The sequence below is a fragment of the Clostridium sp. UBA871 genome (assembly GCF_002295255.1).
Lineage (GTDB): Bacteria > Bacillota > Clostridia > Clostridiales > Clostridiaceae > Clostridium_J > Clostridium_J sulfidigenes.
Genome location: NZ_DBFV01000011.1, coordinates 804,234 through 861,904, shown reverse-complemented (window position 1 = coordinate 861,904; position 57,671 = coordinate 804,234). Strand labels below are relative to the sequence as shown.

53 protein-coding genes (2 of these 53 cut by a window edge) are annotated in these 57,671 nt (G+C 30.3%); 7 read left to right on the top strand and 46 right to left on the bottom strand.

Annotated elements, in window-relative coordinates; all coding sequences use genetic code 11:
• The 5 genes from queA to B3086_RS17110 all read right to left on the bottom strand — a co-directional run.
• A protein-coding gene (gene queA / locus B3086_RS17130; RefSeq protein ID WP_346848652.1) for a tRNA preQ1(34) S-adenosylmethionine ribosyltransferase-isomerase QueA crosses the window boundary here: on the bottom strand, positions 1-733 show its 5' portion. 296 nt of this gene lie to the left of the window's left edge; only the first 733 of its 1,029 coding nucleotides appear in the window; the start codon lies at positions 731-733; its stop codon lies off the left edge, out of view.
• Positions 734-771: 38 nt separating this feature from the next.
• Positions 772-1,779: a Holliday junction branch migration DNA helicase RuvB gene (ruvB, locus tag B3086_RS17125; protein WP_346848651.1), complete on the bottom strand. Its 1,008-nt coding sequence runs from the start codon at positions 1,777-1,779 to the stop codon at positions 772-774.
• A gap of 37 nt (positions 1,780-1,816) precedes the next feature.
• Complete coding sequence (gene ruvA / locus B3086_RS17120) at positions 1,817-2,410, bottom strand: Holliday junction branch migration protein RuvA (RefSeq protein ID WP_346848650.1); 594 nt, start codon at positions 2,408-2,410, stop codon at positions 1,817-1,819.
• Positions 2,411-2,704: 294 nt separating this feature from the next.
• On the bottom strand, positions 2,705-3,364 hold the full coding sequence (locus B3086_RS17115) for a hypothetical protein (RefSeq protein WP_346848649.1): 660 nt from the start codon (positions 3,362-3,364) through the stop codon (positions 2,705-2,707).
• A 205-nt stretch (positions 3,365-3,569) separates the two neighbouring features.
• The gene (locus B3086_RS17110; protein WP_346848648.1) at positions 3,570-3,983 is read right to left on the bottom strand and encodes a DUF3785 family protein; all 414 of its coding nucleotides are present in this window, start codon (positions 3,981-3,983) and stop codon (positions 3,570-3,572) included.
• A gap of 233 nt (positions 3,984-4,216) precedes the next feature.
• Between B3086_RS17110 and B3086_RS17105 the strand changes: the two genes are divergently transcribed.
• The 4 genes from B3086_RS17105 to B3086_RS17090 all read left to right on the top strand — a co-directional run bounded on the left by B3086_RS17105 (position 4,217) and on the right by B3086_RS17090 (position 9,361).
• On the top strand, positions 4,217-5,608 hold the full coding sequence (locus B3086_RS17105) for a hypothetical protein (RefSeq protein WP_346893976.1): 1,392 nt from the start codon (positions 4,217-4,219) through the stop codon (positions 5,606-5,608).
• Between the two features lie 194 nt (positions 5,609-5,802).
• Positions 5,803-6,096 carry a metalloregulator ArsR/SmtB family transcription factor gene (locus B3086_RS17100; RefSeq protein ID WP_346848646.1) on the top strand — a complete coding sequence of 98 codons (294 nt, stop codon included), beginning with the start codon at positions 5,803-5,805 and terminating at the stop codon, positions 6,094-6,096.
• Positions 6,097-6,254: 158 nt separating this feature from the next.
• Positions 6,255-8,747 carry a CoA-disulfide reductase gene (locus B3086_RS17095; RefSeq protein ID WP_346893974.1) on the top strand — a complete coding sequence of 831 codons (2,493 nt, stop codon included), beginning with the start codon at positions 6,255-6,257 and terminating at the stop codon, positions 8,745-8,747.
• 446 nt (positions 8,748-9,193) lie between these two features.
• Positions 9,194-9,361, top strand: a complete 168-nt coding sequence (locus B3086_RS17090) for a hypothetical protein (protein WP_198028596.1) — start codon at positions 9,194-9,196, stop codon at positions 9,359-9,361.
• 232 nt (positions 9,362-9,593) lie between these two features.
• Here the strand turns inward: B3086_RS17090 and B3086_RS17085 are convergent, their stop codons facing one another.
• The 7 genes from B3086_RS17085 to hflX form a co-directional block, all read right to left on the bottom strand.
• Positions 9,594-9,842, bottom strand: a complete 249-nt coding sequence (locus tag B3086_RS17085; RefSeq protein WP_150843415.1) for a BhlA/UviB family holin-like peptide — start codon at positions 9,840-9,842, stop codon at positions 9,594-9,596.
• A 283-nt stretch (positions 9,843-10,125) separates the two neighbouring features.
• Positions 10,126-10,272, bottom strand: a complete 147-nt coding sequence (locus B3086_RS17080; RefSeq protein ID WP_346848644.1) for a hypothetical protein — start codon at positions 10,270-10,272, stop codon at positions 10,126-10,128.
• Between the two features lie 372 nt (positions 10,273-10,644).
• Positions 10,645-11,385 (bottom strand): YebC/PmpR family DNA-binding transcriptional regulator, encoded by a 741-nt coding sequence (locus tag B3086_RS17075; protein ID WP_035134436.1) that lies wholly within the window; start codon positions 11,383-11,385, stop codon positions 10,645-10,647.
• A gap of 95 nt (positions 11,386-11,480) precedes the next feature.
• Positions 11,481-12,134 (bottom strand): YigZ family protein, encoded by a 654-nt coding sequence (locus B3086_RS17070; protein ID WP_346848638.1) that lies wholly within the window; start codon positions 12,132-12,134, stop codon positions 11,481-11,483.
• 73 nt (positions 12,135-12,207) lie between these two features.
• Positions 12,208-13,116 carry an EamA family transporter gene (locus B3086_RS17065; RefSeq protein WP_346848637.1) on the bottom strand — a complete coding sequence of 303 codons (909 nt, stop codon included), beginning with the start codon at positions 13,114-13,116 and terminating at the stop codon, positions 12,208-12,210.
• On the bottom strand, positions 13,109-13,813 hold the full coding sequence (locus B3086_RS17060) for a HEAT repeat domain-containing protein (RefSeq protein ID WP_035134430.1): 705 nt from the start codon (positions 13,811-13,813) through the stop codon (positions 13,109-13,111). The genes B3086_RS17065 and B3086_RS17060 overlap by 8 nt, the downstream gene beginning before the upstream one ends.
• Before the next feature lie 71 nt (positions 13,814-13,884).
• Positions 13,885-15,672, bottom strand: a complete 1,788-nt coding sequence (gene hflX, locus B3086_RS17055) for a GTPase HflX (protein WP_346848636.1) — start codon at positions 15,670-15,672, stop codon at positions 13,885-13,887.
• Positions 15,673-15,823: 151 nt separating this feature from the next.
• Between hflX and hpt the strand changes: the two genes are divergently transcribed.
• Positions 15,824-16,351, top strand: a complete 528-nt coding sequence (hpt, locus tag B3086_RS17050) for a hypoxanthine phosphoribosyltransferase (protein WP_346890593.1) — start codon at positions 15,824-15,826, stop codon at positions 16,349-16,351.
• 139 nt (positions 16,352-16,490) lie between these two features.
• On the opposite strand, the gene B3086_RS17045 is transcribed toward hpt, so the two are convergent.
• Together B3086_RS17045 and yunB are read right to left on the bottom strand one after the other, a co-directional pair.
• Complete coding sequence (locus B3086_RS17045) at positions 16,491-17,222, bottom strand: class I SAM-dependent methyltransferase (RefSeq protein WP_346893972.1); 732 nt, start codon at positions 17,220-17,222, stop codon at positions 16,491-16,493.
• A gap of 144 nt (positions 17,223-17,366) precedes the next feature.
• Positions 17,367-17,999, bottom strand: coding sequence for a sporulation protein YunB (gene yunB, locus B3086_RS17040; protein WP_346848634.1), 633 nt, complete (start codon positions 17,997-17,999; stop codon positions 17,367-17,369).
• Positions 18,000-18,183: 184 nt separating this feature from the next.
• Between yunB and B3086_RS17035 the strand changes: the two genes are divergently transcribed.
• Complete coding sequence (locus B3086_RS17035) at positions 18,184-20,772, top strand: transglycosylase domain-containing protein (protein WP_346848633.1); 2,589 nt, start codon at positions 18,184-18,186, stop codon at positions 20,770-20,772.
• A gap of 72 nt (positions 20,773-20,844) precedes the next feature.
• Here B3086_RS17035 and spoVAE read toward each other — a convergent pair whose 3' ends face one another.
• The 25 genes from spoVAE to B3086_RS16910 form a co-directional block, all read right to left on the bottom strand.
• Positions 20,845-21,204 (bottom strand): stage V sporulation protein AE, encoded by a 360-nt coding sequence (gene spoVAE / locus B3086_RS17030; protein WP_346848632.1) that lies wholly within the window; start codon positions 21,202-21,204, stop codon positions 20,845-20,847.
• A 2-nt stretch (positions 21,205-21,206) separates the two neighbouring features.
• On the bottom strand, positions 21,207-22,226 hold the full coding sequence (spoVAD, locus tag B3086_RS17025; protein ID WP_150844476.1) for a stage V sporulation protein AD: 1,020 nt from the start codon (positions 22,224-22,226) through the stop codon (positions 21,207-21,209).
• Between the two features lie 4 nt (positions 22,227-22,230).
• Positions 22,231-22,683, bottom strand: coding sequence for a stage V sporulation protein AC (spoVAC, locus tag B3086_RS17020; RefSeq protein ID WP_346848631.1), 453 nt, complete (start codon positions 22,681-22,683; stop codon positions 22,231-22,233).
• Between the two features lie 155 nt (positions 22,684-22,838).
• The gene (sigF, locus tag B3086_RS17015; protein WP_035134413.1) at positions 22,839-23,594 is read right to left on the bottom strand and encodes an RNA polymerase sporulation sigma factor SigF; all 756 of its coding nucleotides are present in this window, start codon (positions 23,592-23,594) and stop codon (positions 22,839-22,841) included.
• Positions 23,595-23,603: 9 nt separating this feature from the next.
• Positions 23,604-24,035: an anti-sigma F factor gene (spoIIAB, locus tag B3086_RS17010; protein WP_035134411.1), complete on the bottom strand. Its 432-nt coding sequence runs from the start codon at positions 24,033-24,035 to the stop codon at positions 23,604-23,606.
• A gap of 17 nt (positions 24,036-24,052) precedes the next feature.
• On the bottom strand, positions 24,053-24,388 hold the full coding sequence (spoIIAA, locus tag B3086_RS17005; RefSeq protein ID WP_035134409.1) for an anti-sigma F factor antagonist: 336 nt from the start codon (positions 24,386-24,388) through the stop codon (positions 24,053-24,055).
• A gap of 410 nt (positions 24,389-24,798) precedes the next feature.
• Positions 24,799-25,434: a cyclodeaminase/cyclohydrolase family protein gene (locus tag B3086_RS17000; RefSeq protein ID WP_346848630.1), complete on the bottom strand. Its 636-nt coding sequence runs from the start codon at positions 25,432-25,434 to the stop codon at positions 24,799-24,801.
• Between the two features lie 17 nt (positions 25,435-25,451).
• Complete coding sequence (gene hutI, locus B3086_RS16995) at positions 25,452-26,708, bottom strand: imidazolonepropionase (RefSeq protein ID WP_346848629.1); 1,257 nt, start codon at positions 26,706-26,708, stop codon at positions 25,452-25,454.
• 22 nt (positions 26,709-26,730) lie between these two features.
• Positions 26,731-27,627, bottom strand: a complete 897-nt coding sequence (gene ftcD, locus B3086_RS16990) for a glutamate formimidoyltransferase (protein WP_035134405.1) — start codon at positions 27,625-27,627, stop codon at positions 26,731-26,733.
• Positions 27,628-27,743: 116 nt separating this feature from the next.
• On the bottom strand, positions 27,744-29,267 hold the full coding sequence (gene hutH / locus B3086_RS16985; protein WP_346878553.1) for a histidine ammonia-lyase: 1,524 nt from the start codon (positions 29,265-29,267) through the stop codon (positions 27,744-27,746).
• Between the two features lie 332 nt (positions 29,268-29,599).
• Positions 29,600-30,733, bottom strand: a complete 1,134-nt coding sequence (locus tag B3086_RS16980) for a glycosyltransferase (protein WP_346877781.1) — start codon at positions 30,731-30,733, stop codon at positions 29,600-29,602.
• 366 nt (positions 30,734-31,099) lie between these two features.
• Complete coding sequence (locus tag B3086_RS16975) at positions 31,100-31,984, bottom strand: DMT family transporter (RefSeq protein WP_346877780.1); 885 nt, start codon at positions 31,982-31,984, stop codon at positions 31,100-31,102.
• Between the two features lie 183 nt (positions 31,985-32,167).
• Positions 32,168-32,821, bottom strand: a complete 654-nt coding sequence (locus tag B3086_RS16970; RefSeq protein WP_346877811.1) for an exopolysaccharide biosynthesis polyprenyl glycosylphosphotransferase — start codon at positions 32,819-32,821, stop codon at positions 32,168-32,170.
• A 240-nt stretch (positions 32,822-33,061) separates the two neighbouring features.
• Positions 33,062-34,231: a DegT/DnrJ/EryC1/StrS aminotransferase family protein gene (locus B3086_RS16965; protein ID WP_346877779.1), complete on the bottom strand. Its 1,170-nt coding sequence runs from the start codon at positions 34,229-34,231 to the stop codon at positions 33,062-33,064.
• Between the two features lie 12 nt (positions 34,232-34,243).
• Positions 34,244-35,464: a glycosyltransferase family 4 protein gene (locus B3086_RS16960; protein ID WP_346893970.1), complete on the bottom strand. Its 1,221-nt coding sequence runs from the start codon at positions 35,462-35,464 to the stop codon at positions 34,244-34,246.
• A 22-nt stretch (positions 35,465-35,486) separates the two neighbouring features.
• Positions 35,487-36,539, bottom strand: a complete 1,053-nt coding sequence (gene wecB / locus B3086_RS16955) for a non-hydrolyzing UDP-N-acetylglucosamine 2-epimerase (RefSeq protein WP_346879542.1) — start codon at positions 36,537-36,539, stop codon at positions 35,487-35,489.
• A gap of 19 nt (positions 36,540-36,558) precedes the next feature.
• Positions 36,559-37,653, bottom strand: coding sequence for a glycosyltransferase (locus tag B3086_RS16950; protein WP_346879541.1), 1,095 nt, complete (start codon positions 37,651-37,653; stop codon positions 36,559-36,561).
• Between the two features lie 20 nt (positions 37,654-37,673).
• Entirely contained in the window at positions 37,674-38,774 is a 1,101-nt protein-coding gene (locus B3086_RS16945) for a glycosyltransferase (protein WP_346877775.1), read from the bottom strand.
• 26 nt (positions 38,775-38,800) lie between these two features.
• Complete coding sequence (locus B3086_RS16940) at positions 38,801-40,153, bottom strand: O-antigen polymerase (RefSeq protein WP_346877774.1); 1,353 nt, start codon at positions 40,151-40,153, stop codon at positions 38,801-38,803.
• Between the two features lie 14 nt (positions 40,154-40,167).
• Positions 40,168-41,259: a leucine-rich repeat domain-containing protein gene (locus B3086_RS16935; protein WP_346877773.1), complete on the bottom strand. Its 1,092-nt coding sequence runs from the start codon at positions 41,257-41,259 to the stop codon at positions 40,168-40,170.
• A 10-nt stretch (positions 41,260-41,269) separates the two neighbouring features.
• Complete coding sequence (locus tag B3086_RS16930; RefSeq protein WP_346877772.1) at positions 41,270-42,562, bottom strand: flippase; 1,293 nt, start codon at positions 42,560-42,562, stop codon at positions 41,270-41,272.
• Positions 42,563-42,575: 13 nt separating this feature from the next.
• Positions 42,576-43,676 carry a Gfo/Idh/MocA family oxidoreductase gene (locus B3086_RS16925; protein ID WP_346848616.1) on the bottom strand — a complete coding sequence of 367 codons (1,101 nt, stop codon included), beginning with the start codon at positions 43,674-43,676 and terminating at the stop codon, positions 42,576-42,578.
• Positions 43,677-43,831: 155 nt separating this feature from the next.
• Positions 43,832-45,148 (bottom strand): nucleotide sugar dehydrogenase, encoded by a 1,317-nt coding sequence (locus B3086_RS16920; protein WP_346879537.1) that lies wholly within the window; start codon positions 45,146-45,148, stop codon positions 43,832-43,834.
• Positions 45,149-45,199: 51 nt separating this feature from the next.
• Positions 45,200-47,041, bottom strand: coding sequence for a nucleoside-diphosphate sugar epimerase/dehydratase (locus B3086_RS16915; RefSeq protein ID WP_346848614.1), 1,842 nt, complete (start codon positions 47,039-47,041; stop codon positions 45,200-45,202).
• Between the two features lie 181 nt (positions 47,042-47,222).
• Complete coding sequence (locus B3086_RS16910; RefSeq protein WP_346848613.1) at positions 47,223-48,284, bottom strand: tetratricopeptide repeat protein; 1,062 nt, start codon at positions 48,282-48,284, stop codon at positions 47,223-47,225.
• 382 nt (positions 48,285-48,666) lie between these two features.
• On the opposite strand from B3086_RS16910, the gene B3086_RS16905 reads away from it, so the two are divergent.
• A complete protein-coding gene (locus B3086_RS16905) occupies positions 48,667-50,157 on the top strand; it encodes an aminotransferase class I/II-fold pyridoxal phosphate-dependent enzyme (RefSeq protein WP_346848612.1) in 1,491 nt (496 codons plus the stop codon).
• A 104-nt stretch (positions 50,158-50,261) separates the two neighbouring features.
• Here the strand turns inward: B3086_RS16905 and B3086_RS16900 are convergent, their stop codons facing one another.
• The 7 genes from B3086_RS16900 to B3086_RS16870 all read right to left on the bottom strand — a co-directional run.
• Complete coding sequence (locus B3086_RS16900; protein ID WP_346877771.1) at positions 50,262-51,122, bottom strand: hypothetical protein; 861 nt, start codon at positions 51,120-51,122, stop codon at positions 50,262-50,264.
• Between the two features lie 271 nt (positions 51,123-51,393).
• A complete protein-coding gene (locus B3086_RS16895; protein ID WP_346848610.1) occupies positions 51,394-51,969 on the bottom strand; it encodes an indolepyruvate oxidoreductase subunit beta in 576 nt (191 codons plus the stop codon).
• A 1-nt stretch (position 51,970) separates the two neighbouring features.
• Complete coding sequence (gene iorA, locus B3086_RS16890; RefSeq protein WP_346848609.1) at positions 51,971-53,737, bottom strand: indolepyruvate ferredoxin oxidoreductase subunit alpha; 1,767 nt, start codon at positions 53,735-53,737, stop codon at positions 51,971-51,973.
• 76 nt (positions 53,738-53,813) lie between these two features.
• Entirely contained in the window at positions 53,814-54,710 is an 897-nt protein-coding gene (locus B3086_RS16885; protein WP_346848608.1) for a phosphate butyryltransferase, read from the bottom strand.
• 249 nt (positions 54,711-54,959) lie between these two features.
• On the bottom strand, positions 54,960-55,982 hold the full coding sequence (locus B3086_RS16880) for an alpha-hydroxy-acid oxidizing protein (RefSeq protein ID WP_346848607.1): 1,023 nt from the start codon (positions 55,980-55,982) through the stop codon (positions 54,960-54,962).
• Between the two features lie 23 nt (positions 55,983-56,005).
• A complete protein-coding gene (locus tag B3086_RS16875) occupies positions 56,006-56,479 on the bottom strand; it encodes a DUF523 domain-containing protein (RefSeq protein WP_346848606.1) in 474 nt (157 codons plus the stop codon).
• A 24-nt stretch (positions 56,480-56,503) separates the two neighbouring features.
• Positions 56,504-57,671, bottom strand: partial view of an endonuclease MutS2 gene (locus B3086_RS16870; protein WP_346848605.1) — the 3' portion only. It continues 1,199 nt past the right edge of the window; only the last 1,168 of its 2,367 coding nucleotides appear in the window; its start codon lies off the right edge, out of view; its stop codon occupies positions 56,504-56,506.

The window sequence follows — 57,671 nt, the reverse complement described above, 5'->3', positions numbered from 1 at the left end:
TTCTTTTAGCATTATTTATTATTTCAGCGTTTTCCTTATCTAAAATATAATACTCAGAATGCATTTCATGATCTTGAATATCTTCAGCTTTTACTGGTCTAAAGGTTCCAAGTCCCACATGCAAAGTTACAAAAGCTATATTAATTCCCTTTTTTTTGATAGCTTGTAGTAACTCATCTGTAAAGTGTAGTCCTGCTGTAGGGGCTGCTGCAGAACCTACTTCCTTTGAGTAAACCGTTTGGTATCTTTCTCTATCTTCCAGTTTTTCTTCTATATATGGTGGCAATGGCATTTCGCCAAGTCTATCTAATACTTCTTCAAATATACCATTATAGTAAAACTTTACTTTTCTATTTCCATTGTCTAAAACTTCTACTACCTCGGCTTTTAGTTCTCCATTTCCAAATACAAATTTAGCTCCAACTTTTCCTCTTTTACCAGGCTTAACTAAGGTTTCCCATATATCGTCTTCATGCCTATTTAAAAGCAAAAACTCCATTTTACCACCGGAGCCTTCCTTAGCTCCATAAAGTCTAGCCGGCATAACTCTTGTATCATTTAATACAAGACAATCTCCTGGATTTAAATACTCTATAATATCTTTAAACACTTTATGTTCTACTTCACCACTTTTTTTATTTAGAACCATAAGCCTTGATTCATCTCTTTTTTTTAAAGGATGCTGGGCTATTAATTCCTTTGGTAAATCAAAATAAAAATCCTTTACTTTCAAAGTCTATACACTTCCCTATTCTATCTATATGTTTATTTCTATAATATATGATCTGGAATAATCCTTCCTAAATGTTCATAGGCTTTCTTTGCCGCCATTCTACCTCTTGGAGTTCTTACAATAAACCCCTTTTGTATCAGGTATGGTTCATATACATCCTCAATGGTACTGACTTCTTCACCTATAAAATAAGCTAGTGTCTCAACTCCAACGGGTCCCCCATTAAAGTTATCCACTATAGCTTCTAATATCTTATTATCTAATCTATCAAAGCCTTCTCTATCCACTTCTAAAAGTTCAGCTGCTTGCTCCACCATGTTAATATCAATTACACTTATACCTTTAACCATAGAGTAATCTCTAACTCTTTTTAGTAACCTATTAGCTATCCTTGGTGTTCCTCTAGATCTCATTCCCAGACTAAAGGCACCTTCCTTATCAATTTCAACTCCTAATATTTCAGAAGACCTTAAAACAATTTCTTTAAGCTCGTCATCATTATAATATTCCATTGAACATAGTACTCCAAATCTATCTCTTAAAGGTGCAGTCAAAAGTCCTACCCTTGTAGTTGCTCCTATGAGAGTAAATTTAGGTAAATCTAGTCTTATAGATTTTGCTGATGCCCCCTTACCAATAACAATATCTAAAGCGAAATCTTCCATGGCTGGATATAAAATTTCTTCTACAGACCTATTCAATCTATGAATTTCATCTATGAATAATACATCATTGGTATTTAGATTAGTTAACAATGCTGCTAAATCTCCAGCTCTCTCTATAGCAGGACCAGATGTAATTTTTAAATTTCCACCCATTTCTTTTGCTACTATGTTAGCTAATGTAGTTTTACCAAGGCCTGGTGGTCCATATAATAATAAATGGTCTAAGGGTTCTTTTCTCATCTTTGCAGCTTTTAAAAATATATCTAACTTATTTTTAACTTTTTCTTGTCCTATATATTCCTTAAGTCGCTGAGGTCTTAAGGAATATTCTACTTCTATATCTTCCTCAATAATATTAGATGTAATAACTCTATCTTCCATAATCCCCCTCCTTAACTAAAAACCCTTAATAAGGTTATTATCCCATTAAAATTTTCAAACATTCCTTTATAATATCTTCAACACTATTACTTCTATTAGCTTTTTCTATTGCTTTTTCTGCCTCTTTATCTGAGTATCCAAGAGCTATAAGTGCCCCCACTGCTTCTGATAGTTTTTCATTATCTATGTCAATATCACTAATAGTAGTTCCCTTTGGCATGGCGCCTCCTACGGTTATCTTATCCTTAAGTTCTAATATGATCCTTTGAGCAGTTTTCTTACCAATGCCCGGTGCCTTAGTTATTAATTTATCATCATCGGTAATTATAGCATACTTTAATGTAGAAACATTGGCAATAGACATGAGTGATAGTGCCGCCTTAGGTCCTACACCATTAATGGAAATAAGAAGATTAAACATGGATATTTCATCTTTAGTTAAAAAACCATAAAGTCCAATGAAATCTTCTCTTACAATTTGATGAGTATAAATCTTTATTTGTTGATCTATAGCTGGCATATTAGAAATTGTACTACCTGATGTGAAAATTTTATATCCAATATTACCACATTCTATAACTATATATTCCTTTTCTATAGACTTAAAAATTCCTTTTATATATTCATACATGCTTTGTCACCTATCTTTTTTATTTAACCATTTGTTAATTCTTCATTACTATATAGTCATCATCTGCAAATTTAGACCTATAATCTATTATATACCTATATGTATTGATATTAAACTTCACTAATTAATTATATTACCTTACAATCGTAACTATATTATACTTTACCATCTACAATATAACAATTCAATAAAAACTATTTTAAACTTATTTCAAATTAAATTTATACCATTTCTACAATTTCTCATGAAAAAAGAGTGTTTCAAAATTCCTTTTGAAACACTCCCTTTCTGACACTATGTGCTACAAAGAGCCTGAGCATATTCCATAGCCTCTTGTATATTGGAAAACTGATAATCTTTATGTCCTTCGTAGAATGTCCTCAAAAGATTACCTCTGTTCTCTATGTCGTTAATTTTTAAATACGACTGTCCATTATCATCTTTAGGATTCAATATCTTCTCTTCTACTACTTTTATTGTTCCATTAGAATCCTTATTATAAATAACAATATTTTCATCCTTTATTCCTATAAAATAAGAATCTTCTTTGTAGGAATATCCTTCTATGTCCTTTACAAATATAATATCTTCTTTTGTGAATTTTTCTACCTTGTATCCAAAACTAGAAAATATCTTTTCAGCCTGCTCCTGATTAAGACCAATCAAATTATCTTTTTCTACATTTATAGTTTTATCTAATTTATCATTAATCTTTACCTTACCTAAAGAGTTTTTATAGTTTAACATGAACTCTATATTACTTTTATCTGAAATTAATACATCATTCATATTTAAAAAGCTTGCTTGAGATGCTTCGCCTAAAATTCCAGCTCCTCCATCTTTTGAACTTCTTAAGAATGCTATACTTACAGTATAGCTAAGTAAAAAAACTATTATTCCTACAGAGGCTATAAAAATATATAATCCTTTATTTTTTTTATATCTTTCAATCATACAATCCCTCCTACTAGGAATTGTATCCAGCTTTGATATGTTTATACACTATTGCTTACAAAAATTTATAAATTATACATCTCCATTCTTCTTCCATTAAAGAGTATATGGAATTAACCTAAAAATATACACAGATATTTAAATTCAAGTCACAGTTATTTAAATTCATGTCACAATTATTTAATTATATATCACAGTTATTTATTTACATATCACACTGTTCAACTTCTATTGCAAAATTCTTACAACTTTCACAGATGATAATAGATACTATATAACTTTCATCAATTTTTTTCATTCTCTCTAATTTGGAATAAGTAGTGGTTTCAAACTCATTACTTATATTACTAATTATATATTTTCCTTCTTTAGTAAAAATATAAAAATGATACTCTAAATATCTATAATGTTTTTTATCTATAACTTCACTATTTCCACATGCTTCACAGTTATCAGCATAATATTCATAGTCAAATTCTACTTTTTCTTTACCTTCTTCTAAAATTTCTAATGCTTTTTCTATGGTAAAATCTTGTACTTCCTCAGCTTCAATATAAGAAAGGTTATCTTCTGATAAAATAAACTCTTCATCCTTATGTTTAAATTTAAAATTATTCATATTATTTCTCCTCAATTCTTCAATTTGTTCCAAAATATCATACTATTATTATATATTATTTAAAACTATTTAAACAGTTTTATTCATAATATAAAACCTCTTATATTTTTAGTCCATAGAACTAACCAATGAAAACCTGAATTTTTAAAATTTCCATCTTGCTTTTTTAACACTAATTTCTCCTGTCAGCATATTCTATTATTAAATTAGGATAAGTTAGTAGGAGGCTACAAATGATTGAATTAACCGCAATACACTATATATATTTAATTTTTATTATATTAATTTTAATAGCAATGATAAAAAAATTAGACTGTTCCCTTATTTGCATTGTTGGAGTAGTATTAATTGCATTAATTAGCACTAAATCTATTCCTGCATCTCTAATTAGTATTTTTAATAGTTTTATCTACTCAATTACGGAATTACTGCCAACAATACTTATAATATCTATAATTGCTGGATTAAGTAAAGCATTATCCTATACTGGCATAAGTAAAGTTATGATAGAACCCTTTAGTAAGTTTATGAAAAATGATTTTATAGCCTTTTGGGGTATAGGTATAATAATGATGATTATTTCTTATTTCTTTTGGCCATCTCCAGCCGTTGCACTAGTTGGAGCTGTATTAGTTCCTGTTGCTATCAAATCTGGTCTCCCTGCCATAGGTGCTGCCATAGCTATGAATCTTTTCGGTCATGGTATTGCATTGTCTACAGACTTTGTAATTCAAGCTGCTCCAAAATTAACTGCGGATGCTGCTGGTATTCCTGTATCTGAAGTAGTTAAAGCTAGTATTCCTCTAATAATTATTATGGGAATTGTCACTACTGTTACAGCCTTTATCATGCTAAAGAAAGATATGAAAAATGGAACCCTTGAAAATCTCACCTACACTGAATATTCAGAAGAGGTTCAGTCTACAGATGAATCTCTTTTAAGCAAAGGATGGAAATCTTTTTTTGCAATATTAATTCCTCTTCTCTTTTCTATTGATGTATTTTTGATGGTTTCTTTAAACTTAAAAGGTGGAGATGCTACAGCACTAATCGGTGGTACAACCTTAATTATACTCATATTGATATCTATAAAATCTTATAAAAAGGCTTCTCTTGATAAAATCACTAGATATCTTGTAGAAGGTTTCCAATTTGGCTTTAAAGTTTTTGGAATAGTAGTTCCAATTGCTGCCTTTTTCTATGTAGGGGGTGATGGATTTACAGCTATTATAGGTAACTATTTACCTACTGGCTCCTTAGGTATAGTAAACGACTTAGGTTTTGCCCTTTCTAAGGCAGTTCCACTAAACAATTTTTTAAGTGCTTTTGGTGTAACTACTGTAGGTGCAATCACTGGACTAGATGGTTCTGGATTTTCCGGTATAGCTCTAGCCGGTTCCACTGCAAATTTATTTGGAACAGCCACTGGTGGAAATGTGGCTACTTTAACCGCTCTTGGACAATTAGGTGCTATTTGGGTAGGTGGAGGCACATTAATACCTTGGGCAATTATCCCCGTTTCTGCTATATGCAAGGTATCCCCTTTTGAGCTTGCAAAGCGCAACTTTAAACCAGTAGTTTTAGGTTTAATTGTTACTACCATAGTGGCCCTATTCTTCTTGTAATGTATAATTTAACTAAACTTCATAGAGAGGTTTACTCTCACTGAAGTTTAGTTGAGTTTAATTTTCTATATTACAACACAATATCTAAAATTAAAATAAGTTAATGTTTTAAATATATATTTTTTTATTTTTCATTGACACATTTGTAACTATATCGTATTATATGAATATAGTGATATGGAGGTGTATAAAACATGACTGAGAATGACACATTTTTAACTAACCCAAAACTTTTTGAAGAAAAAGCAAATATTTTAAAGGCATTAGCCCACCCCGTAAGACTATGCATTGTTAAAGGTCTCATTGAAACTGGTGGAAGCAATGTTACCAATATGCAAAATTGCTTAAATATGCCTCAATCAACTATATCGCAGCACATTGGAAAGCTAAAAACTTTTGGCATTATAGACTGGCAGCGTAACGGTCTTGAAATTATATATAGTGTTAGTGATGAGAATATAAAAAAGTTAATAGAAGTATTATTTTAACTATTAAGAAGTCAAAATTCTTTAGACTTCTTTTTTATAAATATTTTACATCGTATTATTATTATATATAAATATTAAGATTTAATTGTTCCTGAGTATTGTAAAGGTTATATTGTTTATACTATTTGTATTGTTTAATATTGAAAGGAGATTTTATTATGAGTAAAAAAGTTATTATCGTTGGTGGAGTTGCTGGTGGGGCTTCTACTGCTGCACGTTTAAAAAGACTAGATGAATCTTTAGAAATAATTATGTTTGAAAAAGGGGAATATATTTCTTTTGCCAATTGCGGACTTCCTTATTATATAGGTGAAACTATAAAGGAAAGGGATAATCTCCTAGTGCAAACAGTAGAAGGCATGAGTTCTAGATTTAACATTGACATAAGAAACTTTAGTGAAGTTATTAAAATTGATAAGGATGCAAAAAAAGTTACTGTAAAAAATCATAGTTCTTCTCAAGTTTATGAAGAAAGTTATGATGTATTAGTTTTATCACCGGGTGCTAGTCCAATAACCCCACCTATTCCCGGCCTTAAAGAAGCAACCAATTTATTTACTCTTAGAAATATACCAGATACAGATAAGATTAAAGCCTTTGTTGATAATAACTCTCCAAAGGAAGCTGTAATTGTTGGTGGTGGCTTTATAGGTCTTGAAATGGCTGAAAACCTTAATGAAAGAGGAGTTTCTGTAACTCTTGTAGAGATGGCAGATCAAGTAATGGCTCCTCTAGATTACGAAATGGCAGCAATAGTTCATGAACATCTACTTCAAAATGGAGTTAATTTAATTCTTAAAGATGGAGTTAAATCCTTTGAAAACCGTGGTAAAAAAGTAGTTTTAAATAGTGGTAAAGAAATTGTAACAGACATGATTGTTTTATCAATAGGAGTTTCTCCTGAAAGTAAGATTGCCATAGATGCTGGTCTAGAAGTTAACAATAGAAAAGCAATTGTTGTAAATAAAGAAATGAAAACTTCTGATGAAAACATCTACGCTCTTGGTGATGCTGTAGAAGTAATTGATTATATAAATGGTAATCCAACTATGATTCCACTTGCATGGCCAGCTAATAGACAAGGGCATGTTGTAGCTGATAATATCTGTGGTAAAAAAGCTGAATATAATGGTACTTTAGGTTCTTCTGTAGCAAAGGTATTTTCACTAACTGTTGCAACTACAGGCAATAATGAAAAAACTTTAAAAAGACTTAACTTAGAGTATAAGGCAATCCATTTACATCCAAATTCCCATGCTGGTTACTATCCTGGTGCCTTTCCTATCTCTCTTAAAGTTTTATTCAATCCAAAGGATGGAAAACTATTAGGAGCACAGGGTGTAGGTTTAGATGGCGTAGAAAAGCGTATCGATGTTATAGCTACTGCTATAAAAGGTGATCTAAAGGTTACAGATTTACCTGAGTTAGAATTATGCTACGCTCCACCATATTCTTCTGCAAAAGACCCTGTTAATATGGCTGGATATATAGGAACTAATATAATGGATAATTTAGTTTCTATAGTTCAATGGGATGAAGTTGATAATTTAATAGCTAACAATGAATTTATCCTAGATGTACGAGAAGAGATGGAGTTTGAAGTTGGTCATATAGAAAATGCTATAAATATTCCTCTAGGTACCCTTAGAAATAATTTAAATAAAATACCAAAGGACAAAACAATCTATGTTTATTGTCAAGTAGGTCTTCGTGGATATATCGGCTGTAGAATACTTTCTCAATATGGATTTAATTGTGTGAACTTAGATGGTGGTTATAAAACTTATGCTACCGTTAAATCTTCTTTAAATAATAAAGATACTCAATCTAACTTAAATAATAATACTGAAGACTGTACTTGTGAAACTAGTACTTCTTCTAATATAGAAGATTCTAGTAAAGTTACTGTAAGTCTTGATGCTTGTGGACTTCAATGTCCAGGTCCTATTAGAAGAGTTTTTGAGGAAATTGGCAAAATGAAGGATGGAGATATCTTAGAAGTTAAAGCTTCTGATCCAGGTTTCCAAAAGGACATCAATAGTTGGTGTAGTAAAACAGGAAATACCCTTGTAAAAGGTGAATTTGATAAAAAAGAAAAAGCCTTTGTAGCATTAATCAAAAAAGGTACCTCTCAAGATCTAACAAGTAGCTCATCGCCTATTAGTTGTGATATTTCTAAAAAGGATGGTGCAACCCTTGTAGTTTTCAGTGGTGACCTTGATAAAGCTATAGCTTCCTTCATCATAGCTACTGGTGCAGCATCCATGGGAAAACCAGTTACCATGTTCTTTACTTTCTGGGGACTTAATATCTTAAAAAGAAAAGATAAGCCTTCTGTTAAAAAGGATACCATGGAAAAAATGTTTGATATGATGCTTCCAAGCAGCACTGGAAAGCTTCCATTATCTAAAATGAATATGGCTGGTATGGGCCCTGCTATGATTAAAAACATTATGGCTAAAAATAATGTAGATGACCTTGATACTTTAATTGCTAATGCTCTTAAAATGGGAGTTAAAATCATTGCTTGTGCTATGTCTATGGATTTAATGGGTATTAAACATGAAGAATTAATTCCTGAAGTTGAGGTTGGTGGAGTTGCAACGTATTTAGCTTCCACAGAAGATGCTGGACTTAACTTATTTATCTAATGTATAACTCATATATTTGTCTACCTCTAGATGAATAGTTCCTTAATTAAAACTTTATGTTTCTATTTAAGTAAATGACTATCTCTTTATTGAGATAGTCATTTACTTATTCAAAATAACCTATACCTTACGTAAATATATTAAGCTATTCTTTTTCCTTAGGAGATTTAATTCCTGCCTTTGAAGATATATGATCTTTTACATTTCCAGTCTTAGGGTTACTTGGAGTATGTTCATGCTTTTTATGATTTTTAGCCATTTTTAATACCTCCCATATAATTTTATTGTCAACATTATTATGTGTCCAAACATTCAATCTATACCTTTAATAAAATGGTAATGTCTCTTTCTAAGGAAGCTAATCCTTTACTTTCCTTAATAATTTCTTACTTTAAGGACAAAATAATTGTGTAGTTATCCTTTATATCATTTAAGGAGGTGTTTTTATGGTTGATAATAATAAAAGTCGTCTTAAGGATCAAAAAAGAAGTCAAGCTGAACTAAGAAAAATGTATCCTAAGGATGGTGCAGATGTAGGAATAATAGATGGAGTTAAAATAGGCTCCTACGCTAATAGCAAAGATCATTCTGAGAAGGATGAAATAACTTATTAATAAAGATTAGCAGAGAAGTCTTTATATAAATTGCTAATTTACTAGATGTATTATTAAAAAATTTCCCTATATAACTATTTATATAGGGAAATCTTTAAATATATAAATATATGCCTATTTCGCTAGTTAACTAGTTAACTATTTGTTCTGTCCATGCGGGTTTCAGAGATTTTAATATGGGAGTGTTATGATTTTATATAAGAATTAATGCTTTGATTATATTTTTGACTTATTAACTTTTTCTCATATAATTTTTTAGATCACCTACATCCTTTTTTAGATCTTCTACATCTTTTTTCACTTCATCTACTATCCTTAATTTATCGGTAAGGTGTGATATCACATCTTGATAATTTTTTTCTCTTTCTTCTTGCTTCACATCTCTTTTTTCTTGAGCTTTTAGTATATAGAATAATAAAAATATACTTAGTACAGCCCAAATACCTTGGGATAAAGCTACCTTTAGAATTTCATTCTCCATCATTTATTTCACACTCCTTACTTGATATATTTATTTATTAGTAAGACTGTAATGACTTTTTGCTAAGAGAACACATTTTGGGTTTATTATTTATATGCCTAAAGCCTATAAATTAATATAAAAGTATTCTATTTTTATAGCTACAAATTATCTGATAATTCTGAAAATTAATTATCCATTTCAACTTCATTAAATATGAGTTTTATTTAGACTATAATAATCTAATATAAGGATTTCTTGATGTAATTTACTAATGTTCCCTCAGATAAGTTAAAGATATTCCCTAATTAAATAAATTATTTTTAGCACAGTCATATCTTAGCTTCCTTGGTAAACTATTAGTAATAGAATCAAATTTAATTAACAATGATTCCATACTATTCTTATCATAAGGTTTTGCTTCTTTCACTAGAGTCACTATTAATCCCATTCTATACATCCTCCTTAAGATTACTTAATAAAATAAGAAGTTATTTTATGTAAAAGACAACTAGTTCAATTATCATTTATGATATTTTGTTATAGTTTATGCTACAATCAATAATAATACAACTAATAAAGCCTAAGATGGATGAAACGCAACATGAAATTCAACAAGAGTATCATTAAGGGTATATTGTTATTAATAATGCAACATTAAAGTTAAATTATATGGTTGCAAGTTACTTACTATCCTATTTATAGAAAGCAACTTGCAATTTTAAACACATATCATTCATAATCATTGTATGTCATAATCATATTATTTATTAGTAATTAATGAATAAATTTCAAAGTTAGTAATACCAACGGTTACTCACTACTACCCTTCCCATCCTTCTGGGAATTCAGCATTATGATATACATTTTGTACATCATCATCATCTTCCAAAACATCTAACATCTTTTGGAATTTAGTCGCAACTTCTTCATTAATTTCAGTGTATGTGTCTGGAATCATTTTAACATCTGCTTCTAAGAATTCTATTCCGTTAGATTCTAAAGCTTCTCTCACAGTACCAAAGTCTTCTGGAGTTGTAGTTACTACAAATACTTCATCTTCAGCTACAAAGTCCTCAGCACCTGCATCTAAAGCCATCATCATTAACTCATCTTCATCTACTGAATCAGTTTTTTCTATGATGATTTCACCTTTACTTTGGAACATGAAGCCTACACATCCAACGGTTCCCATATTTCCACCTTGTTTAGAGAAGGCGTATCTTACATTTCCTGCTGTTCTATTTTTATTCTCAGTAAGACACTCAACTATAACTGCTATTCCTTCTGGTCCGTATCCTTCATAGATTATAGTTTCATAGTTTACTGCACTTAACTCTCCTGCGGCTTTTTTAATTGCTCTAGTAATTGTATCATTAGGCATATTAGCTGCTTTTGCTTTTGCTATAACGTCTCTAAGCTTAGCATTTGTCTCTGGATTAGAGCCACCGTTTTTAGCTGCAACAACTATTTCCTTACCTATTTTAGTAAATATTTTACCTCTCTTAGCATCTGCTTTACCCTTTTTAGCTTGGATATTATGCCACTTTGAATGTCCTGACATATTAACTTCCTCCTGTACTATATATATAATTATTAACTTTAGAATCAATGTACCTATTATAACATAATATGTCTAATAATTTCAAATTTCAAGAGCTATCCTTCAATAGCTCTATAATATCTGTATCCTTCTTTAAATAAATACTCTTCATCCTCTTCACATATAGTTACTTTTCCACTAGTAGCCTCTACAAAATCTGCAATTATTGTTTCCTTATTTTCTACCTCTGTGAACAGTGATAACTCCACTTTATCTGTATATATGGTATCTTCAATATGCCAATTATTTGTACCACATAGGTATTGTATTTTACCTATTAAATCATATTCTAAAGTAAATCTTAATTTTAAGCCCTTTACTTTTTCTACAACACCTGCTTCTTCAATGGCTGAAGAGGCTCCTTTAGAGTAAGCTCTTATTAGCCCACCTCCCCCTAAAAGAATACCACCAAAGTAACGAGTAACTACCACCGCTACATCGGTTAAATCATTTTTCTTTATGACTTCTAAAACTGGAATGCCTGCTGTTCCTTGGGGTTCACCGTCATCACTGTATCTTTGTATGCCTTTATTTTCTCCCACTATATAAGCATAAACATTGTGGGTTGCTTCTTTATGCATACTCTTTATTTCATTTACAAAGTTCTTTGCTTCTTCTTCAGTATTTACTCTCTTTATGTATCCTATAAATGTAGATTTCTTTTCTTGAAATTCTGAAGTAGCACTCCCTTTCACTGTAAAATAACTCATATTTAAGCCCCCTCTATAATATTTAAAATAGATTTCTGTACTCTAAACCATAATGAAGATTTCTCGAAGACTGTTAGCTCATAAGTATTATGGCTATTATGGTAAGTACTATAGCAGTAATCTCCTTCTTCCCTAACTTTTCTTTAAAGAATATAACTCCACAAAAGTTTGTGATTAAAATAGTTCCTGCACTTACCATAGGAAAGGCTATAACTGCTCTTACTTCTTCTAAGCCCTTTATTAAAAAGCTTGGCATTAATACATTAGGAATACCTACCATGACACCAAAACACATATCTATTAACTTTACTTTTCTATTTTTAATAATTAACATAATTAAGCTTATAGTAAATCCCGTTAGGAAAGTATAAAATAAATATAAATTTTTATATTGTACCATACCAAAGTTTTGAAATAGCTTTGTTACAAAATCTCCTCCACCAGCTAGTATAAAAAGAAGTATTAAATCTACTTTCATAGTATCTTTAACCTTTTGTTCTTCTTTGTTATTTAGATTTATAACTATTATAGCTATGATAGACAAGATTATTCCTAATATAGGTAATAATTCTATGGTCTCTCCTAATAGTATAACAGATAAAATTGTAGGTATTAATACTCCTAGCTTCATAAAAGTTGCAGATACAGATACTCCATTCTTTCCTACAGATTTTTGATATAGAATAAAACTTAAAAAATATAAAATACCTGTTATTATACCTAGAATTATTGCTAAAGCTCCTGTTCCTTCTTTAGAGAAAAGTTGTCCACTTATAAGTACCTGATTAAATTCCTGCATAAACATAGAAAACCAATTTATGTGGAAAATATTTAAACTTCCCATCATTATTATACTTGCCATCATTCCTGATAGATAATTTATGCTAGTTACCATATATCTATTACTTTCTCTACCTTCACTAAACTTAAATACAATAGCTATTAAAGAACTGCATAATATAGATAATAAAATATTAATCATTATTTTTATCTCCGTCACTTATATCTTGAAAATTTAATTCTTCATTATCTCTTTGCTTAATATAACCCTCACAAGCCTTTTTAATATACTCTTTATCAGTACTATTAAATAAAGCTCTTATTTTATCATCGGCTTCTCCACTGCTTATCTTCTGTAAGGACTTAACTGCATAACTTATTACTTGAGGATTTTTATCCTCCAAAGCTCTAATAAGAGCTCTCTCAGCTCTGGAATCACCTATTTTTCCAAGAGCTGAAATTGCCATTCTTCTAATATTTACATGATTATTAACCGTTGCCTTTATAAGTATGTCTACGGTGACATTACTTTTTAGTTCACCCATGATCCATATGGCGGCTTCTTTGTCCTTAAGACCTAGCTCCATATAGTTTTTAACTAAAAAATGAATTAGCTTTTCTTTATTAACTCTATCTAAACTATTCAAAACCAAAATTCTTTCTTCCTTAGCTGCTAAAATTAGGGATTTAAATAGATCTGATGACGATTCACTTTTAACTAAAAACCTGTATTTTATTTTGCAATTTATGAGATGTTTTTGAACTGTGGCTCTATCTAAATTTCTAATTTTACATATGGCTTCTATAGATTTTCCTTCTAAGCTTAGAAAATAGCTGATTTCTTCATCACTATAATTTTCAATGAAATTCCAATCATATTTAACTAATCCTGTACTCAAATTTTCTCCCTACTCTCCCCTTCAAATAATGCTCTAACTTCGATCCTAACAATATAATGATACTTTAGTTACTACTCTATAATATATTTTGAACTTTTGTTATAGACCTCATCATCACCTTGAACTACAAGAATAGTACCTTCTTCACCGTACTCTTCACTTTCTACCAAAGCATTTCTATGTAGATATGCAACTGATGATGAATCGCTATATGGTATTAATACCTTAAAGGTTTTTAATTTATAAGGAAGTATTTCTGTACATTTATTTAGCAACTCTTCAAAATTGATTTTATGTTTAGCTGAAACTTCTAAAATAGAATAGTTATTAAATGTTTCCTTTAAAGAATTTAAAATATCATCATTAGAATTATCAATTTTGTTGAGCACCAATAAAGTTGGCTTATCTCCTGCACCTAACTCCTTAAGTACTTCCTCTACCACTGTTATTTGCTTTTCTGCTGCATTACTAGATGCATCTACTACGTGAAGTAATAAGTCTGAATAAACTACCTCTTCTAAAGTTGATTTAAAAGCTTCTACTAAATCGTGAGGTAATTTTCTTATAAAGCCTACAGTGTCTGTTACTGTGGCAACTCTATTGTCTGGAAGAGCCATAGCCCTGGTTGTAATATCTAAGGTTGCAAATAACATATCAGCCTCAAAAACTTTTTCTTTTACCGTAGCTGACTTAACTGGTGAGTATTCACAAAGAGCATTTCTAAGGGTAGATTTTCCTGCATTAGTATATCCCACTAATGATATCTTAGAAATATTATCCTTACTTCTTCTTTCTCTTTGGGTTGCTCTTATACTTTTTATCTTTTCTAATTCTTTATTTAAATCATAGATAGTATCTCTGATCTTTCTTTTGTCTGTCTCTAGCTTTTTCTCTCCTGGTCCCTTTGTTCCTATACCCCCTCCTGTTCTTGAAAGCATAGTTCCTAATCCACTAAGCCTGCTTAATCTGTATTTTAACTGGGATAACTCTACCTGAATTTTAGATTCCTTACTTCTGGCTCTCCTTGCAAATATCTCTAAAATAAGAGTAGTTCTATCAATTACCTTTATTCCTATAGCTTGCTCTAGATTTCTTACTTGAGATCCTGATAATTCCTCATCAAATATTACTACATTGGCTCTTAGTGACTGTCTTAAATATGCTATTTCTTCAACCTTACCACTACCTATAAAATAAGCTGAATCAATTTTATTACGTTTTTGAAGTATTTCAAAAACTGGCTCTACATCACAGGCTTTAGTAAGTTCCTTTAACTCAGCTAGGCTTTCCTCATCTTCTATAGATACTAATATCGCTCTTTCTGAATTATCTTCCACTATGTTATCTACTTTAAAAACATCTTCAATATATCTAACCTTATCTAAAAACTTGTAGCTTAAAACTTTATTGATAGTTAAATTTTCAACTTCTTCTTCTATGAGCATGTTATCCTTCACATCACAGAAACCCATATTATAAATTAGAGGTTTATCCTCTGATACACCAATGGCAACTATACAATCTAGTTTTAATTTTAGAAGTGCAGATAAATCTAATGCGGATAGTTTAGGATTTCCATTGGGATGGGTATGGATTACTCTCACTTGAGATAATCTCCCCTCTCTAGTGTCAATCATAGGAACTTCAACTGTTGAGCTGTCTCCGATGGCAACACTAACAACACTTCCTTTTCTATCTATAGCAACGCTAACCTCTCTTTCAATTTCAAGGGTAACCTCTCTTAGAAGTTCTGCTAACTCTTCAGTTAATATGTCTGATTTTTGAAATCTCATATCATATATAGTATCTAACTTTTTCAAGATGAAGTTTTTAACTCCATCAGTATTTCCATTTATCATATAATCATCTCCAAACCTTATTTTTTCTTTATTAATAATTTTTCTACATTAAACAAACACTGCATTCTTATACATTTTATACTATTGACAATTTCACCTTAATTTTATACTATGAAAACATTAATGTAAATATAAATTGAGGTGTGATTACATGGAAGATAAACAAAGAAATGTTCTCTTTTCTAGAGAAGAAATCAATGAGGCTGTAGTTAAAATTGGAGCAAAAATTTCTAAAGACTATGATGGAAAATCTGTTTACGTATTATCTCTACTTAGAGGAAGCTTCATATTTGCTGCTGACTTAGTTAGAGAAATTACTGTACCTACAACTATAGGTTTTATGACTACATCAAGCTATGGTCATGGCGAAGAAACTAGTGGTACTTGTAAAATAGTTCAAGATGTACCTGATAATATTGAAGGTATGGATGTACTTGTAGTAGATGACATTGTAGATAGTGGTATTACTATGAACTTTGTGGTTGAACACGTTAAAAAGTTGGGTGCTAAAAGTGTAAAATGCTGTACTCTTTTAGACAAACCAGAAAGAAGAACTATAGAAATATCTCCAGACTATTGTTGTTTTGAGATTCCTGATTTATTTGTAGTTGGATATGGCTTAAATTATGGTGACTTATATAGAAATATTCCTTACATATTTAACTGGGAATCTAAATAATAACCTTACAAATGTTTTAAATACTTAATATATTAATAGAAGAAAAAACATGAAAACATACTAAAAGCTAATATTAACTTATTAACTTCTAGTATGTTTTTTTATTTATTAAATTATATATTTACATTACTATAATTTTCTACTTAATAGCCTCTACTATTAAAGGAAGAGCATTTCCTGTATAGGTACTTCTATTAAAATCATCGTAGCTCAAGGATTTTTCAAATCCAATTTCCTTTAACATTTCAAATAACTCTTCATTTTCTAACATAAATAGATCTACTGTGTTTTCTAAAATCTCATTATTTTCTTTATCAGTTATTCTTCCCGTAAACTTTACAATATCACTATCTGGTTTAATACTATAAAACCTTTCAAATTTAACTTTAGGACCATCAATAAGAGGCAATTCTTTAATATGCTCTCTCTTCACCTTATCAAAATTAATAGTTTGAATACATAATGGTGAATCCTTTTTTAATACTTCATAGCATCCTTTTAAAAATTCTTTTATTTGACTTTTTCCGCCTAGGTGAGGAAGTACATTCCCTATACATACAATACCATTAAACTCTTCTCCAAAGGACTTAGCTATAGTTTTCATATCCATAACTTCAAACTTCAAAGTATCACTTTCCTTATACCTATCCTTAGCTATTCTTATCATTTCTTGGTCTAAGTCTATGCCTAAAGCCCTATATCCTTGTGAAGAAATATATTCTGTAGTTTCTCCAGTACTACATCCAATATCTAAAACAAATCCACCCTTTTCTATATTCTTTAAAGCAAACTTCTTTTTACCTAATGGTGCTGGAAAAATATCATCATAATATTTAGCTAAGGCATTATAAAATTTTATACATTGATCCATATTACTCATCTCCTGTTCTTTAATTATTTATTCTATAGGAAATTCCTACTATTTAAATTAATTATATATTTTCATATATCTATATTTATTTACATAAATAGTATGATATATAAAGAATTTATTCAGTGATTAGCATCACACTTTCTAATTACCGTTAAGATCCATTTGTATTGCAGTACTTGGTACCCTTCCAACTATAATGGTTTCAACTATAGGTATTTCATTAACTATTTCTAACTCACTAGAAGATACTGCCATAATCATCTTTACTCTAGTGGTTGTTTCTATATAAATTTTATGCCTAGTTTGATTTATTCCTGCATCTTCAAATTCGGATATATATCTAGTAGTAATATGCCCTATTGGCCTCATTCTTATTTTTACATCTGGACCAAATCTACCTAAAATATTATTTTTAGTCACATATCCCATGGGTATCTTTATGTCTACTTTAGATTTTTCCTCTAATTCATCTTGTGCTTTTAATACAGTCAATGTAGCAATTTCACTTAGTTTTAAAGTATCTGCTGACATCATTATGATGTTTCCATCATTATCCTTATCAAATTTTATTATATCATTATAATTAAAATTCTTAGAGTATTCCTGGAAAATTGTTTTATTTATTGTATTAGTGACCTCTGCTCTCATCTGTGCATCTGCCACTAATTTTACCGTTGGCATTATAATTTTATCTAAAGTATATATAAAAGTTATTAAAAAAGTCATAATTAAAAAAGTTATTATGGTAAATTTTAACTTCAAAGATGATTTCATAGTATTACTCCTTTATAAATGTGGTATAATGTTAATAAATGTATAATATGTTACATAAAATTATTCAATATCCAATATATGTATATGTATAAGAACTTCATTGAAGAATACTATATTGTATTTATACTAGCATATAAGTTATAATATAGTATCGAAGATATGTTCATCATAAAAGGAGGAGAATATGGGAGAAAATAAAAAAATTAAACCTAAGCAAAAAAAGCCCAAGAAGAAAAGTCGTAAAGTCTTTAAAGTAATATATATAGTTTTACTACTTTTAATAATAACTTGTGCAGCTGCTGGTTTTGGTATTATATCTGGCATGATTAAAACAGCTCCAGAGCTTGATCTTGATATATTTTTATCTAATGGAGAAACTACACTTCTATATGACAATAAAGGAAAAGAAATGGATGAGTATAAGACTCCTGAAAAGAGAATCTCTGTAGATATATCTACAGTACCTAAATATCTACAGGACGCCTTTGTAAGTATTGAAGATCAACGATTTTTAGAACATAAAGGTGTTGACATAAGAAGACTTGGAGGAGCTGTAATCCAAGATGCTAAAATAATTCTTGGTTTATCTAATGATGAAATCCAAGGTGCATCAACTATTACTCAACAGTTGGTTAAGTATAAGTTTTTCCTTGAAGATTCTATAAATAATAGAGCTAATATAGAAAGAAAAGTTCAAGAGATTTATTTGGCACGTAAGTTAGAAAAGCTTCTATCTAAGGAACAAATTCTTAACGAATACATGAATACTATCTTTTTAGGCGGTAACGCTCACGGAATTGAAGCTGCTTCAACCATGTATTTTGGAAAATCTGTAGCAGATGGTTTAACCCTTAAGCAATGTGCATTTTTAGCAAGTGCTGCTCAGAATCCAACTATATCTTATATGAATGCCTATGAAGCCTTTGAAAAGAAAGAAGCCTTTGACTCACCAAGAACTAAATTGGTTCTTGCTAAAATGCTAGAGCTGGGAAAAATAACTCAAGAGGAATATGATACTGCTTTAGCAGAACCTCTTATGCTAAATTTCTCAACTTTAGAGGGTGACAAAATGGTTTATGAATGGTTTTCAAGACCTGTAATAAAACAAGTGGCAAAGGATTTAATGAAAACCTATGGATATACTGAAGCTGAAGCCTATGAAAAAATCACCTTTGGTGGTTTAAGAATATATACAACCATGGATAGAAAACTTCAGGATTCAGTACAAAAAATTATGAACAATTATCTTAAAGATACTCAAGGCTCTAAGGCAGATGGAGTTCAAGCCTCTGCTATAATAACAGATTATCTTAAGGGTGAAGTTAAAGTTATAATTGGTGGTATTGGTGATCAACCAGCTATGTCTTATAATAGAGCTATCTCTGTTGGAAAGGATGGTCAAACCTTCCTACGTTCACCAGGTTCTAGTATAAAGCCACTTACTGTATATGCTCCAGCTATTGAAGGTAAAACTTTAACTGCAGGGTCGGTATTTGTAGATGGTCCATTACCAACTTCTATTGGTTCTAAATATCCAGATAAAGGCAGTTCCTACGTTCCACAGAACTGGAATTATGTATTTGACGGATATATTACTATCCGTGATGCTCTTGCTCTTTCTAAAAATACCGTGGCAGTATCTGTAGTTGATAGAATAGGTTTAGATACGTCAGCATCCTATGGAGAAAAATTTGGATTAAGTATAACTGATAGAGATAGAACTAGTATTTCTGCTTTATCTCTAGGTGAAATAGATGGAACTACACCTTATGAAATGGCTCAAGCCTTTGGTACCTTTGGAAATCAAGGAAATATGACTACTTCAAGAATATATACTAAGGTTACTGATAAGAATGGTAAAGTTCTACTCGAGCCAAAACTTGAATCTAAACAAGTAATTTCTCCACAAACAGCTTATATTGTTTATGATATGCTTGAAGGTTCTGTGAACAACACAGGTCCACAAGCAAGATTTGGGAATATGGAAGTTAGGGGTAAAACTGGTACCTCTGAATCTACCAAAAACCTTTATTTCAGTGGATTAACACCTTACTACTCAGGCGCTGTATGGATGGGCTATGATAATAGTAAGGAATTACCTTTTACTAGTAGTAGCGTTCCAGCTGGTCTATGGGGTAAGATTATGGCAGCAGCTCATGAGGGGCTTGAATATAAATCTCTTCAGGCTCCTGGTGGATTAACTAGTGCTTATATTTCTAAAGATTCTGGAACCCTTCCAACGGCGCTTACTAAGAGGGATCCTAGGGGAAATAGAATTTACTCTGAAATCTTTATAAGTGGTACTCAACCAACTACTCTGGATAATATCCATGTGGAACTTGACGTTGTAAAGGCTGCTGATGGTAAATACTACTTACCTTCTGATAAAACACCTAAAGATAAAATACAAAAGGTAGTATTTATAACTCGTGATACTAGATTATATTCTGGTAACATGCTTGATAATAAATACCTAGCTCCAGTGGCTAAAGATCCTACAGAATATAAGGTTGAAGAAAAAGATAAAGATAAAGACAAGGATAAAGATAAAAATAAAGATAAAATACCTAATCCTAATAAACCTGGTGAAAATACAAATCCTGGTGATACAACTACACCTCCTGTAGGCCCATCTGATCCTGGTGGTGATACTGGAGATGAAGGTAATGAAGGTAACACTGGAAATAGTGAAAATAAGCCTGAAGCTTTCAATCATCTGTTAAATATCTATACTATGATCCCTAAAATATTTAGTAATAGTATAAGAGGCTAAATAATTCTATTATAAAACTATAAAATTAAAGTCTTCTCAAATACACAAATTTGAGAAGACTTTTTATATGCTTTACTTCGTTTTAGAGTCAAATAGTACTGACATTAGGTATCCAAATACTACAGCAGCCGCTATACCTGCAGAAGTAGCACTTACACCTCCTGTAACAATTCCTAATAAACCATTTTTATCAACTTCCTCCATAACACCTTTAGCTAAGGAATATCCAAATCCAGGTAGAGGAATCCTAGCTCCCGATAAACCAATCTCAGCTATCTTTTCATATATGCCAAATCCTTGAAGAACTACCCCTGATACTACAAAGATAACTAATATTCTAGATGGAGTTAATTTTGTGGTATCCATTAAAACTTGACCTATTACACAAATGATTCCACCAACTACAAAAACCCTTAGAAAATCTCCCCACATATTTATTCACCCCCAAACTCTAGAGCAATGGCATGGGCTATACCTGGTATAGTTTCACCTTGATAGTTAGATATGGTGCTTAGAAGAGCTCCTGTAGCAATTAGTAACACCTTTTTATACTTTTTCTGTATCATTCCTTTATAAATCATACTACTCATAACTGTAGCAGAACATCCTGCTCCACTACCTCCACAGTTGGTACTCTGTGATTTACAATCAAATATTTCATCACCACAATCAATATAATTTGATCCTATATTATAGCCATATTCCTTTAATAACTCAGTAGTTATTTGCTTACCAACAGAACCTAAATCTCCACTGACAATGATGTCGTAATCACTAGGCTTTCTACCTGTGTCTTGAAAATGTTGTTTTATAGTATCAACTGCTGCTGGAGCCATGGCTGCTCCCATTTCATTAGGGTCAGTTATTCCATAATCCTTTACCTTACCAAGGGTAATATGAGTTACACGAGGTACATTGTTTCCCTTTTTAGCTAATACCACCGCTGCTGCACCTGTAACCGTCCATTGAGATGATGGAGCTCGTTGACTTCCCATTTCTAGAGGTACTCTAAACTGACGCTCTGATGATGAGAAATGAGATGAAGATACTGCCATCATATGATTACCTATATCTGCTTCTAAACATATTGATGCTAGTGAAAGTGCTTCTATAAATGTTGAACATGCCCCATATAAACCCAAAAATGGAATATCTACTTCTCTTGCCATAAAACAAGATGGCATTAATTGATTTATTAAATCCCCGGCAAAAACATAAGAGATATCTTGTTCTTTAAGGTGTGCTTTTTTAAGTACTTCTTGAACTACATGTAGTTGCATTTTACTTTCTGCCGATTCAAAGGTCTTACAACCACATAAATCATCCTCTAGAATCTCGTCAAAATTATCCTTTAATGGACCTTCCCCTTCTTTGGGACCAACAACGGTATATGTAGCTATAAGTCTTGGTTTTGTCAATAATTCTACTGTTTGTAATCCTACTTTTCTTCCCATATTATTACCACCTAAAAATATAATATAATATTCCAAGTATAACAGAGGCACTAATGCTATAAACAAGCACTGGTCCTGCTATAGTAAACATCTTTGATGCAACTCCAAACACATATCCTTCTTTTTTAAATTCTATGGCTGGTGATACAATAGAGTTTGCAAAGCCTGTTATTGGGACTACCGATCCAGCTCCTGCATAATCTCCAATTCTGTCATATATACCTATCCCTGTTAAAAGGGCTCCTAGAAATATCATAATAACTGTTTCCCATGCAGTAGCTTGTAATTTATCTTGACCTAAATAAATCAATGTTTTAAAAATAATCTCTCCAACTACACATATTAATCCACCAGTCCAAAAGGCTCTGAAAGAATTCTTAAATATAGTAGGTTTAGGTTTGGAACTTTCATATACATTTTGAAACTTAGCTTTTATTTTAGTTTCTTTTACTTTCATTATTATCCTCCTAACATCAAAATTGTAAAAGTATTAATGATAGTATCTGCATTTTACTAAAATTTAAACAAAAAAAGATGCTTACGCATCTTTTTCAAATTTACAAATTAAAAACTTATGATTTTTTTAACCTTCGAAGAAGCTAAGAACTCTGTTTACCCAGATAGCCTATCTCTCATAATTTTTAGAACTTTTTTTTCAATTCTAGAAACTTGTACTTGACTTATGCCCATCATCTTAGCTACTTGAATTTGAGTTTTATCTTTAAAATATCTAAGTATTATAATTTGCCTTGATTTAACATCCAATTTATTTAAGGCTTCCTTCAATGCTAGCTTATCAATTACCTCATTATCTTCTTCATAATCCTCACTAAGCTTATCTATAAGTAATACTGGAGCTCCGTCATCTTGATGAATAGTGTCATATAAGTATTGCATGCTACTAGCAGATTCTAGTGCAGTGATTATATCTTCTTTATCTACTTTTGAATAATCTGATAATTCTTCAATGGTGGGTTCTCTTCCGAGTTCTTTGGTTAATGCATCCTTATCATAGTGTAACTTTCTAGCCGTATTTTTAATGCTTCTACTTACCTTTATCATTCCATCATCTCTTAAAAATCTTTTTATTTCTCCTATAATCATTGGAACAGCATATGTAGAAAATTTTACATTAAAGTTCTCATCAAAGTTATTTATAGCTTTCACTAGGCCTATGCATCCTATTTGAAATATATCATCGTACTCATAGCCTCTATTTAAAAACTTTTTGCTTATAGAAGAAACTAAAGGTAAATTCATTTCTGTTAAATATTCTAAAGCTTCATTATCTCCTTCTTTAGCCCGTTTTATAAGTTCCTTATTATCGTCATAATTATAGTTATTATTTCTATGAATTTTCTCACTCATATTTTTCACCTATCTTACAGTGTTGAAAGCTTTTTTCATTGTTACAGTTGTTCCCTCACCCTTTACAGATTCTACTATTAGGCTATCCATAAAAGTTTCCATAACTGTGAAGCCCATTCCTGATCTCTCTAGGTCAGGTCTAGATGTATATAGAGGTTGCATTGCCATATCTACATTATCTATTCCCGCACCATTATCTATTACTTTTACTGTAAACTCATTCTCAATAATTGTAGCCTCTAATTTTACAAAGTTACCTTCACTTTCATTGCCATAGCCATGAATAATTGCATTGGTAACTGCTTCTGATACTGCAGTTTTTATATCACTAAGCTCGTCTAATGTAGGATCTAACTGCGCAGCAAAAGCTGCTATTACAACTCTTGCAAAGCTTTCATTTTTAGATAAACTACTAAATTCAACTTTGATTTTATTTTCCATATCATTAATTCCTCCCACTAAATGTTCCTTAGTGCTTCTTCAACATTTTCATACATTGAAATTATTTTAAACATACCTGAAAGTTCAAATATTCTCTTAACTGTAGGTGTAACATTTGTTAAGCACACCTTGCCACCCCTTAAGGACATCTTCTTATATCTTCCTATTACTGCTCCAATTCCTGAACTATCCATAAAATTCACACCAGAAAAATTGAAAATTAAAGCCTTATATCCATCTTTATCTAAAATATCATCAATCCTAGTTCTAACTTCTTCTGCACTGTGATGATCAAGTTCTCCTTGAAGTGTAACTACGATTTTGTCATCTAATGGTTCAAACCTAAGTAACATACGCTTCCCTCCAACCTATATTATATTCATAAATTTTTACATTTAGAACATACACTAATTATACACTATATTGTTAATCCGTTACAGTTTTTTCCAAAATTTATTTGAGAAATTTAATACAAAAATATTTACTTGTCAACATATTTTTACATTCATCGCCTTCATTATTTTACATTTAAGCATAATTTTCATATTTGCACAAATAATATTGATTTAAAACTTAGCAACTTAGCGTAATAAAAATTAGTGGTATCGCTTCTCTGTATCTTATTAATTTAAAAATTATTTAGTGAGTTCTTCATATTTATAACTATATTTATAAATATAATCTTATTAAAAAAGAGAATGCACTCAATGGATATTCTTCCCTGAGACATTCTCTTTTATATAGTGTTTGTAATTATCTTAAGCTACATATGTTGATTTACAATAGCTAATATCTCTTTTTGCTTTTTCATACCATCTTCACTTAATTTTTTTAATTCACTTCTAATTTCCTCTGTATAAGCTTCATCCTTTATAGAAGAAAGATTTATTTTTACATTTAAAATTGCTCCTTCTATAGCACTTTGAGCCAATAATGCTGCTACACCACCATCAGAAATAGCGTTTTTATTACCATATTTAACGCATACAAGAATTCCTTCATAAATTTCATAGGATCTTCTTGCTACTTTTAATGGTACTTGTGTTGCTGCCTTATACCCTAATTGTATTTTACTACTTCTAGCAGCTTTTTCTTCATCAGTATCCTTAGGCATTTTAAATGCAGCCATAAGTTCATTGAAAGCTTCTGTATCTTCATTCATAAGGTCTAAGAATTCATCCTTTTCTCTTCCTGATACTTCTAAATATTTATTTACTAATGCTTTTTCTTCCTCATTTAATGCTTCATAAGCTTTTTTGCCTACAGTTAAGTTAAAAACCATTGATGATAATGCACTAGATAATGATGCACAAAGAGCTGCTACACTTCCACCACCTGGAGCTGGTGAATTTGAACCTAATTCTCCAATAAACTCTCTCACAGTTTTTGTATCTAACATAAATATTCCTCCTGTAATTACTTATTTTTTTCTCTATCTACAACTATCTTACCATTTTTTATTACCTTGTCTATAGAATTTATTCCAAAGTGATAAACTAGATAATTTAAGTTTTTGCTATTAAATATAGCTATATCGGCCTTTTTACCTTTTTCTATAGAACCTACAGATTTTTCTCTATTAATAGCACAAGCTGCATTTATAGTCATAGCATTGATTATCTCATTAGGAAGCATTCTCATTCCGAAACATGCAAAGGTCATAACATTTTGCATGGATTCAGTAGGAGATGTTCCTGGGTTACAATCTGTAGCAAGTGCAACGGCCACGTTATTATCGATCATATCTCTTGCTCTTGCAAACTTACCAAGCATTAAATAGAAAGCTGTAGATGGTAATAATACCGCTACCACATCATTTTCACTTAAAGCCTTTATTCCTTCATCCGAAGCTGCTATTAAATGCTCTGCTGAAATACATTTCAACTCTCCTGCAAGCTCTGCTCCCTTAACAGATTCAACTTCATCACCATGAAGCTTGAGTTTCATTCCATATTCTCTACCCTTTTCAAGGATTTTTCTACATTCCTCAGTAGTGAATACTCCTTCTTCACAGAAGCAATCTATAAATTCTGCTAAATTTTCTTTTGCTATACCTGGTATCATTTCTTCCATTATAAGTTTTATAAAACCTTCTCTATCACCTTTATATTCCTTAGGAATAGCATGGGCTCCCATAAAAGTAGATACCACATCTATTGGATGAGTCTTATCTAATCTTTTATTTACTTCTAATATTTTTTTCTCGGTCTCTAAGTCTAAACCATAGCCTGATTTACTCTCTACAGTAGTTGTACCGTGATTTAACATTATATTAAGTCTACTTTTAGCTTCTGCTACTAATTCATCTAGAGATGCTTTTCTAGTGTTTTCTACGGTACTTAATATTCCTCCACCCATATTTAGGATTTCAATATATCCTACCTTATTTAATTTTAGAGGTAATTCATTTTCACGACTTCCACTATAAACTAAATGAGTATGGGGATCTACAAGTCCCGGTGTAACTGTTTTGCCTTTACCACTAATAATTATGGTATCTTCATCTATATAGGATTTATATTCCTCATCTTTTCCTACAGCAGATATTATATCGTCTTCTATAAATACAAAACCATTTTCTATGATATTGGCATCATTCATTTCCTTGCCTTTTTTTCTATGGCTACCTTCACAGGTAACCAAGCAATCAATATTCCTAATTAATATAGACATGTCTTTCAACTCCTAAGCTATTTTATTCGCTTATTCTTCTTTCTAGTATTTGATCCATGGAGAAATTCTCTATTTGAAGATAGTACTCAGCACTATTGATTAAAGCAGCCATTGGTACAAGTCCTATAACTTCACTACCAACTACTGGTACTCCATAGCGTTTTGCTTCCATCTTAACCATTTCAAAAGCTCTGTATACTGCTGTTTTTTCATAGTTTACTAAGTTCATAGATACTTGTGCTATATTTCTATCTTCAAGCATTACTCCCATAGCCTTTGCAAATCTTAATCCACCACCTAAATGTCTAACTGTCTTAGCAATAGTATCTGCTATTTGTAAATTGTCTGTTCCTAAATTTACATTGAAGGCTACTAAAGGTTGTCTTGCAGCAATAGCAACGCATCCACCCTTAACATTAACTTCTTTTGGACCATAGTCTGGTGCCCATTTATCTTCTTTTATTTTTTCAAAGAAGCCTTCATATTGACCTTTTCTTACCGTTGCTAAATTTTCTCTATGTGAAGCTGTAGCAGCTTTTTCATATAAATATACTGGAATATTAAATCTTTCTGCAATTACTTTACCAACTCTATTAGCTATTTCTACGCACTCTTCCATGGTAATTCCATCGATAGGTACAAATGGAACTACATCTAGAGCACCCATTCTTGGATGAGCTCCTGTATGAGCACTCATATCTATATTTTCATAAACCTTTTCTGCCATATTTATTATCGCTTTCTCTAGAGCTTCTGGTTCTCCTACCACAGTAACAACAGATCTATTATGGTCTGCATCACTAGAATAGTCTAGTAACTTTACTCCCTCTACTCCTCTAAATACATTTACTATAGCTTCAATTTTTTCCTTGTCTCTACCTTCACTAAAGTTAGGTATACATTCTACTATTCTTGCCATAATTAACTCCTCCTATTTATTTGTAGTTGATACCAATACCTGTATTTATAGATATTGGTATCACCTTTTATTTTTAAATTATAATATACTAATTCTTTAAAGTCTTTAGGGTTGCATTAATAATTAACCTTAACTACTTCTTCAACTTTATTAGCTAGTTCTCCACTACGAAGAAGATCTGTAACCTTATCTATCTCTTTATACATAACTACATCATTTTCTATAAAGTTAACTACGTTTCTAACTGATTCATAGGCAACCTTAGTTCCTTTACCTAAAGTATAATCCTCTCTAAAATCGATAGCTTGACATGCAGCTAAAATTTCAGTAGCTACGACTCTCTCTGCATTTCTTATTATATCCCTTGCCTTTCTAGCTGCTATTGTACCCATGCTAACATGATCTTCTTGGTTTGCAGAAGAAGGTATTGAATCAACACTAGCAGGATGAGCAAGGATTTTATTTTCAGAAACTAAAGCTGCTGCTGCATATTGAGTTATCATAAATCCAGAATTTAGGCCACCATGTTTAACAAGAAAAGCTGGAAGATCATTTAATTGATAGTTAATTAATCTTTCAAGTCTTCTTTCAGATACATTGGCAATTTCACTCATAGCTATACCTAAGAAGTCAAAAGTTAATGCCATAGGTTGACCATGGAAGTTTCCTCCTGAAATAACGTCTCCTTCCTCTGTTACTATTGGATTATCTGTTACTGAATTAATCTCTATTTCTACTTTATGTTTTGCATAATTTAATGCATCCTTAGAAGCTCCATGAATTTGTGGTATACATCTTAAAGTATATGCATCCTGTACTCTAATTTCCCCTTGAGATGTCACAAGAGAACTTCCATCTACTAAAGCTAATATGTTCTTTGCTGTTTCAATTTGCCCTTCATGAGGACGTATGTTATGAGTTCTTAAATCAAACGCATCTCTTATTCCTCTTAGTGCTTCTACTGTTAATGCAGCAGCTATATCGCCACTCTTAATTAAGTTTATTCCATCCCATAAAGCCAAAGCTCCAACAGCAGTCATAACTTGAGTACCGTTAATTAATGCAAGACCTTCTTTAGCTATTAATTGAACTACTTCTATACCAGCTTTATTCATAGCTTCTCTACCACTTATTATTTTACCCTGATACTCAGCTTCTCCTTCTCCTAACATTGGTAATACCATATGAGATAATGGTGCTAAATCACCAGATGCTCCTAAAGACCCTTTCTCTGGTATTACTGGATGAACTCCCTTATTTAGCATAGCCACCAAGGTTTGTAGTGTTGATAATCTTATTCCTGAATATCCTTTGGATAAAGCATTAGCTCTAAGCAAAATTATTGTTCTCACTATATCTGTATCAAGGCTGTTTCCAAAGCCACAAGCATGAGATATAATTAAATTTCTTTGAAGAGTTTTGCAATCTTCACCTGATATAGATACATCAGAAAATTTTCCAAACCCTGTAGTTATTCCGTAGACTATTCTATCTTCTTCAACAATTTTATCTACAATTCCTCTAGATTTTTCTACTCTTTTTATGGCTTCTTCACTAAGCTCAACTTGATAATTATTTCTAGCCACATTTACTATATCTTCAAGTCTTAAGTCATTTCCATTGATTATTACTTTATTCATTAATATCTCCCCTTTACAATATACTTTCCTATATAATTACTATTCTTTATAAAATCAAAATAACCTTTTAATTATTACGTCTGAATATTATGAATATTTTTAATGTATTATCATTTTAACTTACTAAAGGAGCATTATCATCCTTATGATAAATTTATATAAATCTCATACATGGATGATTACTTCTAATATTTTAGCAATAAAAATACTATATTTTAGCAATAAAAATACTGTACCACATTGATATTTAAATCACTCTGATACAGTAACTCCTAAATTTTCATATACATTATATACTTAGTTAATCTACTTATATTTATAATAAAATAATTTTATATAGATTTTAATATTACTTCATACTCTTTTTTCAATTTTTCACCTATAACATTTAATGAATAATTATCCTCTACATATTTCTTTATATCTTCACTAGAAAATTGAGAATAATTTTTTACCATTTTATTCACTCCATAATATAACTCATCTACGCTTTCTTTTTCTACCAATATACCATTGAATTCATTAACAAATTCTTGAGGTCCGCCACACTTGGTAGCAAGAACTGGTCTTCCATAACTCATACTCTCAATGAGGACTGCTCCAAAAGTTTCCTTTATACTAGATGATATTACAAAATTACTTCTTTTTATATATTCTCCAACACTTTCATTTGGTATACTTCCAATAAAAGTACAATTATCCTTTATTCCAAAATTCTGAGCAAGATTCTCATAGCTCTCTTTATATGTGCCTTCTCCTATAAATAAAACATTAACCTTAAGAGATATATTTTTAATAAATCTAGCTAGTGCTGGAATAAGATATTTTATTCCTTTAACTTCATTTTCCTTCATACTTCCAATAAAAAGTATAGTCACCTTTTCTTTTATAGGATTATAAACAACTTTTTCTTTAGGAATATCTACTACATTTCCTATAACCTTACCATTAAAAACATATTCTAAATTTTCAAGTTCTTTTTTTAAAAATTCACTAACAGTTATGACACTCTTAGCGTTTAAGTATACTCTTTTTAGAATTCCATTATAGAACCTAGCAGCAAATTCCCTTGTATTTGATCTATGCTCCGTTAAAATATATGGTATGCTTTTATTCGTAAGATAATGTAAATATGCTATAACACCTGCTGGATATCCAACATGTGCATGAATTAAATCAATACTATTATCTTTAACTATTTTTTTTAGATCTCTAATGGAATTTTTAAAGCTATTAAATTTAGATAATTTACTATTTTTCATATAATCTGTATTAGCCCTGTATACCTTAATTGTATCTTCTATATTTAACCTTAAATCATTAGGTAAAATTTCATTATCAAAAGGATAATATACTATTGGATTAATACCAACACTTTTAAGAGCTTTAACCTGTTCTTTTATAAATATACCTCCAACATAATCTTTTTTATTTGGATACCACGCTGGTAATATCAATACATTCATATAAAACTCCTTTATTCTATATAATAGAATTAAATCTATTAGTCTTCTAAAGTAAAATTTCAGAGAAATATTTATTTATTTTAATTCTATACTATTCTTAATTTATATAAAATCCACCATACTATAATCCACTAGTATATGTTACTCTTTATTCTACATATAATAATTTCAATTAAGTTTCTATACCTGTATTAATCTTTAATCTAACTATATTAAGTAGCATTGATAAAATCTATTTATTGAATCTTATATATCGTACTATATAATTATAACTCATATATGCGACAAATTTCTATCTATTTATGAATCCATAATTACAAAAAATCACCTTATCAAAGTGATCCAATCATTTTGATAAAGTAACTCTTAATTTCTAACAGTATCCTTAGCTAGCTCAATCATAGCTAATATAATAATAACACTACCTATAATTATCTTAATAGATATGGCTTCCCCTAAAACAATTACACCTAAAACTAAAGATACTATAGGCTCTAAAGCGCCAAAGATTGCTGAGTTTGTTGGTCCTATGAGTTTTACTCCTCTTAAAAATGCCATCAAAGCAACCACAGTAGATATAAATGCAATTAGTAATATAGATATAATTCCATAAAAATTTATAGTGCTATTAAAGCTACTAGTTATGACTCCTGTACCACTTCCAACAACTGCAGAAATTATAGATATATAAAAGGTTATAACAAAGCTATTTATATTTTTAAGTTTCTCATTAGAAGCTCCAATGACATATATTGCATAGCAAAGAGCAGATAATAAAACTAGTATCACACCTATATTATTAACATTTCCAACATTGACATCCAACATTATAAATACACCTATAGTAGTTATAATTAAATAGAGAAATTTTTTCATCTTAAACTTTTCTTTATATATTACTATAGATAAGATCATAACCATTAAAGGATATGTATGTAGTATCATTCCTGCTATACCTACATCTATATAATTGTAGGCTAAAAATAATAGTATGGATGTCATTGAATATCCTACTACTCCTAAAAACAATATAAGCTTTATTTGTTCCTTATTTAATTTAAGTGAAAGATTTTTATTTTTTATATATATATAAAGTATTATTGATGCAAAAGTAAATCTTAATGCCAAAGTACTTATTGGATTTGCTCCACCTTTATATGCTAATTTAGCTAATATTGGCATTACCCCAAAAGCTATCGATGCTATGGTAATGTAAAAAATTCCTTTTATTTTTTCATTACTCTTGTCCATATTTTTTCCCCCCTCCTAACTCATAGTACATGCTAAAATTCTGTACCATGAAAGGAATATAAGAAATTAATTTTATATTTATAGCTACTACTATTTATATTTGTGTTCGTGCTATTATTATTTATAACTGCATATTTTTATCTATAACCCTAGCTCTAATACCTTTATTTTACTAATTCTCTCTTAAAAAGCGCCATCTCTCTTAAATACTTTAAAAACAGTAGTAAATAATATTTTTATATCATTCCATATTGAAAAATTACTTATATAGGTTAAATCATAATAAATGGTTTTTCCCAATTCTATCTCGCCTCTTCCACTGACTTGTGCAAGACCTGTTATTCCAGGTAATACTAGTAATCTTTGGTAATAATTTTCTGGATAATACTTTACAACATCAGGTATTTCAGGTCTAGGCCCAACCAGGCTCATGTCACCAAACAAAACATTAAATAATTGAGGTATCTCATCAAGGCTAGTATTTCTTAAAAAGCTGCCAACCTTTGTAACTCTATTATCGCTTTTACTTTGAAATACAAAATTATCCATATTACTTGGGTCTATCTGTAATTCCCTTTTACTTTCAGCTGATACTACCATAGTTCTAAATTTATATATAACAAAATCTTTTCTATTCTTCCCTACTCTAACTTGTTTAAATAACACTGGGCCTTTACTATCTAATTTTATCGCAATAGCGATAATTAAATATATAGGCAACAATATTATTATTCCTATAAGTGACAATATAATATCAAAAACCCTTTTCACAAAAAACTGAAATCGCTTATTTTCGATTTTTTCCTTTACATCTATTACTATATTGTTCTCCAAAATAATTCCTCCTTGTACGAACACAAAACTATTATATCATTTATTTGATAAAAAAAATATTTTTTAATTATTATGAATTTATTAATTTATATTATGTCAATATATATTATAGATTATAGATATTAAAGCTCATATTTCATACAATTTTAATTATTTTTAAAGATTTATAATTTAAGAACTTAATCCTACTTAAAAGAACTAAGTCCTTAAATTTAGATATACTCAATACTATATTAAATATATTTATTTGTGATTCTCTTTTATAATATCTGTAACTACATTAATTACATCTTGAACATCTTCATCTGTCATCTTAGGATATAATGGCAATGAAACTATAGTGTCAAAGTAATTTTCAGCAATTGGTAAATCACCTTCTTTATATCCATAGGTTTCTCTATAATAACTCATTAAATGTACAGGTATAAAGTGAACGCTAGTGCCTATATTAGCTTCCGCCATAAGTTCTATAAATTCATCCCTATCAATTGTAAGTTTATCTAATTCCAATCTTATTACATAAAGGTGCCATGAGTGAGTAGTATACTCTGCTTCTGGTGGAAGTTTAATTCCATCTAGATTAGAGAACGCCTCTTCATATTTTTTTACAATCTCTTTTCTTCTATCTTGCATGAAATCTAATTTATTCATTTGTGTTTTAGCCAGAGCAGCTTGAATATCAAACATATTGTACTTATGCCCTGGATATTCTATATCATATCTCCAAGTTCCACCTTTTCCATATCTATTCCATGCAGCTTTACTCATCCCATGAGTTGATATAATCCTTGCTTTTTCAGCTATATCTTCTCTATTAGTAGTAAGCATTCCGCCTTCACCTGTACATATATTTTTAGTTGCATAGAAACTAAAGGATGCACAGTCGCCTTTTTTTCCTATTAAATCACCTTTATAGTAAGTATCAATGGCATGCGCTGCATCCTCAGATACAAAAAGGTCATATTTTTCAGCAATAGCTCTTATTTTGTCCATATTACAAGCATGACCTGTATAATGCACCGGAACTATAGCTTTAGTTTTATCTGTTATTTTCTCTTCTATTTTATTTGCATCTATACAAAATGTATTTGGATCTATATCTACAAATACAGGTTTAGCACCTACATGAATTATAGTGTTGGCTGTAGCTGCAAAAGTAATTGGAGTTGTTATAACTTCATCTCCTGGTTTAACTCCTCCAGCTATTAAAGCAATATGTAATGCAGCAGTAGCTGAATTCATAGCGATAGCATATTTTGCACCTGTATATTCTGCGAATCTCTTCTCAAATTCAATAGTTCTAGGCCCCTTAGCTACCCATCCTGATTTTAATGTTTCTACTACTTCATTTATGTCATCATCATCAATTAGTGGTACTGAATAAGGTAAAAATGTTTCTCTTTTTCTAACCATATTAATTCCTCCTTACTTTAAGTCTAGTAATATATTTTCTAGTTTTCTTGCAATCGCTTCTCTAGAAAAATTATTCATAACATAACTTCTTCCATTTTTTCCCAAGTCTTCTCTTAGTTCTTTATTTTTATGTAGCTTTAAAATTGCTTTTGCAATTTCCTTTGAATTTTCAGGTTCAACCACAATCCCAGCTTGTGCATCATTAATTAAATTTTCTGCCTCACCTTCAACAGCTAATACAATAGGTATTTCTGAAGCTAAGTTTTCAAACATCTTTGATGGTAGTGCACCTTTAAATATATCTAATTTTTTTAATGGTACTACAGTTGCATCCATTGAAGCTATAATCTTTGGCATATCTTTTTTATCTTGCATAGGTAAAAAACTAACATTTTCAAGCTTCTTTTCTTTAACTTTATTCATAAGCATTGGCTTCTCTGGACCTTCTCCTATAAATACAATTTGTATTTCCTTTTCTTCTTTTATGATTTCAGCGGCATCGACTAATACTTCAAGTCCTTGAGCAATTCCATGAATTCCTGCATAAACAACTGCAAATTTATTTTTTATTCCTATACTCTCTCTAAATTCTTCCGACCTATTTTCTTTTTTGAAGAATTCTGTATCGACACCATTTGTTATGATATGAACTTTATTTTTATCAAACCCTCTAGAAACTATATTATCAACAATTCCTTTAGTTTGACCTGTAACCGCTGCAGCCTTTCTATAACAAAATTCTTCTAGCCACGTGGATGCTCTAATCATAGCTTTATTATTTAAAACACCTAATTTTACTGCTGACTCTGGCCATAGATCTGATACATTGAATATAAACTTAGCTTTTTTCATCTTTGATAGAACATATCCTGACCAGCCTAAAAATAATGGTGGTGATTCTGTTATTATCACATCTTGCTTTTCTATATGCTTTGCTCCATTAAATACACTACTCCAAGTAAATGATAAATAATTTCTAAGTCTCTTTACAAAATCCTTACTTTTAGTAGCATAAATTCCTGTTCTCACTATATCTATTCCATCAATAGTTTCTTTAACTATCTTCTTGCCCCTATATTCTTCAAATATTTCTCCTCTTGGATAGTTCGGCATAGCAGTCAATATCGTAACCTCATGACCAAATTTCTTTAATTGTTTGGCAAACTCAAAAATCCTATTCTGAGGAGCTCCTACTTCTGGAGGACAATACTGAGTTAAAAATAATATCTTCATTAGAATTCCCTCTTTACCAATCTTATTTTTTTATAATGCTACAAATCTTTTCAGATGATTTACCATCTCCAAATATATCCATTTGTGGTTGGCTTGGTATAAAATTAACTATAGCATCTAGTATCTTTTCTTTATCTGTTCCAACAATTCTATTCCAATCATTTTCTACAGTCTCCACCCATTCAGTTTCATCTCTCATAGTTATACATGGTTTTTTCATAAAGAAAGCTTCTTTTTGTACTCCACCGCTATCAGTTACTATTTTTACACAGTTACTTTCTAATGCAAGCATATCTAGATATCCTATTGGGTCAATTACTATTATATTGTCACCAAATTCTAAGTTATAATCGCTCATATACTTTTTAGTTCTTGGATGCAATGGAAGTACTATAGTCTTCTCACTGGCATTAAGGGCTTCTATTATATTTTTTAATCTTGAAATATTATTAGTATTTTCAGCTCTATGTATTGTAGTTAATATAAATTCTTTGTCCCTTAAATTCAATCTTTCAATTATTGTACTGTTTTTCTTAGCAATCTCACCAAAATGAAGAACTGCATCAAACATTACATCTCCCACATTATATACATTCTCTACTATACCTTCATTTTTTAAGTTTCTAATAGCTGTTTCCGTAGGTGCAAACAATTTGGATGATATATGGTCTGTAAGTATTCTATTCTGTTCTTCTGGCATAGCTTTATTAAAGCTCCTAAGTCCTGCTTCAACATGAACTACAGGAATTAACATTTTACTTGCAACTAATGCTCCGGCCAAAGTAGAATTTGTATCACCATATACTAAAATCATGTCGGGATTTTCTTTAACACATATTTCCTCTAGCTTTGTCATCATCTCTCCAGTTTGCTTTCCATGTCCTCCAGATCCAACTGAAAGGTTATAATTAGGGTAAGGTATGTTTAATTCATCAAAAAATATTTTTGACATATTTTCATCGTAATGTTGCCCTGTATGAACTAATATTTCTTCATGTTTTTCTCTTAACTTATTAGATACTGCCGCAGCTTTAATAAATTGAGGTCTAGCTCCAATAACTGTTATTATTTTCATAATTTATACTCCTTTTAGCTTACTTATGTTGACTATTTAACAATTCTTTATATATAACCTCTACCTTATTAAAATTATCTTTAACATTGTAATTATTAACAACAAATTGTCTTCCGTATTTTCCCATAGAAATTCTTAGTTCCTCATCTGTAATTAACTTTTCTATAGCTTTCTCAAGGGCAATAGTATCTTCCTTAGGAATTACAATACTACTTTTTCCAGGGCATGTCGCTTCTGGTAACCCACCTACATTGGATACTATAGTTGGGGTTCCACAAGCTTGAGCTTCTACAGCAGCTACCCCAAAACTTTCACTATCTAAAGTAGATGGAAATACTGCAATATCAAATCTATTAAATGACTGCACTACTTCTTCTGGAGTTATAAATCCTAAAAATTCAACTCTACTCTCTATATTTAATTTTTTACATAGGTTATCTAAATATTCCTTTTGAGATCCTATTCCCCCTATTTCCAGGTAAATATTATCATACTTTTTCGCTAAATTACCGAAAGCTCTTACCAAATATTCAATTCCATATTTAGCCTCTAAAGCTTTAATTGTTCCGATTACTATCTCTTCTCTATTATCATATTTATTTTCATTAGGTTTAAATAAATTAATATCTACACCGAATGGAGTTATTTCTATAGATTTATTAGTATATTTCTTGGTTTCCTCAGCCATTACTTTACTTGTAGATAGCAATACATCTGCTTTAGATAAGTTTCGCTCAACAAATTTTCTACATAATATATTCTGTTTTGGAAAATCATAAACATCACTTCCCCAAACAGAAATAACGTAAGGATGAAAATTAGTAGCTCCAGCTAAAAACGCATAACTAGTTGCATAGTGTGCATGCAGTATATCTGGTTTTATTTCATTAACTAAAGCTTTAACCTTCCCTGTATACGTAAGATATTGAATCTTATTCATAAAACTTCCATTTCTAACATTATCTAATTGTATTTTTAGACTATGTACAGTAACTCCATCTATTTCACCATCATTTAATGAAATTACATGTATATCATATCCCTTAGTCTTAAAAAATTTACACCACTTTTTTGTATGTATACTATTTGCATCAGATAAATAACAAATCTTCATTTTTTCACCTCTTATATCTACTATTTATGTAGGCTTCTTACCACAGCATAAGCCCTTTTTTCCCAAGTATTATTTTCAAAGGCTTCACTCATTGCTAGTTTCATTCTATCATAATCTTTGCTATAATTTTTTTCTACATATTTTAATATATTTTCAATATTCTCTTCATTATATTTAGTAGTATATCCTATATTGTTCTTCTCAATAAATTCACCACACGCGGTATTACTTACTCCTAAAATTGGTTTACCGTAAGAAATATAAGAAAATAATTTCATTGGTATTGCAAATTCCCAATAACTTGTAGGCTCAACTATTAAAGAAAACATATCCGCACTAATCGCAATTTTATCTAGTTCATTACCACTTTCATGTATGATTTTTATTCTATCATTTAAATATTCATAGTAGTACCCTTTATTAGCTTCCCATTCTTCTTGCCTACAGCAGATAGTTAAAGTAAATCTTTCATTATTAGCTACAGCTTTAACCATTTCTTCGATATTATAAAGCTCCCTATTAAGACCTCCAACATATAGGATAGAAAATTTATCTTTTGATATATCTAATTGTCCTGTAGCTTCTATAAATTCACACCCAGATGGTAATTCTAAAATAGGTTTATTTAGTTTTATAGGTATATATTTTTCCATTCTTAGGGATGGCAAATATAAAACATCTATAGAACTCTTATATTTTAATAAATCATAATAGTAAAATGTATATGCTATTGCCCTTTTAGGTGTTGAAACAGTATTTTTGTATTGACTGAATCTCCAATGAATATCCCTATAAAATAATCCTACCTTAATTCCTCTTTTTCGACAAAATTTAAGAAATTTGAAATCAAAAAAAGGATGAATTGGTATGTGGTGTGATTCTGTAAGAAGTGTTGGTTCTGTTGAGCTTTCCATGTAAATAAAATCAAACTTCTCACCGTTCTCTATTTTATTTTCAAGTTTTTTTATAGTATTTTTACGTTCAGCAGCATACCCCTTTATAACTTCAACCTCATACCCTAACTCTTTAAACCCTTTTACTATTTTTATTGGTCGTAGATTAGAAGCGCTCGGATGCTCTTCATGAATTTTAAAAGGAAAATATACAATACATTTCTTCATTTTATATCCTACTTTCTAATGAACTCTTACCCTTTATATCCCTTATTTATCTTCTTTTCTAAAAACTTACTTAAATAATTAACAAATATAAATAATAAAACTATTATTATTATATTTGCACTATATATAAAATCAAAAAAACCACCTTGTGTTATACTTGCTAATTCACTAGTTAAAATTCCAAATAAAGCTACATTAAGAGCCGTTTTACGAAATTTTTTAGTAAACAAATAGTATATCATTCCAAACAATAAAGATATATATACTATACTTAAAAGCAATCCAATTGCACCAAAGTTTGCATAAGCTTCTCCAATAAAAAGTGCATTCATTACTCCAGCAGTACCTTCATATACACTTCTTGAACCATAAAAAGCCATAATTACTTTGGCAGACCTTAGAGGCGTCAAATCTGAACTTAATACCTTAATTATTGTACCAGATAAACTTCTTCCCATTAAGAATGGAAAATGCTGAGGAAAGAAATCAAAATGATACATAAGGGTTCCTGCTTGTGTAAATATTACTCTACTTATAGGACCAGTGTGTATAGAAAATTCTAATGCATATCCCATAACTTTGTAAAGTAAAAAAATCACTCCACCCAAACACCCTACTATCACATATAACAAATGTCTCCTTATACCATCATTTAACATAATATATATTATTACAAATGTGAACAAATAAAATATAACTGGCGTCTTTGCAAAATTATACGTTTTAGTAAATAGTGAACATATAAATAAGACTCCAAATAGCACTATCCATCTTTTATTTTTAGTAGTATATACATATACAAAAGATATATATGAAAATACAGGTATTAAAGAAAGTATAAGTATGTTTTTCACATATTCATGTATTATTGTAACGTTAGATATGTTTATTCTAGCTGTTTTAAAGTTAAACCCTGGCTCAGCAAAAACCATCTTTAACAATGGTGCATATCCTATCTTTACAAATAACATAATCATTAATATTATAGAAATACTTGAAATCCCTAATACTATGTAAAATACTATTTGCTCATTATCTACATTAGTTTCTTTACTTAAATACTCACTATATATATAATTGATATCTACTTTTAATAATTTGTACAGAAAAATTATAATTAAAGGAAGTAGTACAGCTGTTAACAGTACATAAAAAAATGTTCTAGGTATGGTATCATTATTTAAAATATATGTAATAGTATAATGTTCTCTGTCTCCAAGAAATACTAAACTAGTACCAATATATGTTTGAAGTATAAATAAATAAAATGTATAGGATATTAAATTTAATTTTCTTACACTTAATGTTCCTGCTGCTTTTTTGAACAAGTAAGTACTTAATGTTAATCCTAATGCAACTATTAATATTTTTAAAGCCATAAACTTTTCTTCCTTTACTTATTGTATATATTATTTATAAAAAACTCTTTAGTTTTTGTATCAGCATTTTTAAATCTAGTCTTCATATCCAATAGTGGTGTTCTATCAATTCTATCATCTATATATAATTCATTTAAACTTGGTAGCTTTGCTAATAACTCCACATTTTCTATACTAGTATACCTTATTCCCAACTTTTCTAAGTTATCTAACTTACTTATATCATTTAAATCTGAAATGTCATTATAGGATACAATTAGATTTTGAAGATTTATATTATCTTTAATAAAACTTAAATTGCTTAAATTATTGTTAGATAACTCTAAAATCTGTAAATATTCAATGTTCTTAAGACTATTTATCTCCTCTATTCCATTTCCATTAGCCTTAAGTTCATTAAGATAAAGCAGATCCTCAATTCCTTTTAAGTTCATAATTGAGTTATTAGAAATGTCCAGGTTTACTAATTCTGTCATCTTAACTAAATCATCTACTTTAGTAATTCTATTATTAGCCAAATTCAAAATTTTTAGGTTTTTAAGATTCACCAATGAATCTATCTTACTTATATTATTTTTCGCTATATTTAAAGATACTACACCTTTAACTTTACCTAAAGGCTCAATATTACGAATATTATTAGTTGATAAATCTAAATCTAATAAATTTTTAAGGTTTGATAATGGAATTATATCTTCTATTTGATTAGAGCTTAAATTTAATATTTTAAGATATGTCAGCTCATTTAGTTGTTCTATGCTAGTGACTTTATTTTTACTTAAATTTAAATCAGTAAGAGAAATACAATATTGTATTCCCTCAATACTTTCTATTTTCTTTTCACTTAAATTTAAAGCCTTAACTTTTGCTAAATCACTTTCATATATTTTTCCTATATATTTATTTATTTCTTTTCTTATGGCTTTCTCAAAATTCTTATCTTCAAAGAATACACCCTTATCACCTTTATATTTCTCAGCATTTTCTTTATTATTAAGACTAACTTTAATCCCTACAAATATACATATTACAGCTAAAGCTATTATAGCTATCCCTATAGTAGCTATTTTTTTATTGTTCTTAATATAGTTTAAATATTTTTTCATGTTCCCTCCATTATCTTTTTAAAACTCTGCGTTTTACTTGTCTAATCATCTCTTTATCACTATCACTAAATAGGAATAATCCTTCAAATGTAAACTTTTCTTTTCTAATAAAGATAATTACATATATTATTCCATATGCAAAGTATGAAATACTTGAAGCAATAGCAGCACCATTTATACCAACAAGTGGTATCAACACTGCATTAAAAACAATATTTATAGCAAATACTGAAAAGGTTATATATAAGTGTACTTTTGGCTCTCCAGAACTTTGGAAGTATGATGACGAAATTTTTCCTATTGATGCAAATAAAATTCCTACAAATAATATAATTGTAGGTACTATAGCACCCATATACTGTTTCCCGTATAAAACTGGAATAATAGGCGTACATAGAATACCTATTATCATAATAAGGAATGTTACATAAAAAGTAACTTTTATAGTATTACTAGTAAGTCTAGCCCTTTCTTCCGGAGTATCGTTTTTCATATTATATAATCTTCCCAAAATTGCACTTGCTACACTACCAGGAATTAAAAATAGAAGTTCTGCTAGAGATACCGATACACTATAAACTCCTAATTCAGATGTTCCTAACATAAACTTTATAAAAAATTGGTCAATTTTATAATTCATGAAAATAAATAAGGTTGCTAGATATATGTTTATTCCAAATTTAAACTCCTTACTCATTAAGACTTTATTTATTTCAAATTTATACTTTTGTTTTGATTTTCTCATTAATAGTATTGAATTAAATATAACTGGTAAAGATAAAACTAACAAATAAGTATATATATTTAATAATTCTGCAAGCCATAATATTATAGTTAATGCTATTTTTATTATATTAGACGCTAAAGTAATTTTATTTACTTCAATAATTCTTTCATTACCTATATATACCGTTGATAAAAATTCAGCTATCATAGTAAATGCTAAAATTAATATTCCAAGAAATAAAGTTAAATAACTATATTCTTCAAAAATTAATCCAAAAGTCTTTGCTACAATCACAAAACTTGATTGTATAACACACATTAGCATTATGTAAGAAAAATTATTATTAAAAACTTCCTCACTACTATACTGTGTCTTCTTACTAAAATATGGTGTAGCATAAGTTATTCCAAAGTGACCATACTGTCCTATTGTTGTAAAAAACAATAGAAAGTATGCCACCTCACCTTTTCCTTCTGCTCCTAGCACTCTAGAAACTATAATGCTCACTATAAAGGCCAAAACTGACGTAATTATTTGAGTAACAAAGTTACTTGCTATATTCTTTTTATATCCCACAGTGAACCCTCACTTACTTATTTTTCATTTCCTTCATATCCATAGTAGAAAAATCGCCTAATGGAAACTTAACAGGCATTCCAGTTGCTGTAGACTTGTAAGCAGCTAATATTATTTCTAGAGGTTTTTTAGCCTCTTCTCCACTTACTAGTGGCTGTCTATCTTCTATGATAGAGTCTACTACATCTTTAAATAATAAAGTATGTCCAAATCCATAAACACTATCTGGATCTGCTTCTTGTGCTGCCAAAACTTTCTCCTCACTTTCTTCTGAGCCTTCAATTCTCCAAGTTTCAATTTTATTTACTGCAAGGCCTCCTATGCAAACAGCTGCCTTTTCCCCAAAAATACTTAATGTTTCCTCTAAATTTGTAGGATACACACAAGCACTTCCTTCTATTATCCCTATGGCACCATTTTTAAACCTTATTAATATAGCTCCAAAATCTTCTGCATCAATATCTCTTAAGAAAGTATCACATTGAGCATATACTGTATCAACATCTGAGCACATCATCCATTGTAGTAAATCTATATTATGGATACATTGATTCATTAATGTTCCACCATCAAGTTCATAAGTCCCTCTCCAAGGAGCTTGCTCATAATATCCCATGTTTCTATTCCAAAGTATTCTTGCTGTACCATTAACCATCTTACCAAAATTATTTGCTTCAACTTCACTTCTTAGTTTTTGAATAGCAGTATTAAATCTATTTTGATGTGATACACATAATTTAACATTATTTTCTTTAGCACAAGCTATCATTTCATCAGCATCTTTAATTGATAACGCCATTGGTTTTTCAACTATAACATGAATATGTTTTTTCATACAATTTATAGCAATTTCTGGATGATATCCACTTTCAGTTGCTATATACACTATATCTATATCTTCTTTTTCTAACATTTCTTTATAATCTTTATATATATTAACTTTAACTTCCTTACCTAACTTGTCAATATATTCATTTTTCTTTGCAATAGCTTTTTCTTCTATAGGGTCACAAGTTGATACCAACTGTAGCCTTTCCTTGTTATTAACCACTGCTTCTATTCCCTTATAGGATATCCTTCCACATCCAATAACAGCTACATTAAATAATTTCATACCAATTCCTCCTAATATATTTTAGGGATTAAGACTAAACTCGAACCCTTTAAATATGGTTAATTATTACCAATATTATCTATTAAATTTTTATTCATAATTATTAGATACAGCACAAAAGACATTGTAGTGCTGTATCTAATACACTTAATATATTAAAGTTTATTTATTTTATCTCTATTTTTTTTAACATCCTTTGTCGCATTTCTTGTATCATAAAGGATCTTAGCCTTTTCAATCATCAATTCATAGTCGTAACAACTGTGATCTGTAGTGATGATTACTATATCAGCATTATCAATTTCTTTTTCCCAATCTACTGATATATATTCAATACCTTTATGTTTAAAAGACGGAATATATGGATCATTAATCATTATGTCCGCACCATTTTTGTTTAATATCTCAAGGACTTTCAATGTTGGTGACTCTCTCATATCATCTATATCTTTTTTATATGCTGCACCCATAACAAGTACTTTTGCACCATTTAACGCCTTTTTATGTCCGTTTAAAAGCTTCATCACGTTCTCAACTACAAATTCTGGCATAGAATCATTAATTATACCTGAAGTCTCTATAAGTTTTGTATGATAATCATACTCTTTTGCCTTCCATTCCAAGTAGAATGGATCTAGTGGTATACAGTGACCACCAAGACCTGGACCTGGATAGAATGGCATAAATCCATAAGGCTTAGTTTTTGCAGCTTCAATAACTTCCCAAACGTCAATTCCCATCCTCTTACACAATATTGCCATTTCATTAGCTAAGGCTATATTTATATTTCTAAAGGTATTTTCAAGAATTTTTTCCATCTCAGCTACTGCTGGTGACGATACCTCCATAATTTCTCCATCCAATACACATCTGTATAAAGTTCCTGCAACCTCAGTGCACTCTGGTGTACATCCACCTACAACCTTAGGTGTATTTTTAGTGTTATATTCCTTATTACCGGGATCTACTCTTTCTGGTGAAAATGCTAAAAAGAAATCCTCTCCACATTTTAATCCACTTTCTTCAAGAATTGGTTTTATAACTTCATCCGTTGTTCCAGGATAGGTTGTGCTCTCAAGAATTATAAGCATTCCTCGCTTTAAGTATTTTGCTACATCTTTTGTTGAGTTAACTACATAGGATAAGTCCGGCTGTTTATAAAGATCAAGAGGTGTTGGTACAGCTATACATACTGTATCTACTTCTTCTATGAAGCTAAAATTCGTAGTTGCTTTTAGCTTACCCGCTTTAACAAGGGCTGATAAGTCATTATCTACTATATCACCTATATAATTTTCTCCATTGTTAACCATAACAACTTTTTTATCTTGAACATCAAATCCTATAACTTCATATCCCGCCTTAGCTTTTTCTACTGCTAGAGGAAGTCCTACATATCCAAGACCTACTACACCTAGTTTAGCTGTTTTATTCTTTAATTTTAATAATAATTCTTCCTTTAATTGACTCATAATTGTTCCTCCTATTAGTAATTTATTACATTACACAATTCGTTACATATCTTAGTCTTTCTTTCTTTTATATGTAGGAACTTTTTCTTCAAGCAATTTTATTATTTCTTCTTTAGTCATATTATCTACATTTCTAAACTGTTTTATAGCTTCTTCAATAAATTCTATAGTAGCATCTTTAGGTTTTTCTACAAAAATTTTATTATGCTCTGTAGATGTAAGTGCTACTTCATCCATTAAAAGCTCTTCATACAACTTTTCACCTGGTCTTAATCCCACATATTCTATTTTAATATCTACATCTGGCTTATATCCAGATAATGTTATTAAATCTCTTGCTAAATCAACCATTTTAACCGGTTTACCCATATCTAATACAAATATCTCTCCACCATCTGCAAGACCACCAGCTTGAATAACTAATTGAGCAGCCTCAGGAATAGTCATAAAGAACCTTGTTATTTCTGGATGGGTTACAGTTACTGGTCCACCCTTTTCAATTTGCTTTTTAAATAGTGGTATTACTGAACCATTACTTCCAAGAACATTTCCAAATCTAACTGCTACATAATCTGTTTTACTAACTTCATTAAAAGCTTGAATTATAAGTTCACAAAATCTTTTAGTGGCTCCCATTACATTAGTTGGATTTACTGCCTTATCTGTACTAATTAAAACAAACTTTTTAACATTATATTTATTACAGCATTTAGCTACATTATATGTACCTAAAATATTATTTTTAATTGCATCCCCTGCATTTCCCTCCATTAAAGGTACATGCTTATGAGCTGCTGCATGGAATACCACTTCTGGTTTGTGCTCGTCAAATATTTGATCTATTCTTATCATATCTCTTACAGAAGCAATAATTACTTGTTTATTTATTTCTGGATAGTTTCTGTTAAATTCCATTTCTAAATCATAAGCATTATTCTCATATATATCCAGAATAATTATTTTTCTAGGTGAGAATTTTGCTATTTGCCTAATAATTTCAGACCCAATACTTCCACCACCACCAGTAACTAGTATTGTTTTATTTTTTATATATCTTTCTATATGCTCCGATTTTAGCTTTATCGATTCTCTTCCCAATAAATCATCAATGTTCACATCTCTCATATGATTTACATTTATGCTATCATCAATAATTTTATAAATACCTGGCATGGTTTTAATATTTTTTGTCACCTGTTTACATATATCTAGAATTTCTTTCTTAGTATTCTTATCCACTGATGGCATCGCAAGCATTATTTCATCAACTTTGTTTTGCTTACAAAAGGATATAATCTTATTTCTATCTCCTACAACCTTTACTCCATGAATTCTCTTACCTATCTTATTTATATTATCATCAATCAACCCAACAATTTTATAGTGCAAAGTACTATTATTATTTATTTCTTTAATAAGTATAGCTCCAGCATCTCCAGCACCTATGATTAACAAATTCTTTTTTTTGTTAATCGATCCTTTATCTGTTCCATTATTCTCCATGATTCTATATAAAAATCTAACTCCACCTAAGCTTATTACGCTCAATAGCCAAAATATAATATGAACAGTTATTGGAAATCTAAAAAATCTACTTTTTAACATAGTGTGGCTTATAAAATAACCATAGATTATAAATACTATATTAGAAGCAGTCATAGAATATACTATCGATAGTAACTCCTCAACAGATGCATATTTCCAAATATTACTATATAGTTTGAATATCATATTAAATATAATTGTTAATGCTACAACTGGAACTATTGATAATATAAAAAACTCTCTATAATCAGGTTGTATCCTGAAATCAAATTTTAGTAATAAAGCCAAATATAAACTTATTGCGACAAGAATTACATCTAAAACTATATTTTTATTTTCTTTTTTCATAACTTCACTTCCTAAATCAATTATGGTAATCAAATACTTCAAGATGTTTTGAAATGCAAATTTCAAAAGTTTATCACAGTTATTATACTGTTTTTTGCATGTAAACACAATTGCATTCAAAGTTATTCATAAAATATTATTTAATTATTTATATTCTATTGATACATTCTTTTTCGTTTGATTATCCTAATGTTTCTTCAAGTTCCTTTACAATTTCATCCTCTGGATCTAATTTTTTAGCTATATCTAAATGTATTTTTGCTTGATTAAAATCCTTAATATTTATATAACACATTATTAAATTAGTGCATACCTCTATAGATTTGGTAACCTCAAATACTTTCCTTAAATACTTAATTGCAGTTTCGAAATCATTCAAGCAAGCATAGTTTATCCCAAGTTCATTAAACACCTGAACATAGTTACTATCTATAGATAATGCTTCATTTAAATAGTATATAGCTTTTTCATAGTTTTGTAAAATTCTATAAGAAACTGCAATATAATAAAATATCTCAGCGCTATCCCCTAATACATCTATTAGTGGTAATAATACTTCTAACGCTTTCTTTGGCTCTTCATATACAAGTTCTTTCCCCTTATCAAAAGAATTGATTATATCTAGATTCTCTTTTAATACCTCAACCTCTTCACTTACATTTCCTCCCAATGATATATATTGTTTAATATTAAAATGAGCTTTTTCAAAATCTTTATCTTCATAACTTACTAAGGCTGAATAATAATAGGGTTGTGGATAATCCTTAATCTCTTTTCCAATTTCAATAAGTTTAATAATCTCTTCTTTAAATACAATATTATTTTTTCTCATTCCATCAATTAAAATAAAAGCTTTATTTAAATTATCTGTTGTAATTTCAACTTCCAATAATCCTTTTAATAATATATATCCATCTTCATACTTTTCATTTTTAATATTCTCAAATATTTTTCCTTTTATATAATTAACGCTATTAGGAATGGATTCTATTATTTCCTTATATACATGATTAAATTTAAAGTTTTTATCTGCTCCTAGTGCATAAAAAATTCCCTCTATAAAAAAATTAACAGGAATATTAGATAAATCATCTCCTTCTTTAGTTTTGGAAACTATTTTATCTGAATTTACTGGTAGATATATATTATCTTTAAATACATATTCATTTATTTTGCTACCTTTTTTTATTTCAAGAAATAGCATTTTCTCAAGTTTTTCTAAAAAATAATTTTCATTACTCATAATGCACCTTCTTACTATTCTATATTTTTTAATTTATTCCACTAAACTATATTACCATTTATTTTATTTTTAATCATCTGTTTTTTGTATAAAGTAATATTTTCGTATTTTTTTTATTTTTTATATAACACAATTTAATAAACGCATAAAATTTATATGCTTTATTATACATTTATAATCTTATAACTCATATAATAAGTAAAACATTATAAATATTTAATTATAAACTAAAATCTTATTGCATTGATACTAATATTATTCTATAATAAATTTGTTTTATAACTTTATAAATATTATATTTGGAGTAAAATTATTATAGGGAGGTCATTAAATTATATTATTGATATCTCTATACTTTATAAATTAGAAAGAGGGTATGGAATTGTATAAGTTAAACCAAAATGAAACCCCATTATTTGATGCCTTAATGGAATATGTGAATAGAGACACTCTTCCATTCCATGTTCCTGGGCATAAAAAAGGTGTTGGAGTAGACATAGATTTTAAAAACTTCATGGGCGAAAATCCGTTTAAGATTGACGTTACAGTTTTTAAACTAGTAGATAGTTATCATCATCCAACAGGTCCTATAAAAAAAGCTCAAGAATTAGCTGCTGATGCCTACGGTTCAGATGCATGCTTTTTCTCTGTTCATGGAACATCCGGCGCTATTCAAGCAATGATTCTTTCTGTAGTAGGTGCTGGGGACAAAATAATAATTCCTAGGAATGTTCATAAATCCATTACTGGAGGAATTATCTTAGCTGGTGCTATCCCTGTATATATGCAGCCTGAGTTAGATAAAAAGATAGGAATTGCAAATGGAGTTACACCTGAAACAGTAAGAACTACATTGGAAGCTAATAAGGATGCTAAAGCTGTTCTTATAATCAATCCAACTTATTATGGTGTATCTACAGACATTCAGCAAATTGCTGATATCGTTCATGAATATGATATTCCTTTAATAGTTGATGAGGCTCATGGACCGCATTTAAACTTTAATAAAAATTTACCTATGTCTGCCATGGAAGCTGGTGCTGATATCTGTGCTCAAAGTACTCATAAAATTATTGGTGCTTTAACTCAAGGATCTCTACTTCAAGTTAACTCTAAAAGAGTAAGTATTCCAAGGGTAAAACAGGTTTTAAACTTAATGCATACAACTTCGCCTTCTTATATTCTAATGGCTTCATTAGATACTGCTAGAAGACAAATTGCATTGGGTGGAGAAGAATTACTAGATAAAACAATAGAACTTTCTAATTATGTTAGAGATGAAGTTAATAAAATCCCTGGTTTCTATTGCTTTGGCGAAGAAATCTTAGGAGTTCCTGGAGCATATGCCTTTGATCCAACTAAAATTACAATAACTTGTAGAGATTTAGGTATAACTGGTTATGATTTGGATATGATTTTAACAAACAAGTATCATATTCAAATGGAACTTTCGGATTTATATAATGTCCTTATTGTAGGTTCCTTTGGCGATACTGAAGATGGCATGGAAAGACTTTTAAGAGCTTTGAGAGAAATCAGTGATGACTATTATGGCAAGGGTACTGCTAAAGCAGACTTCATAGACATCCCTTCCATTCCTGAGCAAATACAGATTCCTAACGAAGCCTTCAACAGTGTTAAAACTTCTGTTAGAATTAAAAATAGCGTAGGCATGATTAGTGGTGAATTCCTAATGGCTTATCCACCAGGAATACCTGTACTATGCCCGGGAGAAAAAATCACACAAGAAATTGTAGATTATGTTCAACAACTAAAAGATACTGGCCTTTATGTTCAAGGTACTGAAGATCCTGAAGTTGAGTATATAAATGTAGTTAAAGATGAGGATGCAGTATTTATTAACGTTGAATAATAAATGTGAATTTTATATTATATAAATTATAATAATTAAAGGTATGATATCTCTCACATACATACCTTTAATTATTTTTATTAATCTTTAACTGTATTGATCTTTTAATTTTTTTTCTTATTTCTTAACTCTAATAATTTAAATTCAGCATTGGTTCTTCCTGAATTTACTATACTTTTTAAATACTGATTATAAGACATGTTAATAATGCTTTCATAAGCTCTAATTAAACTTTCAAAATAACCCATCATATAGTTTACCTTCATTAATGGATCTGTATAAGATATATTAAATCTTATAGTATATTTTTTCCTTACTTTCTCTGCCGCCTTTTTTAAGCAGTTATAACTTGAAGATCCTTTAGCTATGAGTATCACCTTTTCATAATTACATGCCATCACTTCTTTATATGCTGGCATACATGCTTCAATAATATTTTCATCAAAGTATTTCTGTTTTGATGTTTCTTCCTGTACTACCTTAAGAAAATCTTGTAATTTCAAGTTAGTTTTAGCTCTAAGTTCTATTAGTTTTGATAATATATCTTTAACCTTTTCAACTTCCTTATGTTCAATATCATATTTTTTATTCATTTTCTCAATGATTTCAAAGCCTTTCATCATTAATTCCAAATCAGTTTTATTTTTTTCTACTTCTTCTTCATTTTGAAGAGCCTTAATTATACTACCATTATCATCATTTAAGAATGCTTCCATGAAAAAGAATATTCTTCCTAGTCTCATTATTGTTTTCTCATCTTCTACTACTTTATTATTTGCATCAATATATATATATCCCTTTTTCTTACCAATTAAGCTGACAATACCTTTCTTTTCAAATATTACCTCTTTATATGTATTTCCCAAAAATAGCGCTGGCTCAGATATCTTAATATCTTCAAATAACTTACTATATTTTTTTATAGCTTTTTTTTCTTCTGAATTTGGTGCTTTGTATATTCCCATTAATTATCCTCCCATAGTAATTTTACTTATATAATTATGAATAGTAACCACTAAACTTAATATACTCTTATTATCATTAGATCTACTTTTCAGACTTTTACTATAATATATTATATCAGAAAATAATGAAAATCATATAAATTTATTGCTTATATAAAAAATATTAGCTTTACCTCTATATAATAGAGTAAAGCTAATATTTTATAGAAACTTATTCTAAACCTTATAATGAACAAGCTTCAATCATGAAATTAACTCTTCTGATTTTCCTCTATACTTCCATTCCTGCAACTAAAGCTTTCTTATTTAACTCTACAGCCTTTGCTGGCACTAATGAAGCTACAACCTCTTCCCAATTTACTTCCTTTATATCTAGGGCTTTAAGTAACGCTCCTAGTAATACAACGTTTTGTGCTTTCATATTACCTAGATCTTTTGCAATTTCTGCCGCTTTAATTATAACTGTATTTTCTGCTGTAGATCTTAGTGCCTCATTTACACCCTCTGGATACTTTTCTAGTCCTATTAGTACTGGTACAGGATGAATTTCATAATCATTTACTATTAAATGTCCACCTTCTTTTAAATAAGGTAGTGCTCTTAGTGCTTCACTTTTTTCAAAAGCAACTATGGCATCAGCTTTTCCTTTTTCTATTAAAGGAGAATAGACTTTTTCTCCAAATCTAACTTGAGTAGTAACACTTCCTCCTCTTTGAGCCATTCCATGAACCTCAGACATTTTAACGTCATAGCCATTTCTTAACAAGCCTTCAGATAATATTTTTGAAGCTAGGATAGTTCCTTGTCCTCCTACACCTATAAATAATATACTTTTTACTTCCTTCATATTATTCACCAACCTTTTCTATAGCATCAAATGGACAAACTTGCTTACATATTTCACAACCATTACACATGCTTTCATCTATTTCCACTACACCATTTTGGAATTTCAATGCTGGACATCCTGTTTTTAAGCACATTTTACACTTCTTACATTTCTCTACATCAACTTTACACTTTAAGTTAGCTCTTTTCTTTAATACGTCTTTTATCAAAGCACAAGGTTGTTTTGTAATAATTACAAAAGGTTCTGTGCTATCATGAGCTTCTTTTACAGCCTTTGAAGTTTCTTCTATTTTATATGGATCTACTACCTTTATATTTTCCTTTTTAATACCACATGCAAGGACTAAAGCTTCAATATCTACCATTGGAGCTTCTCTATTTTGAAGGGTTCTACCTGTTCCTGGATTTTCTTGGTGCCCTGTCATTCCTGTGATTCTGTTATCAAGAATTACAGTTACTATCGGTGTATTGTTATAAACACTTTCAATTAATCCAGTTACTCCTGAATGGAAGAACGTTGAATCTCCAATAAATGCAAATACCTTTTTATCTTCTCTATTAGCTACTATACTAGCTCTTTCCATTCCTACACCAGCTGATATAGAAGCACCCATGCAAATTACAGTGTCAGTTACACTAAGTGGTGCATTCATACCAAGAGTATAGCATCCAATATCTCCAGAAGCTATTACATCCTTATATTTTGATACTGCATAGAATATTCCTCTGTGAGGACATCCTGGACATAGCACTGGTGGTCTAGAAGGTGGATTAGTATCTGCTGTATAAGTTATTTTATTTTCTTCTCCTAAAATACCTCTTCTAATAATGGCTGGATTTAGTTCTTCACATATAGGAATAACTTCCTTACCTATGCAGCTAATTCCTAAAGCTTTAACTGAATTTTCTAAGTATGGATCATTCTCTTCTACTACATATAATTTTTCTACCTTAGATGCAAACTCTTTAATCATTTCATCTGGTAATGGGTAAGAGAAACCTATCTTTAGGTATGATGCATTATCTCCAAAAACTTCTCTACAATATTCATAAGAAATACCACTAGTAATTATACCTATCTTTGTATTGCCCATTTCCATTCTATTAAGCTTTGTAGTATTAGAATATTGTCTTAGCTTCTCTAATCTCTCTTCTACTTCATAGTGTTTAATTTTTGAATGACCTGGAGTCATTATATATTTTTTAATATTTTTTTCATATGGCTTCACTTCTACAGCTTGTTTATCTCCAACCTCTACTACTGTTTTAGAGTGTGAAATTCTAGTTGTAACTCTAAATAAAACTAATGTATCAAATTTTTCACTTATTTCATATGCTTCCTTCATATAGTCAATGCATTCTTGTGAGTTTGATGGTTCAACCATTGCAACCTTAGCATGAGGAGCATAAAATCTGTTATCTTGCTCATTTTGAGAAGAGTGCATTCCTGGATCATCAGCAGTTACAACTACAAAACCTCCGTTAACTCCTTCATATGCCATAGTAAATAATGGGTCAGCAGCCACATTAAGTCCTACATGCTTCATTGTAGTAAGCACTCTTGCTCCTCCAATAGATGCACCTGATGCTACTTCAAAACCAACCTTTTCATTTGGTGCCCATTCTGCATATACACCTTCATATAATGCAAAGTTCTCTAATATTTCTGTACTAGGTGTTCCTGGATAAGCTGATGCTACATGACATCCAGCTTCATAGGCACCTCTAGCGATGGCTTCATTACCAGTCATTATAACCTTTTTCATATTCACATTCCCCCATTACAATTTATCTTTTAATAATTAATTAACTATCCTACTTCAATTATTCCCCAATAATTGTTTACCCTAAAATACTACCTAATGCTATTGAATAAAGCTTGGATTTTGCACTATCTGCTCTAGAAACCAATACTACGGGGCATTTTGCACCTACAATTACTCCAGCACTTTCAGCACCAGCAAAATAAGTCATAGACTTTCCTAGGAAGTTTCCAGCTTCAATATTAGGTACAAGAAGTATATCCACTTCTCCTGCTACATCACTTACAATTCCTTTGTGGTGAGCCGCTTCCTTAGATATAGCGTTATCAAGTCCCAGTGGACCATCTATTATACAACCTTTAATTTGTCCTCTCTTATTCATTGCTGAAAGAGCTGCTGCATCTAAAGTTGCCTGCATTGATGGATTAATTACTTCTACAGCACAAATTGGTGCTACCTTTGGCATATCTATCTCTAGTGCTTTTGCCACTGTTACTGCATTCTTTAATATTCCTATTTTATCTTTTAATTCTGGATATGGCACCATTCCTCCATCGGTAAGAAGTAACAGCTTATCATAAGACTTTACATCATACACCATTACATGAGATAGTAAATTATTTGTTCTTAGATTTGCTTCCTTATTAAGTACAGCTCTTAATAAATCTGAAGTCCCAAGTAATCCTTTCATTACATAATTAGCCTCGCCCTTTGTAACCAATTCCACAGCCTTTGCTGCAGCCTTAGTTATGTCACACTCATTAATTATTCTTACTCTAGATAAGTCTATATTAGAATCTTTTGCTATAGTTTTAATTTTCTCTTCATTTCCAACTAATATAGCATTTATGATACCCATGTCCACTGCCTTTATCACTGCTTCTAGAACAACATTGTCTTGTGCTACTGCTACTGCCATAGTTTTCTTTTCTTTTTTCTTTGCTAATTCTAACAATTCTTCTAAACTTTTAACCATATTTTCACTCCTTATGTATAGGTTTACTAAAAAATTGAAATAAGTAGTAGATATCCAACACTTTTTTTATAATATTTTATATTTTCTTACTTTTAAGTATAATGTGTAATCCTTTCTGAGTCAATTTTAACTGCTAAAGTGTAATAGTGTATTTTTTATTTAAAATTAACAAAAATAGATATCTTAAATTATACAATTTAAGATATCTATTAAAAATTTTTATTACTTTAAAAAACTTTACTTATTCGATTATTTTCTTTGGAATATAATTCTCTTATCTATACTATCTACATCTTTACATCCCGTAAGTACCATAGCAGATTTCAACTCTCCCTTTAATCCATGAACATAAGTTTTTACACCATCTCTTTTACCACCAAAGGATGCAGTTACAAAAGGCCTTCCTATTAATACAGCATCTGCACCAAGGGCTAAGAATTTAAGTACATCTACTCCTGTTCTTACTCCTCCATCAGCTAAAATCTTAACTTTACCCTTTACTGCTTTTGCTATATCTTCAAGAACATCTGCTACACCTGGAGTTTCATCTAAAACTCTACCTCCATGGTTAGAAACTACTATAGCATCTACACCTGATTCTACTGCAAGTAATGCTTCATCTACTGTCATAATTCCCTTTAGTATAAATGGAAGTTTAGTACTGTTAACTAATTCCTTTATCTCCTTTACTCCTTTAGGCATTACTGGCTTCCCATGAAGAGCTAAAGTTATAAGTCCACAGGCATCTATATCCACGCCTACGGCAAATGCTCCTGACTCCTCAGCTAATTTTATCTTTTCAATTATATTTTTATTTTCCCATGGTTTTATAAATACAATACCTTCACCATTAAACTCCTTTAACACTTTTAAATTAGTTGTTAAAAATGTATCTACTGCTGTATCTCCTACCATTGGGTATATACCTGCATCTAAAGTACCTCCAATAACCCAAGAAATATACTCTTCTTCAGAATACTTTCCACCCATGTTAAGAGTAGTTCCTGAAACTGGAGCTGCAAAAACTGGTATATCTAACTTCTTACCAAAAATCTCAATAGCTGTATCTGGATCCTTAGCATCGTGAATTACGCGCATATTAAGCTTATATCTTTCAAGAGCTCTAATGTTTTCTGTAAATGCATTTCCAGTACCTTTTCCACCCATACCTGGCACTTCTCCTGCACAAACAACTCCATTGCATACATTACATACTTTACAGCTATTATTTAAATTAACTCTAGCTTCTTTTCTAACATCACTATAATTCATAAAATCCCCACCTAACTATAAAACTAAATATTATTTTCCTCAAAGAATTTATCCAATTCATCTTCAGTATAAATCTTTATATTATTTCTAATTAAAAGCTCTGCAGTTACTCCATTACCTGTTTTTTTACCACCTGAAAAAGTACCATCATATATAATTCCTTTTCCACATGATGGACTCCTTGCCTTTAAAATAGCTGTATCAATTTTTAACTCTCTAGCTATATTTAATGTTTCCTCTGCACCTTTAATAAATTCACCAGTTACATCATCACTTACATCTCTTCCTAAAACCCTACATTTTCCATCTAAGACCATAGCACCATCACCATTTACAATCTCATGAGCTTCTCTAGGAGTCGCCTGTCCTCCAAGTTGCTCTGGACATACTGGTATAGCCTTCCCTTGTCTTAAAAGTTCAAGAATTTTTTCATTTAAATTATTGTTACCGTCATATTTGCAGTTAATACCACAAAGACATCCACTTACCAAAATCATTTCGTCAACCCCTATACTCTAGTATTACTTTAACTCAACCACAGTAACTCCTGTTCCACCTTCTCCATAATTACCAAGTCTATAGCTTTTAACATGGGGATGATGTTTTAATAAATCAGTTATAGAACTCTTAAGTACTCCTGTTCCTTTACCATGAATTACTGTAACTTCGCCGAGACCACCAAGATAAGCTTCATCTAAATACTTATCTGTGGTATAAATAGCCTCCTCGGAATCCATACCCCTTAAGTCTACTGAAGATGATACTGCTTTTAGATTAAGCTTAGCTTCTCTTCTTTGAACCTTAGCTTTTTTCTTATCTTCACTAGACACTTTTCCCTTCCTTAAATCCTTAAGCTTTACAGAGATTTTCATTATTCCAGCTTGAACTTGAACTTCTCCCTTATTATCCACCTCGGATACTACTATAACATTCTGATTTAAAGATGGAAGATATACCTCCTGTCCTTGAGTTACAGAAGTTAATCCTTCTCCCTTAGGCTCATCTTTTTTACTTAATTTTTCTTCCATGTTATCAAGAGAATCCTTTATCTTCTTTCTTTCATTCTCTATTTTAGTTCTAGCTTCTGAAGAATAGCCTAACCTTTCAAGTTCTCTTATATTTTTAACAATGGAATCAGCTTCTTCCTTAGCAGCTTTTATAAGCTCTTTAGCTTCTCGTTGTGCTTCATAGATAGCTTTTTCTCTAACATTTTCGAACTTATATAACTTTTCTTCATATTTATTTTTTAGTTTTTCTGCTTCTGCTTTTAAACCTTCTGCCTTCCTAGCATCATTTTCTGCTTTAATGCTCTTTTGTTGAAGATTTTGTATTAACTCTTCAAACTTTAAGCTCTCTGTGGAAATATTTTCTTTAGCACTATTTATAATATACTCTGGAAGACCAAGCCTCCTTGATATTTCAAAGGCATTAGATTTACCTGGCACACCTATAAGCAAATTATAAGTTGGTCTTAAAGTTTCAACATCGAATTCTACAGAGCCATTTTCTACTCCAACAGTCTTTAAAGCATAACCTTTAAGTTCACTATAGTGAGTAGTTGCTATTATTTTTGTATTTCTATCCCTTAAGTTATCCAAAATACTCATAGCAAGAGCTGCACCCTCCGTTGGATCTGTTCCTGAACCAAGCTCATCAAAAAGTGCTAAAGTATTTTCATCTGCTTCATTA

Coding starts and splice junctions, on each gene's coding strand:
- ruvB (WP_346848651.1), bottom strand. CDS start 1,779: ATGGAAGATAGAGTTATTACATCTAATATTATTGAGGAAGATATAGAA.
- ruvA (WP_346848650.1), bottom strand. CDS start 2,410: ATGTATGAATATATAAAAGGAATTTTTAAGTCTATAGAAAAGGAATAT.
- B3086_RS17115 (WP_346848649.1), bottom strand. CDS start 3,364: ATGATTGAAAGATATAAAAAAAATAAAGGATTATATATTTTTATAGCC.
- B3086_RS17110 (WP_346848648.1), bottom strand. CDS start 3,983: ATGAATAATTTTAAATTTAAACATAAGGATGAAGAGTTTATTTTATCA.
- B3086_RS17105 (WP_346893976.1), top strand. CDS start 4,217: ATGATTGAATTAACCGCAATACACTATATATATTTAATTTTTATTATA.
- B3086_RS17100 (WP_346848646.1), top strand. CDS start 5,803: ATGACTGAGAATGACACATTTTTAACTAACCCAAAACTTTTTGAAGAA.
- B3086_RS17095 (WP_346893974.1), top strand. CDS start 6,255: ATGAGTAAAAAAGTTATTATCGTTGGTGGAGTTGCTGGTGGGGCTTCT.
- B3086_RS17090 (WP_198028596.1), top strand. CDS start 9,194: ATGGTTGATAATAATAAAAGTCGTCTTAAGGATCAAAAAAGAAGTCAA.
- B3086_RS17085 (WP_150843415.1), bottom strand. CDS start 9,842: ATGGAGAATGAAATTCTAAAGGTAGCTTTATCCCAAGGTATTTGGGCT.
- B3086_RS17080 (WP_346848644.1), bottom strand. CDS start 10,272: ATGGGATTAATAGTGACTCTAGTGAAAGAAGCAAAACCTTATGATAAG.
- B3086_RS17075 (WP_035134436.1), bottom strand. CDS start 11,385: ATGTCAGGACATTCAAAGTGGCATAATATCCAAGCTAAAAAGGGTAAA.
- B3086_RS17070 (WP_346848638.1), bottom strand. CDS start 12,134: ATGAGTTATTTTACAGTGAAAGGGAGTGCTACTTCAGAATTTCAAGAA.
- B3086_RS17065 (WP_346848637.1), bottom strand. CDS start 13,116: ATGATTAATATTTTATTATCTATATTATGCAGTTCTTTAATAGCTATT.
- hflX (WP_346848636.1), bottom strand. CDS start 15,672: ATGATAAATGGAAATACTGATGGAGTTAAAAACTTCATCTTGAAAAAG.
- hpt (WP_346890593.1), top strand. CDS start 15,824: ATGGAAGATAAACAAAGAAATGTTCTCTTTTCTAGAGAAGAAATCAAT.
- B3086_RS17045 (WP_346893972.1), bottom strand. CDS start 17,222: ATGGATCAATGTATAAAATTTTATAATGCCTTAGCTAAATATTATGAT.
- yunB (WP_346848634.1), bottom strand. CDS start 17,999: ATGAAATCATCTTTGAAGTTAAAATTTACCATAATAACTTTTTTAATT.
- B3086_RS17035 (WP_346848633.1), top strand. CDS start 18,184: ATGGGAGAAAATAAAAAAATTAAACCTAAGCAAAAAAAGCCCAAGAAG.
- spoVAE (WP_346848632.1), bottom strand. CDS start 21,204: ATGTGGGGAGATTTTCTAAGGGTTTTTGTAGTTGGTGGAATCATTTGT.
- spoVAD (WP_150844476.1), bottom strand. CDS start 22,226: ATGGGAAGAAAAGTAGGATTACAAACAGTAGAATTATTGACAAAACCA.
- spoVAC (WP_346848631.1), bottom strand. CDS start 22,683: ATGAAAGTAAAAGAAACTAAAATAAAAGCTAAGTTTCAAAATGTATAT.
- sigF (WP_035134413.1), bottom strand. CDS start 23,594: ATGAGTGAGAAAATTCATAGAAATAATAACTATAATTATGACGATAAT.
- spoIIAB (WP_035134411.1), bottom strand. CDS start 24,035: ATGGAAAATAAAATCAAAGTTGAATTTAGTAGTTTATCTAAAAATGAA.
- spoIIAA (WP_035134409.1), bottom strand. CDS start 24,388: ATGTTACTTAGGTTTGAACCATTAGATGACAAAATCGTAGTTACACTT.
- B3086_RS17000 (WP_346848630.1), bottom strand. CDS start 25,434: ATGTTAGATACAAAAACTGTGAGAGAGTTTATTGGAGAATTAGGTTCA.
- hutI (WP_346848629.1), bottom strand. CDS start 26,708: ATGTCTATATTAATTAGGAATATTGATTGCTTGGTTACCTGTGAAGGT.
- ftcD (WP_035134405.1), bottom strand. CDS start 27,627: ATGGCAAGAATAGTAGAATGTATACCTAACTTTAGTGAAGGTAGAGAC.
- hutH (WP_346878553.1), bottom strand. CDS start 29,267: ATGAATAAAGTAATAATCAATGGAAATGACTTAAGACTTGAAGATATA.
- B3086_RS16980 (WP_346877781.1), bottom strand. CDS start 30,733: ATGAATGTATTGATATTACCAGCGTGGTATCCAAATAAAAAAGATTAT.
- B3086_RS16975 (WP_346877780.1), bottom strand. CDS start 31,984: ATGGACAAGAGTAATGAAAAAATAAAAGGAATTTTTTACATTACCATA.
- B3086_RS16965 (WP_346877779.1), bottom strand. CDS start 34,231: ATGGTTAGAAAAAGAGAAACATTTTTACCTTATTCAGTACCACTAATT.
- B3086_RS16960 (WP_346893970.1), bottom strand. CDS start 35,464: ATGAAGATATTATTTTTAACTCAGTATTGTCCTCCAGAAGTAGGAGCT.
- wecB (WP_346879542.1), bottom strand. CDS start 36,539: ATGAAAATAATAACAGTTATTGGAGCTAGACCTCAATTTATTAAAGCT.
- B3086_RS16950 (WP_346879541.1), bottom strand. CDS start 37,653: ATGAAGATTTGTTATTTATCTGATGCAAATAGTATACATACAAAAAAG.
- B3086_RS16945 (WP_346877775.1), bottom strand. CDS start 38,774: ATGAAGAAATGTATTGTATATTTTCCTTTTAAAATTCATGAAGAGCAT.
- B3086_RS16940 (WP_346877774.1), bottom strand. CDS start 40,153: ATGGCTTTAAAAATATTAATAGTTGCATTAGGATTAACATTAAGTACT.
- B3086_RS16935 (WP_346877773.1), bottom strand. CDS start 41,259: ATGAAAAAATATTTAAACTATATTAAGAACAATAAAAAAATAGCTACT.
- B3086_RS16925 (WP_346848616.1), bottom strand. CDS start 43,676: ATGAAATTATTTAATGTAGCTGTTATTGGATGTGGAAGGATATCCTAT.
- B3086_RS16920 (WP_346879537.1), bottom strand. CDS start 45,148: ATGAGTCAATTAAAGGAAGAATTATTATTAAAATTAAAGAATAAAACA.
- B3086_RS16915 (WP_346848614.1), bottom strand. CDS start 47,041: ATGAAAAAAGAAAATAAAAATATAGTTTTAGATGTAATTCTTGTCGCA.
- B3086_RS16910 (WP_346848613.1), bottom strand. CDS start 48,284: ATGAGTAATGAAAATTATTTTTTAGAAAAACTTGAGAAAATGCTATTT.
- B3086_RS16900 (WP_346877771.1), bottom strand. CDS start 51,122: ATGGGAATATACAAAGCACCAAATTCAGAAGAAAAAAAAGCTATAAAA.
- B3086_RS16895 (WP_346848610.1), bottom strand. CDS start 51,969: ATGAAGGAAGTAAAAAGTATATTATTTATAGGTGTAGGAGGACAAGGA.
- iorA (WP_346848609.1), bottom strand. CDS start 53,737: ATGAAAAAGGTTATAATGACTGGTAATGAAGCCATCGCTAGAGGTGCC.
- B3086_RS16885 (WP_346848608.1), bottom strand. CDS start 54,710: ATGGTTAAAAGTTTAGAAGAATTGTTAGAATTAGCAAAGAAAAAAGAA.
- B3086_RS16880 (WP_346848607.1), bottom strand. CDS start 55,982: ATGAATTATAGTGATGTTAGAAAAGAAGCTAGAGTTAATTTAAATAAT.
- B3086_RS16875 (WP_346848606.1), bottom strand. CDS start 56,479: ATGATTTTGGTAAGTGGATGTCTTTGTGGTATTAACTGCAAATATGAC.